The 56,671-nt window shown below is 69.4% G+C and carries 54 protein-coding genes (2 of these 54 cut by a window edge); 23 read left to right on the top strand and 31 right to left on the bottom strand.

What is annotated here, in order from left to right; genetic code table 11:
• The 3 genes in view from AADV74_RS10760 to AADV74_RS10750 are tightly spaced (at most 59 nt apart) and all read left to right on the top strand, a layout consistent with a single transcriptional unit that may run on beyond the window.
• Positions 1-692 carry the 3' portion of an ABC transporter permease gene (locus AADV74_RS10760; protein WP_342113883.1) on the top strand. Its footprint begins 139 nt before the window's first position, so the window shows 692 of its 831 coding nt (coding positions 140-831); its start codon lies beyond the left edge, outside the window; the stop codon is at positions 690-692.
• Positions 693-751: 59 nt separating this feature from the next.
• Positions 752-1,819: an MDR family oxidoreductase gene (locus AADV74_RS10755; protein ID WP_342113881.1), complete on the top strand. Its 1,068-nt coding sequence runs from the start codon at positions 752-754 to the stop codon at positions 1,817-1,819.
• Between the two features lie 4 nt (positions 1,820-1,823).
• Positions 1,824-2,966 carry a winged helix DNA-binding domain-containing protein gene (locus AADV74_RS10750; protein ID WP_342113880.1) on the top strand — a complete coding sequence of 381 codons (1,143 nt, stop codon included), beginning with the start codon at positions 1,824-1,826 and terminating at the stop codon, positions 2,964-2,966.
• A gap of 6 nt (positions 2,967-2,972) precedes the next feature.
• On the opposite strand, the gene AADV74_RS10745 is transcribed toward AADV74_RS10750, so the two are convergent.
• The 13 genes from AADV74_RS10745 to hemE all read right to left on the bottom strand — a co-directional run bounded on the left by AADV74_RS10745 (position 2,973) and on the right by hemE (position 14,263).
• Positions 2,973-3,314 (bottom strand): DUF4190 domain-containing protein, encoded by a 342-nt coding sequence (locus AADV74_RS10745; RefSeq protein ID WP_342113878.1) that lies wholly within the window; start codon positions 3,312-3,314, stop codon positions 2,973-2,975.
• Positions 3,315-3,391: 77 nt separating this feature from the next.
• Entirely contained in the window at positions 3,392-3,760 is a 369-nt protein-coding gene (locus AADV74_RS10740; RefSeq protein ID WP_342113876.1) for a hypothetical protein, read from the bottom strand.
• Between the two features lie 189 nt (positions 3,761-3,949).
• Positions 3,950-5,272 carry a glutamate-1-semialdehyde 2,1-aminomutase gene (gene hemL, locus AADV74_RS10735; protein ID WP_342113874.1) on the bottom strand — a complete coding sequence of 441 codons (1,323 nt, stop codon included), beginning with the start codon at positions 5,270-5,272 and terminating at the stop codon, positions 3,950-3,952.
• Positions 5,269-6,267 (bottom strand): porphobilinogen synthase, encoded by a 999-nt coding sequence (gene hemB, locus AADV74_RS10730; RefSeq protein WP_342113872.1) that lies wholly within the window; start codon positions 6,265-6,267, stop codon positions 5,269-5,271. Before hemB ends, hemL begins: the two co-directional genes overlap by 4 nt.
• Before the next feature lie 119 nt (positions 6,268-6,386).
• Positions 6,387-7,172, bottom strand: coding sequence for a uroporphyrinogen-III synthase (locus AADV74_RS10725; RefSeq protein ID WP_342113870.1), 786 nt, complete (start codon positions 7,170-7,172; stop codon positions 6,387-6,389).
• The gene (gene hemC, locus AADV74_RS10720) at positions 7,173-8,141 is read right to left on the bottom strand and encodes a hydroxymethylbilane synthase (protein WP_342113868.1); all 969 of its coding nucleotides are present in this window, start codon (positions 8,139-8,141) and stop codon (positions 7,173-7,175) included.
• Complete coding sequence (locus AADV74_RS10715) at positions 8,138-9,406, bottom strand: ferrochelatase (protein WP_342113867.1); 1,269 nt, start codon at positions 9,404-9,406, stop codon at positions 8,138-8,140. Before AADV74_RS10715 ends, hemC begins: the two co-directional genes overlap by 4 nt.
• Positions 9,406-10,161 carry a hydrogen peroxide-dependent heme synthase gene (hemQ, locus tag AADV74_RS10710; protein ID WP_342113866.1) on the bottom strand — a complete coding sequence of 252 codons (756 nt, stop codon included), beginning with the start codon at positions 10,159-10,161 and terminating at the stop codon, positions 9,406-9,408. The genes AADV74_RS10715 and hemQ overlap by 1 nt, the downstream gene beginning before the upstream one ends.
• Before the next feature lie 81 nt (positions 10,162-10,242).
• Positions 10,243-10,545, bottom strand: a complete 303-nt coding sequence (locus AADV74_RS10705) for a DUF3618 domain-containing protein (RefSeq protein WP_342113864.1) — start codon at positions 10,543-10,545, stop codon at positions 10,243-10,245.
• Entirely contained in the window at positions 10,532-10,942 is a 411-nt protein-coding gene (locus tag AADV74_RS10700) for a phage holin family protein (protein WP_342113862.1), read from the bottom strand. The genes AADV74_RS10705 and AADV74_RS10700 overlap by 14 nt, the downstream gene beginning before the upstream one ends.
• A 12-nt stretch (positions 10,943-10,954) precedes the next feature.
• A complete protein-coding gene (locus tag AADV74_RS10695) occupies positions 10,955-11,398 on the bottom strand; it encodes a YtxH domain-containing protein (protein ID WP_342113859.1) in 444 nt (147 codons plus the stop codon).
• Positions 11,399-11,531: 133 nt separating this feature from the next.
• Positions 11,532-13,109: a protoporphyrinogen/coproporphyrinogen oxidase gene (locus tag AADV74_RS10690; RefSeq protein WP_342113857.1), complete on the bottom strand. Its 1,578-nt coding sequence runs from the start codon at positions 13,107-13,109 to the stop codon at positions 11,532-11,534.
• On the bottom strand, positions 13,106-14,263 hold the full coding sequence (gene hemE, locus AADV74_RS10685) for a uroporphyrinogen decarboxylase (RefSeq protein WP_342113855.1): 1,158 nt from the start codon (positions 14,261-14,263) through the stop codon (positions 13,106-13,108). The genes AADV74_RS10690 and hemE overlap by 4 nt, the downstream gene beginning before the upstream one ends.
• A gap of 348 nt (positions 14,264-14,611) precedes the next feature.
• On the opposite strand from hemE, the gene AADV74_RS10680 reads away from it, so the two are divergent.
• Both AADV74_RS10680 and AADV74_RS10675 read left to right on the top strand, forming a co-directional pair.
• Positions 14,612-15,955, top strand: coding sequence for a glutamyl-tRNA reductase (locus AADV74_RS10680; protein ID WP_342113853.1), 1,344 nt, complete (start codon positions 14,612-14,614; stop codon positions 15,953-15,955).
• The gene (locus AADV74_RS10675) at positions 15,955-16,578 is read left to right on the top strand and encodes a GNAT family N-acetyltransferase (protein WP_342113851.1); all 624 of its coding nucleotides are present in this window, start codon (positions 15,955-15,957) and stop codon (positions 16,576-16,578) included. Before AADV74_RS10680 ends, AADV74_RS10675 begins: the two co-directional genes overlap by 1 nt.
• Before the next feature lie 163 nt (positions 16,579-16,741).
• Here the strand turns inward: AADV74_RS10675 and AADV74_RS10670 are convergent, their stop codons facing one another.
• Complete coding sequence (locus AADV74_RS10670; protein WP_342113849.1) at positions 16,742-18,127, bottom strand: glycine--tRNA ligase; 1,386 nt, start codon at positions 18,125-18,127, stop codon at positions 16,742-16,744.
• 214 nt (positions 18,128-18,341) lie between these two features.
• Here AADV74_RS10670 and AADV74_RS10665 point away from each other — a divergent pair, with 214 nt between their 5' ends.
• On the top strand, positions 18,342-18,773 hold the full coding sequence (locus AADV74_RS10665; protein WP_342113847.1) for a VOC family protein: 432 nt from the start codon (positions 18,342-18,344) through the stop codon (positions 18,771-18,773).
• Between the two features lie 31 nt (positions 18,774-18,804).
• On the opposite strand, the gene AADV74_RS10660 is transcribed toward AADV74_RS10665, so the two are convergent.
• The 3 genes from AADV74_RS10660 to AADV74_RS10650 all read right to left on the bottom strand — a co-directional run bounded on the left by AADV74_RS10660 (position 18,805) and on the right by AADV74_RS10650 (position 22,558).
• Complete coding sequence (locus AADV74_RS10660; protein ID WP_342113844.1) at positions 18,805-19,431, bottom strand: DNA alkylation repair protein; 627 nt, start codon at positions 19,429-19,431, stop codon at positions 18,805-18,807.
• A gap of 16 nt (positions 19,432-19,447) precedes the next feature.
• On the bottom strand, positions 19,448-20,356 hold the full coding sequence (locus AADV74_RS10655; protein WP_135120174.1) for a serine hydrolase: 909 nt from the start codon (positions 20,354-20,356) through the stop codon (positions 19,448-19,450).
• A 225-nt stretch (positions 20,357-20,581) separates the two neighbouring features.
• The gene (locus AADV74_RS10650; protein ID WP_342113840.1) at positions 20,582-22,558 is read right to left on the bottom strand and encodes a M13 family metallopeptidase; all 1,977 of its coding nucleotides are present in this window, start codon (positions 22,556-22,558) and stop codon (positions 20,582-20,584) included.
• A gap of 62 nt (positions 22,559-22,620) precedes the next feature.
• Here AADV74_RS10650 and AADV74_RS10645 point away from each other — a divergent pair, with 62 nt between their 5' ends.
• Together AADV74_RS10645 and AADV74_RS10640 are read left to right on the top strand one after the other, a co-directional pair.
• On the top strand, positions 22,621-22,995 hold the full coding sequence (locus tag AADV74_RS10645; RefSeq protein ID WP_342113838.1) for a YccF domain-containing protein: 375 nt from the start codon (positions 22,621-22,623) through the stop codon (positions 22,993-22,995).
• A gap of 158 nt (positions 22,996-23,153) precedes the next feature.
• A complete protein-coding gene (locus tag AADV74_RS10640; protein ID WP_342113837.1) occupies positions 23,154-23,687 on the top strand; it encodes a GNAT family N-acetyltransferase in 534 nt (177 codons plus the stop codon).
• A 94-nt stretch (positions 23,688-23,781) separates the two neighbouring features.
• On the opposite strand, the gene AADV74_RS10635 is transcribed toward AADV74_RS10640, so the two are convergent.
• The 3 genes from AADV74_RS10635 to AADV74_RS10625 form a co-directional block, all read right to left on the bottom strand.
• The gene (locus AADV74_RS10635; RefSeq protein WP_342113835.1) at positions 23,782-24,258 is read right to left on the bottom strand and encodes a GbsR/MarR family transcriptional regulator; all 477 of its coding nucleotides are present in this window, start codon (positions 24,256-24,258) and stop codon (positions 23,782-23,784) included.
• Between the two features lie 71 nt (positions 24,259-24,329).
• Positions 24,330-25,967 carry an ABC transporter permease gene (locus tag AADV74_RS10630; RefSeq protein ID WP_342113833.1) on the bottom strand — a complete coding sequence of 546 codons (1,638 nt, stop codon included), beginning with the start codon at positions 25,965-25,967 and terminating at the stop codon, positions 24,330-24,332.
• Positions 25,964-26,923: an ABC transporter ATP-binding protein gene (locus AADV74_RS10625; RefSeq protein ID WP_342113831.1), complete on the bottom strand. Its 960-nt coding sequence runs from the start codon at positions 26,921-26,923 to the stop codon at positions 25,964-25,966. Before AADV74_RS10625 ends, AADV74_RS10630 begins: the two co-directional genes overlap by 4 nt.
• A 127-nt stretch (positions 26,924-27,050) precedes the next feature.
• Here AADV74_RS10625 and AADV74_RS10620 point away from each other — a divergent pair, with 127 nt between their 5' ends.
• Entirely contained in the window at positions 27,051-28,385 is a 1,335-nt protein-coding gene (locus AADV74_RS10620; RefSeq protein ID WP_342113829.1) for an MATE family efflux transporter, read from the top strand.
• A gap of 9 nt (positions 28,386-28,394) precedes the next feature.
• On the opposite strand, the gene AADV74_RS10615 is transcribed toward AADV74_RS10620, so the two are convergent.
• Entirely contained in the window at positions 28,395-29,630 is a 1,236-nt protein-coding gene (locus AADV74_RS10615) for an amidohydrolase (protein ID WP_342113827.1), read from the bottom strand.
• A gap of 139 nt (positions 29,631-29,769) precedes the next feature.
• The gene (locus AADV74_RS10610; RefSeq protein WP_342113825.1) at positions 29,770-30,831 is read right to left on the bottom strand and encodes a LacI family DNA-binding transcriptional regulator; all 1,062 of its coding nucleotides are present in this window, start codon (positions 30,829-30,831) and stop codon (positions 29,770-29,772) included.
• A gap of 149 nt (positions 30,832-30,980) precedes the next feature.
• Here AADV74_RS10610 and AADV74_RS10605 point away from each other — a divergent pair, with 149 nt between their 5' ends.
• The 6 genes from AADV74_RS10605 (at position 30,981) to AADV74_RS10580 (ending at position 35,975) form a co-directional block, all read left to right on the top strand.
• Positions 30,981-32,243, top strand: coding sequence for an MFS transporter (locus tag AADV74_RS10605; RefSeq protein WP_342113824.1), 1,263 nt, complete (start codon positions 30,981-30,983; stop codon positions 32,241-32,243).
• A gap of 9 nt (positions 32,244-32,252) precedes the next feature.
• On the top strand, positions 32,253-32,948 hold the full coding sequence (gene nucS / locus AADV74_RS10600) for an endonuclease NucS (RefSeq protein WP_342113822.1): 696 nt from the start codon (positions 32,253-32,255) through the stop codon (positions 32,946-32,948).
• Between the two features lie 117 nt (positions 32,949-33,065).
• Positions 33,066-33,755 carry an HAD hydrolase-like protein gene (locus AADV74_RS10595; protein WP_342113820.1) on the top strand — a complete coding sequence of 230 codons (690 nt, stop codon included), beginning with the start codon at positions 33,066-33,068 and terminating at the stop codon, positions 33,753-33,755.
• 57 nt (positions 33,756-33,812) lie between these two features.
• Positions 33,813-34,667, top strand: coding sequence for an SMP-30/gluconolactonase/LRE family protein (locus AADV74_RS10590; RefSeq protein WP_342113818.1), 855 nt, complete (start codon positions 33,813-33,815; stop codon positions 34,665-34,667).
• A 332-nt stretch (positions 34,668-34,999) separates the two neighbouring features.
• The gene (locus tag AADV74_RS10585; protein ID WP_342113816.1) at positions 35,000-35,638 is read left to right on the top strand and encodes a ScbR family autoregulator-binding transcription factor; all 639 of its coding nucleotides are present in this window, start codon (positions 35,000-35,002) and stop codon (positions 35,636-35,638) included.
• Between the two features lie 124 nt (positions 35,639-35,762).
• Positions 35,763-35,975, top strand: a complete 213-nt coding sequence (locus AADV74_RS10580; protein WP_342113814.1) for a hypothetical protein — start codon at positions 35,763-35,765, stop codon at positions 35,973-35,975.
• 94 nt (positions 35,976-36,069) lie between these two features.
• On the opposite strand, the gene AADV74_RS10575 is transcribed toward AADV74_RS10580, so the two are convergent.
• From AADV74_RS10575 to AADV74_RS10565, 3 genes are all read right to left on the bottom strand, one after another.
• Positions 36,070-36,663, bottom strand: coding sequence for a gamma carbonic anhydrase family protein (locus AADV74_RS10575; RefSeq protein WP_342113811.1), 594 nt, complete (start codon positions 36,661-36,663; stop codon positions 36,070-36,072).
• Positions 36,664-36,778: 115 nt separating this feature from the next.
• On the bottom strand, positions 36,779-37,642 hold the full coding sequence (locus tag AADV74_RS10570; protein ID WP_342113809.1) for an alpha/beta hydrolase: 864 nt from the start codon (positions 37,640-37,642) through the stop codon (positions 36,779-36,781).
• A 105-nt stretch (positions 37,643-37,747) separates the two neighbouring features.
• Entirely contained in the window at positions 37,748-38,113 is a 366-nt protein-coding gene (locus AADV74_RS10565) for a DUF2834 domain-containing protein (RefSeq protein ID WP_342113808.1), read from the bottom strand.
• 112 nt (positions 38,114-38,225) lie between these two features.
• On the opposite strand from AADV74_RS10565, the gene AADV74_RS10560 reads away from it, so the two are divergent.
• Positions 38,226-39,050 carry a hypothetical protein gene (locus tag AADV74_RS10560; RefSeq protein WP_342113806.1) on the top strand — a complete coding sequence of 275 codons (825 nt, stop codon included), beginning with the start codon at positions 38,226-38,228 and terminating at the stop codon, positions 39,048-39,050.
• An 11-nt stretch (positions 39,051-39,061) separates the two neighbouring features.
• On the opposite strand, the gene AADV74_RS10555 is transcribed toward AADV74_RS10560, so the two are convergent.
• On the bottom strand, positions 39,062-40,480 hold the full coding sequence (locus AADV74_RS10555; RefSeq protein ID WP_342113804.1) for an MFS transporter: 1,419 nt from the start codon (positions 40,478-40,480) through the stop codon (positions 39,062-39,064).
• 277 nt (positions 40,481-40,757) lie between these two features.
• Between AADV74_RS10555 and AADV74_RS10550 the strand changes: the two genes are divergently transcribed.
• Both AADV74_RS10550 and AADV74_RS10545 read left to right on the top strand, forming a co-directional pair.
• A complete protein-coding gene (locus tag AADV74_RS10550; RefSeq protein WP_342113801.1) occupies positions 40,758-43,544 on the top strand; it encodes an immune inhibitor A domain-containing protein in 2,787 nt (928 codons plus the stop codon).
• A 73-nt stretch (positions 43,545-43,617) separates the two neighbouring features.
• A complete protein-coding gene (locus tag AADV74_RS10545; protein ID WP_342113799.1) occupies positions 43,618-45,774 on the top strand; it encodes a S9 family peptidase in 2,157 nt (718 codons plus the stop codon).
• A 135-nt stretch (positions 45,775-45,909) separates the two neighbouring features.
• Here AADV74_RS10545 and AADV74_RS10540 read toward each other — a convergent pair whose 3' ends face one another.
• The 4 genes from AADV74_RS10540 to AADV74_RS10525 form a co-directional block, all read right to left on the bottom strand.
• On the bottom strand, positions 45,910-46,773 hold the full coding sequence (locus tag AADV74_RS10540) for a pentapeptide repeat-containing protein (protein WP_342113797.1): 864 nt from the start codon (positions 46,771-46,773) through the stop codon (positions 45,910-45,912).
• Positions 46,774-46,902: 129 nt separating this feature from the next.
• Positions 46,903-48,021, bottom strand: coding sequence for an NYN domain-containing protein (locus AADV74_RS10535; RefSeq protein ID WP_342113795.1), 1,119 nt, complete (start codon positions 48,019-48,021; stop codon positions 46,903-46,905).
• Between the two features lie 305 nt (positions 48,022-48,326).
• Complete coding sequence (locus AADV74_RS10530) at positions 48,327-49,160, bottom strand: DNA/RNA non-specific endonuclease (RefSeq protein ID WP_342113793.1); 834 nt, start codon at positions 49,158-49,160, stop codon at positions 48,327-48,329.
• 72 nt (positions 49,161-49,232) lie between these two features.
• Complete coding sequence (locus AADV74_RS10525) at positions 49,233-50,459, bottom strand: lipase family protein (RefSeq protein WP_342113791.1); 1,227 nt, start codon at positions 50,457-50,459, stop codon at positions 49,233-49,235.
• Positions 50,460-50,578: 119 nt separating this feature from the next.
• Between AADV74_RS10525 and AADV74_RS10520 the strand changes: the two genes are divergently transcribed.
• Together AADV74_RS10520 and AADV74_RS10515 are read left to right on the top strand one after the other, a co-directional pair.
• Positions 50,579-51,097 carry a MarR family winged helix-turn-helix transcriptional regulator gene (locus tag AADV74_RS10520; protein WP_342113789.1) on the top strand — a complete coding sequence of 173 codons (519 nt, stop codon included), beginning with the start codon at positions 50,579-50,581 and terminating at the stop codon, positions 51,095-51,097.
• A gap of 410 nt (positions 51,098-51,507) precedes the next feature.
• Positions 51,508-52,338, top strand: coding sequence for an aggregation-promoting factor C-terminal-like domain-containing protein (locus AADV74_RS10515; RefSeq protein ID WP_342113787.1), 831 nt, complete (start codon positions 51,508-51,510; stop codon positions 52,336-52,338).
• 251 nt (positions 52,339-52,589) lie between these two features.
• On the opposite strand, the gene AADV74_RS10510 is transcribed toward AADV74_RS10515, so the two are convergent.
• The gene (locus AADV74_RS10510; RefSeq protein WP_342113785.1) at positions 52,590-54,662 is read right to left on the bottom strand and encodes a glycosyl hydrolase family 28-related protein; all 2,073 of its coding nucleotides are present in this window, start codon (positions 54,660-54,662) and stop codon (positions 52,590-52,592) included.
• A gap of 292 nt (positions 54,663-54,954) precedes the next feature.
• On the opposite strand from AADV74_RS10510, the gene AADV74_RS10505 reads away from it, so the two are divergent.
• The 3 genes in view from AADV74_RS10505 to AADV74_RS10495 are tightly spaced (at most 31 nt apart) and all read left to right on the top strand, a layout consistent with a single transcriptional unit that may run on beyond the window.
• Positions 54,955-55,629, top strand: coding sequence for a hypothetical protein (locus AADV74_RS10505; RefSeq protein ID WP_342113783.1), 675 nt, complete (start codon positions 54,955-54,957; stop codon positions 55,627-55,629).
• Entirely contained in the window at positions 55,626-56,513 is an 888-nt protein-coding gene (locus AADV74_RS10500; RefSeq protein WP_342113781.1) for a hypothetical protein, read from the top strand. Before AADV74_RS10505 ends, AADV74_RS10500 begins: the two co-directional genes overlap by 4 nt.
• Before the next feature lie 31 nt (positions 56,514-56,544).
• Positions 56,545-56,671, top strand: partial view of a hypothetical protein gene (locus AADV74_RS10495; RefSeq protein WP_342113779.1) — the 5' portion only. 38 nt of this gene lie beyond the right edge of the window; the window shows 127 of its 165 coding nt (coding positions 1-127); it begins with the start codon at positions 56,545-56,547; its stop codon lies beyond the right edge, outside the window.

Raw genomic sequence — 56,671 nt, 5'->3', positions numbered from 1 at the left:
GCCAGAACCCCGACCAGACCGGTGGCGGCGGCGCGCGCGGCCTGCCATCGGGCGACCAGCTCCAGCCTCTCGTCTACGGCTTCGCCACCACCGTCGGCTACGTCTTCCCGGTGCTGCTCGGCGCTCTGGCCACGACGGGCGAGTTCCGCCACGAGACCCTCACCCCCACCTTCCTCGCCACGCCCCGCCGCGGTGTCGTGCTGTTGGCCAAGGTGATCGTGGCGATCATCGTCGGCGCCGTCTTCGGCCTCATCGCCTGGGGCACGACGCTCGCAGCCGGCGCAGCCGCGTTCAGCGGCTTCGGCATCGAGACCAACCTGGGCGATTCCGACACCTGGGCCCTGGCCGGCCGCGGCATCCTGGCGATGGCGCTCTGGGCAGCCATCGGTGTCGGCCTCGGCACGCTCGTGACCAGCCAGGTGGCCGCCATCGTCATCGTGCTGGCCTTCACGCAGTTCGTCGAGCCGCTGCTGCGCCTGGCCGCCAGCTTCATCGACATCACCGCGAGCATCGCCCGCTTCCTTCCGGGCGCCGCAAGCGACGCCGTCGTGGGCGTGAGCTTCTACTCTCTGAGCGGCGGAGCCGCGACCGATCCCCTGGACTGGTGGAAGGGCGCCATCGTGCTGCTCGCCTACGCGGCCGTCCTGACCTTCGGCGGCTACTTCTCGAGCTGGCGCCGCGACGTCACCTAGCCGCGCAGAGCGCCTGTTCCGACCCGCGCGGCGTGCGCTTCGATCGCTAGGCTCGAACGATGGGCAGTGCAGAGCGGTTCCGGGCCATCGTCGTCGATCGGGAGACGGATGCCGCGGGCAAGCCGCGTCTCGCCTCGGCCCTGCGCGAGCTGACCCTCGCCGACCTGCGCACGGGTGATGCTGCTCCGGATGCCGCCGGCGCTGTCGAGCTCGCCGTGTCGTACTCGAGCCTCAACTACAAGGACGGCCTGGCCGTGGCCGGCAAGCCGGGCGTCACCCGCAGCTACCCGATCGTGGCCGGCATCGACGTCGTCGGCACTGTCGTCGGAAGCGACGACGACCGCTGGGCAGCCGGAGATCGGGTACTGCTGAATGGCGGGGGAGCAAGCGAAACCCGACATGGTGGTTACACGGCGAGAGCCCTGATCGCTGGCGGCTCACTGGTGCGGGTACCGGATCAGCTGACCGACCGGCGGGCTGCGGCCATCGGCACGGCTGGCTTCACGGCCATGCTCTCGGTGCTCGCGCTCGAGCGGCACGGAGTGAGCCCCACCGACGGGCCCGTGCTCGTCACGGGCGCCTCGGGCGGCGTCGGCTCTGTGGCCATCACCCTGTTGGCTCGGGCGGGCTTCGAGGTCACGGCCGTCACGGGCCGAGCGGCCGACAACGGCGAGTACCTGCGCTCCCTCGGGGCCGCCGAGCTGCTCGACCGCGACGAGTTCGCCGAAGTCGGCAAGCCGCTGCAGTCGCAGCGCTGGGCGGCGGCGATCGACTCGGTGGGCGGTGTTCCGCTCGCGAACGTGCTGGCGCAGGTGCGGTACGGCGGCGTCGTCGCGGCGTGCGGGCTCGCGGCATCCCCAGACCTGCCGACGACGGTGATGCCGTTCATCCTGCGGGCGGTCAGCCTCGTGGGGGTCAACTCGGTCGAGGCCCCACTCGCCCTGCGCGAGCAGGCGTGGGCGCGGCTGGCCACAGACCTCGACCTCGACCAGCTCGACGCCATGACCACGCAGATCGGGCTCGCCGATGTGTTCGCCGCGGCCGACGACATCCTGGCCGGGCGCACCCGCGGGCGCACTGTCGTCGCCATCGGCGGTGGCGACGAAGCGGACGAGGCGGCGAGCTGACGCCATGACCGCGATCCCGTCGATCAGCGCAGCCGAGGCCGTGAGGCTCCGGATGCTGCGCCTCGGCCTCTGGGATCCGCGGCCCGTCACTCCCGAGCGGATCGTGAGCGGCCTCGTCGCCATGCAGGCCCAGGAGTTCCCCTACGCACTGTGGTCGATCGCGCAGCGCATCTCGCCGGCCGATCGCCCGAGTGCGGCGGACATGGGCGTCGCCTACGACCTCGGCTCCATCCTGCGCACTCACGTCATGCGACCGACGTGGCACTTCCTCGCGCCGGGCGATGCCCGCTGGATGCTGACCCTCACGGCGCAACGCGTGCTCGGCATCAGCCGCATCTACTTCGAACGCGCCGGACTCGACGCTCCGACTCTCGTGAGGGTGACTGACGCGTTCGCCGGCGCCGTGGCCGGCGGTCGGCACCGCACGAGGGCGGAACTGCGTGCAGTCCTCAGCGCCATCGGCATCGAACTCGACGGAAACGGCTTCGTCTACGCTCTGATGTTCGCCGAACTGCAGCGCGTGCTCATCAGCGGGGTCACCATCGGCAAGCAGCGCAGCTACGCCGCCTTCGACGAGCGCGTGCCGCCCACCTTCGTCGCCGGCGCCGCCTCGTACGACCACGAGAATGCTCTGGCCACGCTGGCCTCCCGCTATGTCGCCACCCGCGGGCCGGTCTCAGTCAAGGACATGAGCGCCTGGAGCGGACTCACCCAGGCCGACTGCCGGCGTGGGCTCGAGGTCGCGCTCGAGCGAGCGCCGGAGTCGCTCGAGCGCGTGGAGCTCGAGGGTGTCGAATGCTGGATGACGCCGACGGATGCCGACGCCGACGCCGCTGGATCCGTTCCGGCGTCGCCGCGCATCGACCTGTTGCACGGGTACGACGAGTACGTGATGTCCTACCTCGAGACCCGCGGAGTCATCCAGCACCCCGACTTCAGCGCCCCGGGCACGCCCGACTCGCTGCTTCACGCCGCCCTGCTCGACGGGCGGGTCGTGGCGACGTGGAAGCACACGCTGGCGCGGCGCTCTGCGTCGATCGAGCTGCGGCCGATCACGCCGATGGCGGCATCCGTCCGCCCCGAGATCGATCGAGAGGTGGCGGAGTACGGCCGGTACCTCGGCGTGCCGACGGAGCTCAGCGCCTGACGGCGATCAGTTGCCGACGGCGCCGAACAGAGCCATGCCCGTGCCGAACAGCAGCAGCGTGACGACGCCGCCGAGCACGAACAGGATGCCGCCCACGATGATGCCGGCGACGGCGAACCCGTTCGAGAAACCGGCCTTCTTCGAGCGGTTGTACGCCACGATGCTGACGATCATTCCGATGATGTTCAGGAAGATCGCGAGCACGAGTCCGACGATGCCGAGCACTCGGCCCGGATCCTCGGGTCCGTGCAGCGGCGGAAGTGCGTCGGCCTCGAAGCCCTCGAGGTGCTCGGGGTTGAAGCCCGGAGACAGGGGGTCCTGTCCCGGCATCTCACTGAAACCGGTCATGATTTCCTCACATCCGTGACTGCCCGCGCGTCACGGTGCACGCGGGATCGGCCGAGCCGATACCCCACGATACTGACTCAGCCCGTCACGGCATCCGATTCGCTGATCTTCAGCGAGCCGATGAGCTCCACGGCGTGGTTGGTGCTCACGACCACGCGTGAGAACTCGCCGCCGTCGATGTCGATGATCACCGATGGACGCTTGTTCTTCACCACGATGAAGTCCTTGCCGCCGTGGAACTTCCAGGTGCCGACGGCGAGCGTCAGGGGCACGAATGCTCCGGGAGCACGGATGCCGCGGATCCAGATCCACGGATCGTCGGTGATCGTGACGGAGCGGATGTCGTCCCGCTGGACCACGATGTCGTCACGGCGCAGCGACAGCAGCTTCTCGGCCGACGTGAGATGGATCTCCAGCCGGTCCTGATGCACTCGCAATGACGCCATGCCTCCAGTCTGGCAAACGACCGCGCGAATCGGGCTGTGGACACTTCACAAACGAATGATCCGATACCGCATCGATAGCTACGGTGGCTTCGGCGCTTCGGGCGGTCGCTGCGCTCGGCCCTCAGCGAGCGGAGGTCGGCACAGCCCGATCGCAGAGACCCGGACGCAGTCCGCGGCCGACGCGGAGACCTACGCCCGCGCCTCGGCCGCCGCCCGCGCCGCCGCCGGCAGCGCCTCGACTATGCGCGCGATGGCGGCGTCGTCGTGAGCGGCCGTCACGAACCAGGCCTCGAACACCGACGGCGGCAGCGAGACGCCGCCGTCCTGCATCGCGTGGAAGAACGCGGGATAGCGCCAGGCCTCCTGCGCGCGCACCTCGTCGTAGTTCCGCACCCCGCCGGCAACGTTCTCGCCGAAGACGAAGCTGAAGAGGTTGCCGGCACGCTGCACGGCGTGGGCTACTCCGGCATCCGTCAGCGCGTCTGACACGGCGTTCGAGATCGTCAGCGCCGCCGCATCGAGGTGGGCGTAGACGGCGGCATCCGCGAGGCGCAGCGTGGTGAGGCCGGCGGCGACGGCGACCGGGTTCCCCGAGAGCGTGCCTGCCTGGTACACGGGGCCGAGCGGAGCCAGGTGGTCCATGACGTCGGCGCGGCCGCCGAGCGCTGCCACCGGGAGGCCACCGCCGACGACCTTGCCGAAGGTGAACAGGTCGGGGGCGTAGGCCGGGTGTCCCGCCACGCCGGCATTCTCGAGCCCCCAGTAGCCGGCACGGCCGACGCGGAAGCCCGTGAGCACCTCGTCGAGGATGACGAGGGCACCGTGGGCGTGGGCGATGTCGACCAGCGCGGAGTTGAAGCCGGCATCCGGAGCGACGACGCCCATGTTGGCGGCGGCGGCCTCGGTGATGACGGCGGCGATGTCATCGCCGTGCTCGGCGAAGACCGCGCGCACGGCGTCGAGGTCGTTGTAGGGCAGCACGAGGGTCTGCCCCGCCGTCGCGGCTGTCACGCCGGCCGATCCGGGGAGGGCCAGCGTGGCGACGCCGGATCCCGCCTCGGCGAGCAGGCCGTCGGAGTGGCCGTGGTAGAGCCCGGCGAACTTCACCAGCAGGTCGCGACCCGTGAAGCCGCGGGCGAGGCGGATGGCCGTCATCGTCGCCTCGGTGCCCGTCGAGAGCAGGCGCACCTTGTCAACGGGGGCGACGCGCTCCTCGATGAGCTCGGCGAGTTCGGTCTCGGCCGGAGTCGCTGCGCCGAAGCCGAGGCCGCGCGCTGCGGCCTCCTGCACCGCGGCGACGACCTGCGGTTGGGCGTGTCCGAGGATCGCCGGGCCCCAGCTCGCCACCAGGTCGACGTACTCGCGGCCATCGGCATCCGTCACGTACGCGCCTCGAGCCGAGGTGAGGAACAGCGGGGAACCGCCCACCGAGCGGAAGGCGCGCACCGGCGAGTTCACGCCGCCCGGGATGGCGGCCTGGGCTCGCGCGAAGAGGTCGTCGTTGCGGGTCATGCCACCACTCCGTCGTTGAGCCAGCCGGCGAGTTCGGTCGCCCAGTATGTGAGCACGGTGTCGGCACCGGCGCGACGGATGCCGACGACGCTCTCGTGCACGGCCCGCCGCCTGTCGATCCAGCCGTTCGCGGCGGCGGCCTCGATCATCGCGTACTCGCCGGAGACCTGGTAGGCCCAGACCGGGACATCGGATGCTGCGGCCACGTCGGAGAGCACGTCGAGGTAGCTGCCGGCCGGCTTCACCATGACGATGTCAGCGCCCTCCTCGATGTCGATCATCGCCTCGCGCAGACCCTCGCGGCGGTTGCCGGGATCGAGCTGGTAGGTGCGGCGATCTCCCTGCAGGGTCGAGGCGACGGCTTCGCGGAACGGTCCGTAGTAGGCCGAGGCGTACTTGGCCGAGTAGGCGAGCACGGCCGTGTCGATGAAGCCGGAGGTGTCGAGGGCCTCGCGCACGGCGGCGACCTGGCCGTCCATCATTCCCGAGAGGCCGAGCAGGGCTGAGCCTGATGCCGCCTGCACGAGAGCCATCTCGCGGTAGCGCTCGAGCGTGGCGTCGTTGTCGACGCGGCCGATGGCATCGAGCACTCCGCAGTGACCGTGGTCGGTGAACTCGTCGAGGCAGAGGTCTGTCTGCACCACGAGGGCGTCGCCCACCTCGTCGGCCACGACGCGGGTGGCGAGGTTCAGGATGCCGTCTGGATCCGTGGCGCCCGACCCGACGGCGTCGCGAACCTCCGGCACTCCGAACAGCATGACGCCGCCGATGCCTGCGGCGGCCGCCTCGTTCACCGCGCCGCGCACACTGTCGAGGGTGTGCTGAACGACGCCGGGCATGGAGCTGATGGCGACGGGCTCGTCGACTCCCTCGCGCACGAAGATGGGGAGGACGAGGTCGGACGGATGCAGACGGGTCTCTGAGACGGCGCGGCGCAGCGCGGGGGTCGCCCGCAGTCGGCGCGGGCGCACGCGCGGGATGAAGGATTCGCTCACCGGTCAAGCCTACGTCGAACCGTACGCTCGCCGAGGGCCGAGCGAAGCGACCGCCCGAAGCGTCATCCGGTTGGTGCGCTTCGGCCGCGGACTGTGTCCGGGCCTCAGCGACCGGGTACCTAGACCAGCGAATCCGCCTGGCGCACCAGGGCATCGATGAGCGACTCCGCGGTGCGGTCATCGGCGACGGCGTCCACCTCGAGGCCGTAGGCGCGGGCGTCACGGGCGGTCTGCGGTCCGATGCAGACGACGAGGGTGCCCTGGGGAAGCGGGCCGAGCTGCAGCTGCACCTGCTCGGCGACGGATCCACTCGTGACGAGGACGGCGTTGATACGGCCGGAGGCGACGTCGGCGGTCACCTGCTCCGAGACGGGAACGCCGATCGTGCGGTAGGCCACGACGGAGCGCACGTCGTGGCCGATGCGGCGCAGGCCCTCGCTGAGCAGCGGCTTCGCGATCTCGGAGCGGAGCGTGAGCACCTTGAGCGGGAAGGCCCCGGCCGTGGCCTGGGTCCACTCTTCGAGGAGCCCGCGAGCCGAATTGTCCTCGTGCGGAACGATGTCGACTCTGTAACCGGCGGCGGTGAGGGCCGCGGCAGTCGTCTCGCCCACGGCGGCGACATGGGTCTCGGTGGGGATGACGGCCCGGTGCGACGACAGCACGTCGACTGTCGTGGCGCTCGTGACGGTCAGCCAATCGAAGGCGCCCGCGGCGAGCTCGGCCAGCGCCGACGCCAGGGTCTCGGCGTCGTCGGTGGGGGCGAAGTTGATGAGCGGGGCGATGACGGGCGCGGCACCCTTGGCTCGCAGATTCGCGGCGACGCTGTCGCCCCATGGGCCACCACGAGGAACGAGGACGCGCCAGCCGTCGAGCGGGCGCGGAGCCTTGGCCTGTCGATCGATCACTTAGGTGCCCTTCGTGCCCTGGAGCGGAGCGAGTTCGGCGGCACCGTTGCCGAGAAGTTCTGCGACGACTCTACCCGCCACATCATCGGCTGATTCGGCCAGATGTGCTGCAGCATGGCTGTCGGGGGTCGCTGCGTGCGAACTTGTTACCTTCGCGGTGCCGTCAGGGCTGTAAACCGTGGCCGTGAGGAACAGCATGTCACTGTCGACGATGGCGGATGCCGCGATGGGGGCTGAGCATCCGGCTTCGAGTCCGGCGAGCACCAGACGCTCCGCGTCGACGGAGGCGCGCGTGGTCACGTGCTCGACGGAACGCAGGCCTGCCTCGAGGTGGCGCTCGAGCCGCCCGTCGCGCACCTCGACGGCGAGCGCGCCCTGGCCCGGAGCCGTCGGCCAGTCGTTGATGTCGAGCAGATCGGTCACGGCGTCGAGCCTGCCGAGGCGTCCGAGACCCGCCGCAGCGAGGATCACGGCGTCGAGGTCGCCATCGGCGACCCGTCCGAGGCGGGTGTCGACGTTCCCGCGGATGTCGACGACCTCGAGGTCGGGGCGGGCGGCGCGCAGCTGTGCCACGCGGCGAGGCGATCCCGTGCCCACTCGGGCGCCGGCGGGAAGGGTCGCAAGAGTGAGGCCGTCGCGGGCGCACAGGGCGTCGCGCGCATCAGCCCGCTTCGGCACGGCACCGATCCGCAGGCCGGGGTGCGGCGCCGTGGGCAGGTCCTTGAGCGAGTGCACGATGAGGTCGCACTCGTCGGCGAGCAGGGCCTCACGCAATGCCGAGGCGAAGACGCCGGTTCCGCCGAGGGAGGCGAGCGAGTCCGTGGAGGTGTCGCCGTGCGTCGTGATCGTCACGATCTCGACCTCCGAGCCCGATGCCGCGGCGATCTTCGCCGCGACGGCCTTGGTCTGCGCCAGCGCGAGCGCACTCCCGCGGGTTCCGACCCGGATCACCGATGCCGCGGCGCTCATGGAGCGATCCCGCCGAGTGCCGGCCTGAAACCGAGTCGCACGTTCTCGCAGCAACCCGGTCGGCAGACGTCGTACCAGGGGCCGAGTTCGGTGAGGGCGGGGCGCTCAGCCGTCGGAACACCCTCGACGCGCTCCATCACGAGGTCGACGAGACCGGAGACGAAAGCCGGGTGGGTGCCGGGCGTCGGCACGCGCACGGCCCGCAGTCCGTGCTCCTCAGCAGACTCCAGCGCCTCGTTGTCGAGGTCCCAGAGCACCTCCATGTGGTCGCTCATGAAGCCGAGCGGCACGATCACGATGGCCTTCACGCCGCGTGCAGGCAACAGGGCGATGGCGTCGTTGATGTCCGGTTCGAGCCATGGCTGCGTGGGTGGACCGCTGCGCGACTGGTAGACGAGCTGCCAGCTGAGAGGCGACGACACCGCCTCCCGCATGACGACCTCGGCCACGGCCTCGTGCTGCGCCGCGTAGGCTCCCCCGCCGCCGAAACCGCGGTCGGCCTCAGGGTCCGTACCGGTGGCCGAGGAGGCGTCGAGCACTGCCGGACCGGAGCGAAGCGCATCCGTCGTCGGAATCGAGTGCGTGGCGAACAGCACCTCGATCTCGGATTCGGCGATTCCGGATGCCGTCAGTTCGACGATGGCGTCGCGGACGCCCTCGATGAACGGCGTGACGAAGCCGGGGTGGTCGAAGAACTGGCGCACCTTGTCGATCTGGATGCTGTCGCCGAGGCCGGTGTCCTCGAGTGCGTCGGCGTAGTCCTCGCGGTACTGCCGGCAGCTGGAGTACGAGCTGTAGGCGCTCGTGGCGATGGCGATGAGCTTCCTGGCCCCGGCCTCAGCCGCCTCGGAGAGAGCGTCGTTCATGTACGGCTCCCAGTTGCGGTTGCCCCAGAACACGGGAAGGTCGAGTCCGCGGCTGGCGATCTCGGCCTCGAGGGCGGCCTTCAGCCTGCGGTTCTGCTCGTTGATCGGGCTGACGCCGTCGTAGTGGCGGTAGTGGTGCGCCACCTCCTCCAGCCTCTCGTCGGGGATGCCGCGGCCGCTCGTGACGTTGCGGAGGAACGGGATGACCTCGTCCTGACCCTCCGGACCGCCGAAGCCACTGAGCAGGATGCCGTCGTAGGCGACGGGAGTCTCGACGTGCTCGGCGCCGGACTGGGCGGCCGGCGTGGCGCCGGGAACGCGGGAGCCTGCGGCGCAGGGCGCGCTGGCTGCGGGGGACGGCTTGTGGGGCGCGGTGCCTCCGAGGTTGCGGGCGGCCATTACTGCAGCACCTCCACGAGCTCGGCAGTGCTGATGCGGCGGCCCGTGTAGAACGGGACCTCCTCGCGCACATGGCGTCGGGCATCCGTCGCCCGGAGTTCGCGCATCATGTCGACCAGGTCCGTGAGCTCGTCGGCCTCCATGGGCAGCAGCCACTCGTAGTCGCCGAGGGCGAACGACGAGACCGTGTTCGCGACGACGCCGCGGAAGCCGGCGCCCTTGCGTCCGTGCTCGGCGAGCATGCGTCCTCGGTCGGCATCCGGCAGCAGGTACCACTCGAAGCTGCGCACGAACGGGTAGACGGTCATCCAGCTCTTCGGCTCGACGCCGCGGAGGAACCCGGGAACGTGCGACTTGTTGAACTCCGCGTCGCGGTGAACGCCCATGGCGTTCCACGTGGGGAGGAGCGACTTGATCAGGCGCACCCGGCGGAGCTCGCGGTGGGCCCACTGCAGCGTCTCGGCGTCGTCGGCGTGGGTCCAGATCATGAGGTCGGCATCCGCGCGCAGTCCGGACACGTCGTAGAAACCGCGCACGGTCACGCCCTCGGTCTCGAGCAGGCGCACCACGTCGTCGAGCTCGGCGACGACGCGCGGAACGTCGTGCCCGTCGAAGTCATCGGGATTGGCGGGATCACGGCGGAAGACGGCGAAGAGCGTGAACCCCGAAGGAGATGCCTCGGGGGTGCTCGACACCTCCGACGAATCCGATTCGGGCACGGCGTCGGCTGCCTCACCGGCAGCGAGGGAAGTCATGCGTCCAGTCTCTCTCGCTTTGCGGTTCTTTCCAAAGCGGAGCGGGTGCCGCCCGATTCGCGGGCGGCGGAGCGACCCCGATCAGTCACGGGTCACGAGCGTGACGATCCCCCAGACGGCTCCCCCGATGACGACAGCGACGCCGACAGCCACTCCCGCGAGCGCCACCGGGTTCTCGGTGCGCAGGCGATCCAGTTCGCGACCCCAGCGCTCCGTGCGCTCACGCATCTTGCGGGGGACGTTCAGGCGATCCTCGATGGCGTTCAGCGTTGAGGCCAGTTCAATGCGAGCCCGCTTCACCTCGAGCCTCAGTTCGGTGCGCGACAACTCGTCGAGCGGACGTGGCTCGAGAAGGCTCCTGGTGCTCAGATCAGTGGTTGTCATACGGTCCGACCCCCTTCACAACATCGACGTCGGTCTGGATGTGCTCCTTGATGGTCGCCTCGGGCGCCTTGGTCGCGCGCTTGAAGCTCGCGACGCCGATGAGCACGACGATCACGATGATGACGAGCAGGATGCCCGCGACGATCAGCGCGGCCAACCACGCCGGCACGATGAGGGCGAAGGCGAAGACCGCAGACTCGATGAGAAGGGCGAACATCCAGAACAGGAAGAACAGCGCCACGATGAAGAGCACGAGGGCGACGCCGACGCTCTTGCCCCTGGCCGTGACCTCGGCCTTCAACGAGGCGATCTCGGCCTGGATCAGGTCGCGGATGAGCGTGGGGAGTTCGCTGAGGAGTTCGATCAACGACTGCTTCTTCAGTTTGGGCTCAGGCACTGCGCACCACCTCTATTCGGATTCGGACGAGCTGGGCTTCTTCCGGGCCTGGCCCGACGGAGCCTTGGCTGCCGCGGGCTTGCGCGCAGCCGCCTTCTTCGCGGCCGGCTGGTCGACGGGTTCTGCCACCGTGTAGGACTCGGTGTGGTGAACGGATGCCGCAGGCGCCGTCGCGGTCGACCCCGTGGCCGTGGCCGGACGGGCCGGAGTGGAGTACGACCGGGTCGGCGCGTGCTTCGGCTTCGAGTTCGTCGCCGCCGAGATCAGCTTCTTCACGCCGTCGAGCACCGAGTCGGAGACATCTCCGACGCGGGCGAATGCGAAGTCCTTGGCTGTGTCGACCCCGCTCTGCACGGCCGGCGTGTTCCACACGCTCTCCGCCGCCGACTTGATCTGCTCGTAGCGCAGTCGGCCGGCACGTGCTCCCAGCACGTAACCGACGGCGATTCCCGTCACGAAGAGGAGTTTGCCCCGCATGCCGTACCTCAATCCCGGATCGTTGGCGATTGGTCCAGCGTATAGCGCGTCTCGGGCAGTGACGAGGGGATTGACAACATTGCACCGCGATCGCAGTGCGGCCCGATGATGCTCATATTCCGGGTTCGGTATGCAGTACGGTGCGGCGCAGGCGTCGCGCGGACTCCCGCGCATCCGGGATCACCGAGGCCAGTCCGGTGCCGGCCACCCACGATCCGACGACGGCGATGGTCTCATCGGCGTCGATGGCGTCCCGCACCTGCTGCACCCGCGCGCGCTGGCCGATCGCGGCATGGGAGACGGCATCCGTCCACACCACCCGAGCCGATTCGACGAGGTGGGCCCGGGTCAGGGAGACCCCGAGGATGGCGGAGGCGTCGCCGAGGGCGAGGTCTTCGACGGCCTCGGTGCTCAGCTGCGCCGTCGGCAGCGGTTGCCCGACGCGACCGTAGGAGAGGCGCACGACGTTGCGTCCGCCTGCAGCAGCGTGGGCGCGCTCGGCGAGCCACGACCACTTGGCCGAGGCGTGGGTGAGTGCCTTGGCCGTCACGCCGGGCGTGCCCGACGCGACGAGCACGCCGGTTCCCCGGGGTGCATCGTCGAGCGCTGGCGCATCGAGCACCAGGGTGACGATCTCGACGGATGCCGCGGCCGGCCAGCCGAGGTCGGCCAGGTGCGCCCAGTCCTCGCGAGCGGCGGCCAGCAGGGGCACCGCCACGCCGGCCGGGGCCGCGACGACGACACGGCGGGCCCGCAGGTCGAGGTCTGCGGACGGTGCGTCCGCGTCTGGCGAGACCTCGCCGTCCGTCGTCGCCGCGGCCGTCACGGCCCAGCCCGGCTCACCGTTCCCCTCGGTGGGTGCCAATCCGTCGACACTCACGCCGGTTCGGATCTCCCCGCCGAGGTGGAGGATGTCGGCGACCAGGGCCGCGACGAGACGCGACATCCCGCCACGGATGCCCTGCACGGCCGACCCCGCCGTCGCCGACGAGCGCAGCTCGGCGACGGCGCCCGAGAGGGAGCCCGTGCGGGTCATGGCGGCGTTCAGACCTGGAGCGACCAGTGCGATGTCGAGGTCGTCGGCGTCCACCGAGTAGACGCCCGTCGACAGCGGCGACACGAGGCGATCGAGCACCTTGCTGCCCATGCGCTTGCGCACCAGCGGGCCGAGGCGCTGGGCGTGCCCGATCGTCAGGATCGGCCGGATGCGATCGAGGTAGGCGCGCCACGCCCCTGCCGTTCCGATGACTGCACGCACGTCGTCGGCGAGCGGCGAGGCCGGAATGCCGAGCAGAGATGTCTTCGGCGAGCGCACGGTGATGGCGCCGCCGCCCTTGAGGGCCGGCAGGTGCAGCCAGGAGCCTGCAGGATTCGGGTTGACGATCTGGTCGTCGATGCCGAGTTCGGCGAGCAGGGTCGCAACCGAACCCATGCGGGTGGCGAAGCTCTCGGCGCCGACGTCGACGGTGAGACCGGCCACGTCCTGGGCGCGCACGCAGCCGCCGACGACGTCCGCGGCCTCGAGCACCAGGGTGCGCAGGCCCACGCGCACGGCCTCGCGCGCGGCGACCAGGCCGGCGACGCCGCCGCCGATGACGAGCACGTCGTAGGGAGCTGCATCCGGGGCGGCATCCGTCACGACGTCATCCGTCACGACGTGGGGCGTGGCGTCGCGGCCGGCGTCGGTCATGATCCCAGCGAGTGCACGAGTTCCACCACGCGGGTGAGTACGTCGGGATCGGTGTCGGGCGAGACGCCGTGGCCGAGGTTCACGACGTGGGCCGGAGCGCTCCGCCCGCGTGACACGACGTCGCGCACGTGTGCCTCGAGCACTGGCCAGGGTGCGTAGAGCAGGGCGGGGTCGATGTTGCCCTGCAGCGGCACGGCGCCTCCGAGTCGGCGGTTGGCCTCGTCGAGCGGCACCCTGTAGTCCACCCCGACGACGTCGGCCCCGACGTCTCGCATGGCGGCGAGCAGCTCGCCGGTGCCGACACCGAAGTGCACGATCGGCACGGTGCGACGCTCGACCGACGGGTCTGCGCCCTCGTCGTGAGGACGAACCTTGTAGCTCAGTCCGTGCACGTGCTTCAGTGCGCGAGCGGATGCCGGAGCCACGTGCTTCTCGTAATCGGCCAGCGACAGCGCGCCGGCCCACGAGTCGAACAACTGCGCTGCGCTGGCGCCGGCGAGCACCTGCGCCCGCAGGAACCGACCCGTGACGTCGGCGGTCCACTCCATGAGAGCGCCCCATGCTGCCGGGTCGGCGTGCATGAGGGTGCGGGCGGCGAGATGGTCCTTCGACGGACCGCCCTCGACGAGGTAGGCCGCGAGGGTGAACGGAGCGCCGGCGAAGCCGATCAGCGGGATGGAGCTGTTGCCGTCGCCGAGGCTGGAGAGGCCGGCGACGGTGAGCTTCACGGCCTCGGTGATGGGGGCGATCACGTCGTCGAGGCTCGCGGGATCGATCGACGTGAGAGCCGCGACCTGCGCCGACGTGCGCACGGCCTCCCCCAAGACGGGTCCGCGACCCGGCACGATCTCGACGTCGACGCCCACCAGCTTCAGCGGAACGACGATGTCGCTGAAGAAGATTCCGGCGTCGACCTTGTGGCGACGCACGGGCTGCAGGGTGATCTCGCTCGCGAGGGCCGGGTCGAGGCAGGCATCGAGCATCTTGGTGCCCACGCGCAGCTCGCGGTACTCGGGGAGCGAACGACCGGCCTGGCGCATGAACCAGACGGGAGGAATGTCCTGCCGCACGCCCTGATAGGCACGCACCAGCCGCGACTCGGTCGTGCGGCCACTGGACAGGGGGTGCTGCGACGGAAGACTCACGTGCTCCATTGTCTCATCCGCTTGCTGAGGGCCGAGCGGGGCGACCGCCCGAAGCGACCGAAGCGGAAGGCGCACCCCGAACGGGGCCGCGCCGTGGGCGCGACCCCGTCGTGCGCACCGCCCCTACGCGGGTTGCAGTGGAGACGGCAACGACGCCCGATCCGTGCGTGTGCAGCGGATGTGCGTCGATTCGTCGGTGGGCGGCCCGGCTGGCCGGGCTGCTTGGGGTCATCCTAAGCACGCGAAGCACGCGCACGCATGTCCCCATCCGCGTGACGCGACGATCGGTGCCGCTGCTGAGCCGGGTCGGGGGCAGCCCTGCAGGAAGCACGCTCTCGAGCGATTACAATCGAACCCGTGCTCATCTGTCTCTCCGCGAGTCACAAGAACTCGAGCTTCGACCTGCTCGAGCGATTGAGCGTCGATGCCGGACAACTCGGACGCCGCATCGTCGGCTCCCATGACTCCCTCGGCGGTGCCGTCGTCGTCGCGACGTGCAACCGCTTCGAGGCGTACCTCGATCTCGACGAGCCCGAGGGAAACTCCCCTCTCGCGGCTGTCTCGGCGACCCTCGAGGCGGTGGCGGCCGAGAGCGGCGTGAGCAGCGAGACCCTCCGCGAATCGCTCGCGCTCACCCATGGGAACAACGTCGCCGAGCACCTGTTCGCCGTCTCGGCCGGACTCGAGTCCGTCGTCGTCGGCGAGGGCGAGATCGCCGGCCAGGTTCGCCGCTCGCTCGAGCGCGCGCGCACCGTCGGCACCACGACCCCCGAGCTGGAGCGCCTGTTCCAGCGCGCTTCGCAGACGTCGCGCGGCATCAAGAACCGCACGGGCATCGGATCCGCCGGCCGCTCGCTCGTACGCCTCGCCCTCGACCTCGCCGAGAGCCGCATCCCCGACTGGTCGACCCAGAAGGTGCTGCTCATCGGCACCGGCCGCTACGCCGGTGCCTCGCTCGCGAACCTCCGCGAGCGCGGAGTCACCGATGTGCAGGTGTACTCGCCGTCGGGCCGCGGCCGCAAGTTCGCAGCCAACCATGACCTGCCGGCCATCTCGGTGGCCGACTACCCCGCGGCTGCGGCATCCGCCGACGTGATCGTGGCCTGCTCCGCCGTCGAGGCCTTCGTGCTCACAGCCGACGACGTGCTCACGGGCCGCGACGCCGTGCAGATGCTCGGACGCGCCGTCGACTCCCGCGCCCGCCAGCTCGTGATCGATCTGGGCCTGCCGCGCAACATCGACCCCGCTGTCGGCGAGATCGACGGCATCTCGCTGCTCGACCTCGAGACCATCCGACTGCACGCCCCGCTCGACGAGTTGACGGCGACCGACGAGGCCCGCGCCATCGTCGGCAGGGCGGCTCGCAAGTTCGGCAAGGTGAGCGAGGAGATCAACCTCGCGCCTGCCGTCGTGGCGTTGCGCAGGCACGTGCTCGGCATCGTCGACGATGAGATCGCCCGCGCCCGCGCGCGCGGCGACGACTCCGCTGCCACGGAGCAGGCGCTGCGGCACCTCGCCGGCGTGCTGCTGCACACCCCCATGGTGCGCTCGCGCGAGTACGTGGCGCGGGGCGAACAGCGCACCTGGATCGACGGGGTCGAGGCGATCTTCGGTGTCGTCCCCGAAGTCGCGGCATCCGTCACCGCGGTCGACGACCCGGCTGACGACGAGGATGCCGGATTCGGCCTCTCGGCCTCCTGATGGCGTCGCCGGCTCCAGCGCTGAAGCTGCCCTTCGACGTCGCCGCCTACGACGGTGCTCCGATCATCACCGAGCGGCTCGTGCTGCGTCCCCTCGGCGACTCCGATGTCGCCGACGTCTGGGAGTACCAGCGCCTCGAGGAGGTGCTGCGCTTCATCCCATGGCCGCGCCGCACCGCGGAGGAGGGCGCTGAGCACACCCGCAAGCGCGCAGGCATGCGCACCGTCACGGCCGACGGCGACGCCGTGTTCTTCGCCTGCGTGCTCCCCGACGAAGCTTCGCTGTTCGGCGACGGCGGTGGGCGCGTCATCGGCGACGTCATGCTGCGGCTCTCGGATGCCGGCAACGCCGACGTCGAGATCGGCTGGGTGTTCCACCCCGACTACGCCGGGCGCGGCTTCGCCACCGAGGCGTCTGCCGCTGTCCTGGCGCTGGCCTTCACTGTGCTCGACGCGCACCGCGTCCACGCGCAGCTCGACCCGCGCAACACCGCGTCGGCCGCCCTGTGCGAGCGACTCGGGATGCGGCACGAGGGCACCACGCGCGAGACCTTCTACGACAAGGGAGAGTGGTCGGACTCGGCGTTCTACGGCATCCTGCGCTCGGAGTTCGACGCGCGCTGAGCCGCTTCGCTCGGTCGCTGAGGCCGGACGACGGTCGCCGAGGCCGGACGAAGTCCACGGGTCGACATGTGCTCACGTTGTCGCGTCGCGTTCTGCGTATCGCCTTGGTCGGGGCTGCCGCCCTTCGCGTAAGTCGAGAAGGATCCACTGGATCCTTCTCGACCTACGCGCCCTTGAGCCGCTCGGCCAGGAAGGCGTGCAGGCCGGCGAGCGGCACACGCTCCTGCTGCATGGTGTCGCGGTCGCGCACCGTGACTGCCTGGTCCTCGAGCGAGTCGAAGTCGACCGTCACGCAGAACGGGGTTCCGACCTCGTCCTGGCGGCGGTAGCGGCGACCGATGGCGCCGGCATCGTCGAAGTCGACGTTCCAGCTCTGGCGCAGCTCCGCCGCGAGCGAGCGGGCCATCGGCGACAGGGCCTCGTTGCGCGACAGCGGCAGGATGGCGGCCTTGACCGGCGCCAGGCGCGGGTCGAGCTTCAGCACCGTGCGCTTGTCGACGCCGCCCTTCGCGTTCGGCACCTCCTCCTCGTGGTACGCATCGACGAGGAATGCCATCAGCGAGCGGGTGAGGCCGGCCGCCGGCTCGATCACGTAGGGGATCCAGCGCTCGTTCTTGGTCTGGTCGAAGAACGAGAGGTCCTTGCCGGATGCCTCGGAGTGGGTGCGTAGGTCGAAGTCGGTGCGGTTCGCGATGCCCTCGAGCTCGCCGAACTCGCTGCCCGTGAAGCCGAAGCGGTACTCGATGTCGACAGTGCGCTTCGAGTAGTGGCTGAGCTTGTCCTGGGGGTGCTCGTAGAAACGCAGGTTCGCCGGGTCGATGCCGAGACCGGTGTACCAGCTCATGCGCTGCTCCATCCAGTACTCCTGCCACATCTCGTCGGTGCCGGGCTCGACGAAGAACTCCATCTCCATCTGCTCGAACTCGCGCGTACGGAAGATGAAGTTCCCGGGAGTGATCTCGTTGCGGAAGCTCTTGCCGATCTGGCCGATCCCGAACGGCGGCTTCTGGCGCGAGGCCTGCAACACGTTGGCGAAGTTCACGAAGATGCCCTGAGCGGTCTCGGGGCGCAGGTACTGCAGTCCGGACTCGTCGTCGACGGGGCCGAGGTAGGTCTTCAGCAGGCCCGAGAAGGCGCGCGGCTCGGTCCAGGTGTGGCGGTTGCCGCAGTTGGGGCAGGCGATGTCGTCGAGGCCGTTCTCGGGAACGCGGCCCTTCTTCTCCTCGTACTCCTCCTCGAGGTGGTCTGCACGGAAGCGCTTGTGGCAGTGCTGGCACTCGACGAGCGGGTCGCTGAAGACCTCGACGTGGCCGGATGCCTCCCACACCTGCTTCGGCAGGATGACACTGGAGTCCAGGCCCACGACGTCGTCGCGGCTCTGCACCATGTAGCGCCACCACTGCTTCTTGATGTTCTCCTTGAGCTCGGTGCCGAGGGGCCCGTAGTCCCACGCGGATCGCGACCCTCCGTAGATCTCGCCGGCCTGGAAGACGAACCCGCGATGACGGGCGAGGGCGATGACGGCGTCGAGACGGCTGGGTGCGGCCATGGTGGCTCCAATGGGGCGATGGGGGCGAGCGGGAACCGCGCGATCTCGAGGCGAAGCACGGAGCACGGTGCCTCCAGTTTAGGGAGTGATCCTGAACCACGGGTGCGTGCCGGTGGCGGCACGATGGCGATGACGCCTCTGTTCCTGCGGGTCACCGGCGCCGGGGCGGCGAGGTGAACCGTCGACTCAGGGTGCCTCGTCCTACGCTCGAGGCATGACCGCTCGCATCTCCAATGTCACGTTCCACGCCGCAGACCCGGGAGCTCTCGCCCGATTCTGGAGCGGCGCCATGGGCTACCCCGAACGCATCGGCTGGCCGGCCGAGGAGGTCGCCGAGCTGAAGGAGGCCGGGCTGAGCGACGACGACATCGCGGCGCGGGCCGAGGCCTGGGATGGCGACCCGGCTCACCAGCGCTTCTACTTCACCCGCTACGACCACGAGCGGCGCCAGCGGAACCGCATGCACATCGACATCACCCCGTTCGACGATAGGCGCGCCACCCGTGAGGAGTTGGAGGTCGAACGTGATCGCCTCGTCGCACTGGGCGCATCCGTGGAGAAGACCCTCACGGGTTCGTGGGGACCCTACGAGGAGTTCGCCATCATGATGCGCGACCCCGAGGGGAACGAGTTCTGCCTGCAGTGACGCCCACGGGAATCCCCTCCGCGCGCGGGTACTACTCCAGGGTGGCCCGCACCCGATCCACGGCATCCTGCAGCGCGGGGTCGGCGATGGATGCGGCATCCTGCGCCGACCGCAGGCGCCGCTCCAGTCGATCGTGATCGACGGCGATCCCGCCCGCCTTCAGCTCACGCAGCGCCGCCAGCACCGCCGCACGTCGCAACCACACGTCGGGGTCGCGCGCCCAGCGGTCGAGCACGAGTTCGGCGCGCGCTCGACCGCGCCGGTCGAGGGCGCGCAGCATGGGGCCGACCACATCGACGGCGAGCAGGTCGACGAGCTCCGGCATCCGTCCCTCCCGCACGAATCCCTCGATGCGAGTGAGGTCGGTTCCGATGAGCTCGCGAGCATGCGACTGCAGCAGCACCACCGCGGCGAGGCGGCGCTCGAAGACCGGGCGGCGCCACAACTCCGAGCTGAGCGCCGTGACCTCGTCGTGGCCCAGCTCGGGGTAGCGACGACCGGCGTCCCGCACTGTGCCGCGCACGATGCCGACGGATGCTCCGTAGAAGTCGAGGTCGCTGCCGAGGCGTTCGCGCTCAGCATCGGCCCGATACGGCGAGGCCTCGAGCTGCAGGGCGGCGTCGATCCAGTCGGCGACGTCGGGAACCGAGGCGATCACGGAAACACTGTCGTGTTCAGTGCACGTACTCCAGCAGATCGAGCCCGACCTGGCGCATGCCGTCGAGCACCGCGAGACGCGCCTGGAGGTTGGTGTCTGCGAAGTACATCGACACGGCGTAGGTGACGGCGGTGCGGGGGCCACGGAGCACGCCCACCTCGGCGCGCACGCCGCCGTCGGCTCCGGTCTTGTTGACCAGCAGGATTCCGTGGTCGGCGCCCCTGTGCGCGAGAGGGTCGAGGCCGAAGGCGCTGGCGACGAGCGAGAGGTCGGCGTTGAGCGAGAGCCAGCCGATGACGCGCTGCGACACCTCCTTCGACACGATCTCGCCGCGCGCGAGCGACGCGAACAGCCAGGTGAGCTCGCTGGCCGCACCGATGCTCAGCTGCGGAGCGTCGTCGGGTCCGCGGTGGTCGCGCACCAGGTCGAGCAGGGCCGTGCGCTTGAGACCGAGGGCCTCGGTGCGCGCCCGCACCGATTCGAGGCCTACGGTGCGGATCAGCACGTTGGTGGCCAGGTTGTCGCTGGTGGCGCCCACGAGAGCGGCGAGGTCGGCGATCGGCAGGGCCGGGGCCTGCAGGTGCTGCCAGATGCCGGAGTCGCCCACGAAGTCGGCGGTCTCCCGATCGAGGATGGTGTAGCCGTTGAAGGCGGGGTCCGACAGGCGCGCGGCCACCTCGACGAGCAGCAGCACCTTGCCGATGCTCGCGGTCGGCATCACCACGTGGTCGTCGACCGAGAACAGCACGCGGCCCGACGCGAGATCCGTCGCCCGCGCCGACACCTGCACGCCGCTCACGGCAAGGGAACCGAGCGCGCTGAAACCGCGCGAGAAGTTGTCGTCGGCGTCGCCGCCGATGTGGCGGCCTGCCCGCTGGGAGGTGTGCCGGGCGCGACGCTCGGACTCCATGGCGGGGATCGTCAACGGGGCTCCTCGGTGGGGGCTCTGGCGTCGAACGTGAGTGCGGGCGCAGTGCACTTTCCGATGTGACGCGAAAGGGGTTCAGGGCAGCATAACCCGACCGGATGCGGTGCGCATCGCAACTCGGGTCGAGCGTAGGCATGTTCTATTCACAGTCTCCACAGAGTTATCCACATTCGAACGTGAATCATGAGTGAAGCATGGTGGAACGAGCCGGAAATGCCCGGTTCACCAGATGGTGACGCGATCCTCCTCGGCCAGCCACAGGGCATCCGTCGGCCGCACGTCGAAGGTCGTGTAGAACTCGTCGATGTTGCGCACGATCTGGTTGCAGCGGAACTCGTTCGGCGAGTGCGGGTCGATCGCGATGAGGCGGACGACCTCCTCGTCACGCGCCTTGAGCTGCCAGGCCTGCGCCCACGACAGGAAGAAGCGCTGCGCTCCGGTGAGGCCGTCGATGACGGGGGGCTCTTGGCCATCGAGCGAGATCAGGTAGGCCTTCCACGCGATGGCGAGGCCACCGAGGTCGCCGATGTTCTCGCCGATGGTGAGCGCGCCGCTCACGTGGTGCTCGGGCACCTGCAGGGGCGCGAGCGCGTCGTACTGGGCGATGAGCGATGAGGTGCGCTCCTCGAAGGCGGCGCGGTCCGCCTCGGTCCACCAGTCGGTGAGGCGGCCGTCGCCGTCGTACTTCGATCCCTGGTCGTCGAAGCCGTGCCCGATCTCGTGGCCGATCACGGCGCCGATCGCGCCGTAGTTCGCTGCGGCATCCCGATCGGGGGCGAAGAACGGGAACTGCAGGATGGCCGCCGGGAACACGATCTCGTTGAAGCCGGGGTTGTAGTACGCGTTGATGGTCTGCGGGGTCATGAACCACTCGTCGCGGTCGAGCGGCTTGCCGATCTTGCCGAGCTCGCGGTTGAACTCGAATTCGCTCGTGGCACGCACGTTGGCGACGAGGTCGCCGGAGCGGATGTCGAGGGCCGAGTAGTCGCGCCACTTCACCGGGAAGCCGATCTTGGGCGTGAACTTCTCGAGCTTGTCGAGGGCTCGCTCGCGGGTCTCGGCGCTCATCCAGTCGAGGCCGGTGATCGACTGGCGGTAGGCCTCGACGAGGTTGGCCACGAGCACGTCCATGGCGGTCTTCGACTCCGCCGGGAAATGGCGCTCGACGTAGATGCGCCCGACGGCCTCACCCATGGCGCCCTCGACGAGCGAGACGCCGCGCTTCCATCGGTCGCGCATCGACGGGGTGCCCGTGAGCGTGCGGCCGTAGAAGTCGAAGTTCGCCTCGACGAATGCCGTCGAGAGGTACGCCGAGTTCGAGCGGATGACCTGCCATGCCAGCCAGTCGCGCCAGGCCTCGAGGTGCGCCTCGTCGAGCAGGGTGCCGAGGCCTGCGAGGAAGGAGGGCTGGCGAACGACGAGCTCGTCGAAGGAGCCGGCCGGGGCACTGAGCGCGTCGAACCAGACGTCGAGGTCGGCTCCGGATGCCGCCGACGCCGACGCGGCGGCATCCGCCCACGTGGTGAGGTTGTAGGTCTTCTCGCTGTCGCGCGATGCGACGTTGTCCCAGTGCTGGGCGGCGATGGCCGCCTCGAGCTCGAAGACGCGGGCGGCGCGGGCCTCGGCGTCGTCGAGGCCCGCGAGACCGAACATGCGGGCGAGGTGGGCCTGGTACTTCTCGCGGATCTCCGCGAACTTCTCATCTCGGAAGTAGCTCTCGTCGGGCAGGCCGATTCCGCCCTGCTCGACGAACACGAGGTAGCGCTCGGGGTTTCCCGGGTCGTTGTCGACGAAGAGCTGGGCGAAGCCGCTGGTTCCGGCGCGCTCGAGAGAGCCGAGGGCGCTCAGCAGGTCGGGGATGGAGCGGACTGACGCCGCGAGCGCCAGCTGCTCGGCGATGGGTGTCGCTCTCAGCTCCTCGATGCGCTCCTCGTCCATGAAGCTGGCGTAGAGGTCGCCCACCTTGCGCTCCTCGACGGAGGCGTCGGCTCCGGCATCCGCAGACTCCACGATGATGTCGCGCACGGCCTTCTCGGCCTCCTCGTGCAGGAGGTAGAACGAGCCGTAGCGGGCCTTGTCCGCTGGGATCTCGGTGCGTTCGATCCACTTGCCGTTGACGTGCCTGAACAGGTCGTCCTGCGGGCGGATACCTGCGTCGAGTTCGTCGAGGTCGATTCCAGAGCTGAGAGCATCGGTCATGGCGTTCAGCCTATTGGCCGCGCCCGGGCGTACACCCAGCATCCGACTGCTTGAATGACTCCATGCGACTGCTCCTGAACATCATCTGGCTCGTGCTCTCGGGCTTCTGGCTGTTCCTCGGCTACGTCGCCGCCGGTGTCATCTGCTGCATCCTCATCATCACGATCCCGTTCGGCATCGCCTCGTTCCGCATCGCGCTCTACGCTCTCTGGCCGTTCGGTCGCACCGTCGTGGCGACGCCGACCTCCGGCGCCCTCTCCTTCATCGGCAACGTGATCTGGTTCGTCGTCGCCGGACTGTGGCTCGCCATCGCCCACGTCGTCTCGGCTGCGGCGCTGGCCATCACGATCATCGGCATCCCGTTCGCCTGGGCCAACCTCAAGATGATCCCGGTCTCGCTGGCGCCGCTCGGCAAGCAGATCATCGATCAGCGGTAGGTGTCGCGCGGTCGTATCCGGGCGGACTGGCCCGATGGAGATCATCGATCTGACGGATGTCCCCGCGCACGTGCTGCTGCTCGCCCGTCACGAGGGTGTCGACCTCGACACGGCCGTCGCGGAGAAGTGGCTGCGCTGGCGCCGGTAATGTCGTCGGGATGACCCTGGCCTTCAGCATCCGTCCGACCGTCGCCGACGATTGGGAGCAGGTGCGTGCACTCCGCCTCGAGATGCTCGCCGACACCCCGATCGCCTATGCCGAGACGCGGGGACACGCCCTCGAGGAGCCCGAGTCGGAGTGGCGCATGCGCGGCGCCCGGGGACTCACCGACCACGGCACCTCGCTCGTGGCGATCGACGAGAGCGGCCGATGGATCGGCGCGATGGCCGGCTACCTGCCGGATGCCGCCGACGGTGCCGACGGCCATGAGGCCGGACCCCTGCTCGTCGGCGTCTATGTAGCGCCAGACGTTCGGGGACGCGACGCCGGTGTGACCGATGCCCTGCTCGCCGGCATCGAGGCCTGGGCGCGCACTCACGGCGACACCCTGACGCTTCATGTTCACGAGGACAACGCCCGCGCCATCGCCGCGTACGAGCGCCGCGGCTTCGAGCGCACCGACGCCGAGATCCCGTACAACCTCGATCCGGCGAAGCTCGAGCTGGAGATGGTCAAGCGGCTGTCGACGTGACGCGAATCGACGCTCGTGGGCGCATCGAGGTCGATCAGCGTCACCTCGGCGGCACCGATGACGGGCGGCAGGCGTCAGCAGGCGTCAGCGGGCGTCAGCGGGCGGAGCCACGCCGTTCGGCTTCCCATTCCTCGAGCACTTCGGGCAGGCGGCGCTGGATGAAGACGAAGAAGTCGCTCATCTCCTGCACCCGCTTCGAGGCGGCGGATGCCGGATCGTCGATCGAGACGACGGCCTTGGCGGCCAGCTGCTCGATCAGGTCGTAGAGCGCGTTCTTGCCGATGGACGCCGTGTACCAGGAGTCCTCCGGCAGCTCGTAGAGGTCCCGGCGCGAGCCCGGCTGCGAGACGCGGCGGATCATCCGCACTGTCTGCAGGTAGCGCACGGCACCCGAGATGGCGGCGGCGCTGGCGCCGAGACGGTCGCCCAGCTCCTGCGCAGTGAGGCCGGGCCCATCGGCCACCATCAGCGCCATGAGCACGCGCGCGGGCATGCGCGGGAATCCGGCTGCGGTCATCGCGGCCGCCGACTGCTCGACGAAGTCGTTCACGCCCTTGTCGTCTCGTGCCATGCAGTCATCCTTTCAGGGGCGGGTGGGGGCGGCATCCGCAGCGCGCACGTGCCGGGTCGGCCGGGCCATCGTCACCCTCCGAGTGCCACGTCGCGACGACGCACGAGCAGAACGGATGCCGCAGCCACGACGACGGCGAGGCCGAGCATCACCCACGCCGGTCCCCAGTCGGCGTTCGCCTCGGTGACGACTGGCGTATGGCTGAACGGCGAGAGGTCGCGCGCCCAGTCGGGCAGCCCGAAGAGTCCGCCGAACTGGCCGATGAGGATCGCCAGGAGCAGCAGTGTCCAGCCGAGGCCGATCGTGAGCCGCGGCAGGAGGGCGAACACCAGCGCCACCAGGGCGAGTAGCAGGAACACGGCCGGCAGTTGCGCCAGCGCGGCCGAGGTGATCGTGTCGACGGTACCCGACGGCGCTCCGGCTCCGGCGGCGCCGGCGATGGCGCCGAGCACGGCGACGCCGACGACCAGCACCGTCGAGACGACGGCGATCACGAGATAGGCGACGAACCAGCGGATGCGGGAGACCGCTGTGGAGAGCACGATCTCGGCCGTGCCGTTGGCCTCGTCCTGTCTGGCTCGTGCAACGGACTGCACGGCGCAGACCGCCGCTATGGCGCCGATCACCGAGAACATCGCGACGATGAACAGGTCCACGAGGTCGCCGTGCGCGTTCGGCCCGGCGATGCTGCCGACAGTGTCGCCCAGGTTCTCCTTCACATCGGCTGGAGCGCTTGCGGTCAGGGTCTCGCTGAGACTGCCGACCAGCAGCCCGAAGAGCGCCGCAGCCACGAGCCAGCCGATGGTCGGGTTGCGCAGCTGGCGCCAGACGAGGGCGATCGGGCCGGCGAGGGTCGCGTGGGCCTGCGCTCGACCGGCGCGTTCGCGGATGATGCTCGAGTCGATGTCGCGACTCGAGCGGAGGGCGAGAGCACCCGCGAAGGCGATCGCACCGAGGGCGACGCCGAGCAGGGCCGGCCACACCGTCGGGTCGGAGAACGGGCTGGTGCGCTGGCCCCAGCCGATGGGCGAGAGCCAACTCACCCAGCCCGCGGTCATGCTGAGCGGGTCGTCGGAGTCGACGGTTCCGGTCGCGTCGCCGATTCCCCTCACCATGTATGCGGCAGCGACGAGTGCGGCGGCCAGGCCGTTCGCGCCGCGCGAGGTGCGCATGATCTGCGCCGACAGGAGGCCGATGCCGAGGAAGCAGAGGCCGACGGAGGCAAGGGCGAGACCCGCGAGGACAGCGGCGCCGGCATCCGCCCCGTAGAGAACGAAGCCCGCGGCGTTGACGATCCCGATCGCGGCGACGGCGATGACACCCTCGAGGGCCGTGGCGATGAGGGGCGTGATCCGCCCGGCCGGCGTCGACTCGACCAGCTCGGCGCGGCCCTGCTCCTCATCGCCGCGGGTGTGCCGCACGGCGAGGAACGTGGCCATGAGGCCGATCATCACTCCGAGGAATGCGAACAGCAGCATGAACTGGAAGGCGTCGGTCTGCGTGCCCTGCGGGGTGCCGCGCAACACGAGCACGCTCGGCGTCTGCTCGAGCAGCACGATGACTCCGGCGCGATCCTTCGGCGTGCCGTAGCTCTGCGAGACGGCCGAGTGCCCGACAGAGGCCAGGGCTGCGAACCCCAGCACCCAGACGAGCAGCTGGATGCGGTCGCGGCGGAAGCGCTGACGCAGCAGCGAGCCGAGGCCGCTCATCGCAGCGCTCCGGCATCCGTTCCCGCAGCCGCTGCCGTCGCCGCATCCGTCGCGATGTCGTCGTGGTAGTGCCGCAGGAACAGCTCCTCGAGGCTGGGCGGGTTGATCGTGAGACCGCCGACGCTCCGGGCGGCGAGGGCCTCGAGCACGGGACCGAGCGCATCGGAGTCCGCGGTGAACTTGACGCGGGCGCCGTCGACCACGAGATCGTGGGCGCCCGGGATGCCGGCGAAGGCGCTGGCATCCTGTCCGGCGCTGGCGAACGACACCTCGGTGCGGGTGAGGTGGCGGAGCTCAGCGAGGGTGCCCGTCTCGACCGTGCGGCCGGCGCGGATGATGCTGACCCGATCGCAGAGGTGCTCGACCTCGCTGAGGATGTGACTCGACAGCAGCACCGTCGCTCCCTCGCCGAGGACGGCGGCGACCTCGTCTCGGAAGACCGCCTCCATCAGCGGATCGAGGCCGGAGGTGGGCTCGTCGAAGATGTAGAGGTCGGCGGGCGTGGCAAGCGCCGCGATCAGCGCGACCTTCTGCCGATTGCCCTTGGAGTAGGTGCGACCCTTCTTCGTCGGATCGAACTGGAAGACCTCGGAGAGGTGGGCGCGACGGTCGGCGTAGGCCTTCCGGTCGCGCGCCCTACCGCGGAGGCGCGTGATGAGGTCGATGGCCTCGCCTCCGCTGAGCCCCGGCCAGAGGCTGACGTCGCCGGGCACGTAGGCGATGCGGCGGTGCAGGGCCACGGCGTCGGTCCAGGGGTCACGGCCGAAGATGGTCGCGGTGCCTCCCGAGGAGCGCATGAGGCCGAGCAGGATGCGGATGGTGGTGGACTTCCCAGCGCCGTTGGGACCGAGGAAGCCGTGCACCTCGCCGGCGGCGACGTTGAGGTCGAGTCCGTCGAGAGCTGTGACACGGCCGAAGGTCTTGCGCAGGCCGGTGATGTCGACAACGGTGTTCATGTGCGACACGCTACGCCTCTTTCACAATTTTGTGAATCTTCCTAACGGATTGCTCACGCTCCACGCGCTAGCGCGGGCCTCAGCGAGCGGGGACAGGCGAGCGCCACTGCTGCCAGACTCGAACACGATGAGCATCCTCACCCGCCGCCCCGTCGACCGCGAGATCCTGCGGCTCGCCGTTCCGGCCCTCGGCGCCCTCATCGCCGAGCCGCTGTTCCTGCTCGCCGACTCCGCCATGGTCGGTCACCTCGGCGAGGTCTCCCTCGCGGGCCTCGGCATCGCGAGCATCGTGCTGCAGACGATCATCGGCCTCATGGTGTTCCTCGCCTATGCCACGACGCCTGCCGTCGGCCGCCGTCTCGGAGCTGGCGACGAGCGCGGCGCCGTCGAGGCCGGCATCGACGGACTGTGGATCGCGCTGGGCCTCGGCCTCGTGCTCGCCGTCGCCGGCTGGTTCACCGCGCCGGCGCTCGCGGGCGCCTTCGGTGCTTCGGCGGATGTCACAGCCGAGGCATCCGTCTATCTCACGATCTCCATGCTCGGCCTTCCGGCCATGCTCCTCGTCTTCGCGGCGACGGGCCTGCTGCGCGGCCTGCAGGACACCCGCACGCCGCTGGTCGTCGCCGGCATCGGCTTCGCCGCGAACATCGTGCTCAACTTCGTGCTCATCTACGGCGCCGGGCTGGGCATCGCCGGGTCGGCGATCGGCACGGTGATCGCGCAATGGGCGATGGTGGGTGTCTACGTCGCGGTCGTCGGACGACACGCATCACGCGTCGGGGCCCGACGGATGCCGCATCGCGCCGGAGTGCTCGGCGGCATCACCTCGGGCGGCTGGCTGTTCCTGCGCACGCTGAGCCTACGCATCGCCATGCTGCTCGCGGTGATCGTGGCCACGGGGCTCGGCACCTCGGAGCTGGCCGGCTTCCAGATCGCCATGACGCTGTACTCCACGGTCGCCTTCGCCCTCGACGCGCTGGCGATCGCCGCGCAGGCGCTCATCGGCAAGGCGCTCGGCGGCGACGACGTGCCCCTCGTGCAGGCCGTGCTCGATCGCTGCCTGCAGTGGGGTGTCGGTGGAGGGGCTCTGCTCGGGCTGGCACTCGTCGCCCTGTCGTGGGTGATCGCCCCAGCCTTCACGAGTTCGTCCGACGTCATCGGACTGCTGCCGCCCACCCTCGTCGTGCTCGGCATCTCGGTGCCGCTCTGCGGCTACGTGTTCGTACTCGACGGCGTGCTGATCGGCGCCGGCGATGCGAGATACCTGGCGCTCACCGGCATCCTGAACCTCGTGGTCTTCGTGCCGCTGGTGATCGCCGTCGGCGCCTGGGCTCCGCACGATGCGGTGGGCCTGGCGCTGCTCATGGCGTCGTTCACGTTCGGGTACCTGGGGGCGCGAGCTGTGACGCTCGGGCTGCGGGCACGGGGCACGCAATGGATGGTGACGGGGGCGGTGCGGTGATCCCGGTCATCAGCGGACGGGCGCGTCAGCTGCGGTGAACCACTCCCGCGCCGCAGCCGCCAAGGCCTCGACGCCCATCGTCAGCGTCGGCTCGATCACCGGCGCGAACTGCGCGGAGTGATTCGAGGGGATGTCGATGTCGAGCCTGTCGGCTGCAGCGGCCGCCGCATAGGCATCGGGGTCGACGCAGCCGAGAAGCCAGTAGACCAGCGGCACGCCAGCGGCCGTCGCCAGCATGCCGACGTCTTCGCTGCCCATGAGTACGCCCGGGTCGATCACCCTGTCCGCTCCGAAACGGCGGCCCAGGGCATCCGTCACCCTTCGAGAGGCCTCGGGGTCGTTCACCGTCACCGGGTAGACCTCGCCGCTGGTGAACTCGGGCTCGCGCGGCGCACCGGACGCCTCGGCCTCGGCGCGGATGATGCGGCGCACCGAGGCGTCGAGGCGGGCGCCCACGGCGGAGTCGAAGCTCCGGATGCTGAGCCCCATGGTCGCCTCGGCCGGGATGATGTTGTTCTTGAGTCCCGCGTGCAAGGTGCCGACGGTGACGACGGCGGTGTCGAACGGTGCGACCTCGCGGGCTACCACGGTCTGGAGCCGCATGACCGTCGCCGCCGCCATCACGACGGGGTCGATGGTCTTCTGCGGCCGCGACCCGTGCCCGCCGCGACCGAACATCTTCACGTGCAGCGTGTTGACGGCAGCCATGAAGGTGCCGGGGTGCACGCCGATGGTTCCGGCCGGAAGCGGATTGAGGTGCTGGCCCAGCACAACGTCCGGCTGGGGTATGCGGTCGAAGAGGCCGTCGGCGATCATGGCCTGCGCCCCGCCCTCGCGCTCCTCGGCGGGTTGGAAGACGGCGATGAGGGTGCCCGACCACTCAGAACGGGTTGCGACGAGGTGCTCGACCGCGCCGACGAGGCAGGTGGTGTGCATGTCGTGACCGCAGGCGTGCATGACGGGAACGTCGGCTCCGTCGGGGTCGACACCGCGGGCGACCGACGCATAGGGCAGTCCGGTGTCCTCGTGCACGGGCAGCGCGTCCATGTCGGCCCGCAGCAGCACCGACGCGCCCACGCCGTTGGCGAGCACGGCCACCACGCCGGTCTGCGCGATGCCGGTGTGCACCTCGAGGCCGGCATCATGCATCCGTTGGGCCACGATCGCTGCGGTGCGATGCTCGGAGAACGAGAGTTCGGGGTGGGAGTGCAGGTCGCGGTACAACTCGTCGAGCGTCAAGGCCATCACCCCACGCTACTCACCGGGGCTGGGCCGCGCTCAGGCCAGCGCTCGTCACGCTCAGCCGTCTGCATCGCCCTCACGCCATTTCGTGGGCGCGTGCGCCAGCTGATGGGGCGCAGACCCCCACGGAATGGCGCAGCGTTCAGTCGGCCACGCGCGGCGGCGCCGTCGTCGCACCGCGGTGGAAGGTGCTCGTGAAGGTGACCGAGGTCGGATGCTCGCCGGCCAACATGCGCACGATCGCCTCGCCGGCCGCCCGACCTTTCGCCTGCGAGGGCTGCACCAGGGTCGTGAGGTCGTAGTCGAGGCCGTCGACGCGCACGCCGTCGAAGCCGACGACGCTGAGGTCCTCCGGTACGTGCAGGCCGAGCTCCTCTGCGGCACGGATGACGCCGGCGGCGAGCAGGTCGCTCTGGGCGATGATCGCGGTCGGTCGTGGGGTCGCCGTCAGCAGCTCGCGACCGGCGATGAGCCCCTCGTCGAGATAGCTGCCGGATGCGACGACTCCGGCGGCGTCGGGGAACACGTCGCGCGCCCCGGCCAGGCGCTCCGTCGCGGTGGCGACGGCCGAGCTCGCGGCCCGCTCCTCCGTGAGCGCACCGCGCGCACGGTCGGGGGCGAGTGGAAGCACGACGATGCCGACGCGCTCGTGACCGAGCTCGCGCAGGTGCTCGGCGCCGATGCGCGTCGCCTCGCGGTTGTCGAGCGCGATCTCGGGAACGTTCTCACCGGCGTCGCCCTCGATGACGACCGCGGGGATGCCGCGCTGGGTGAGCATGGAGATCGAGCGCTCGAGCGTCGTGCTGCATCCGAAGAGCACCACGGCATCGAGGGGAGCAGTCTCGAGGCTGACGGGCTTGTCGCTGCCTGCACCGGCGGTGAGCAGCAGCAGGGCGGCGTCGATCTCGCCGATCGCCTCGGAGACGCCGTCGAGCATGGCGATGTTCACGGGGTCGCGGAAGGCCTCGCTCACGCGGTCGTCGATGACGACGCCGACGATGCCGCTGCGTCCGCGTCGAAGCGAGCGGGCGCGGGGATCGGGCCCGGCGTAGTGCAGCTCCTTCGCCGCGGCGAGCACCTTCTCGCGCGTGGCGTCCGACACCGGTCCGGTGCCGCTGAAGGCGAGTGATGCCGTCGAGGGGGAGCATCCGGCCCGCGCAGCCACGTCGGACAGGGTGGGGCGCGTGATGGTGTCGCCGTCCACGGAGTTCCTCTCAGCAAGGGTGCGCCGGCTTGACCGCGGCGCGTCGTGGTCGGTAGTTTAGTCGAATCGATTCGATCGAATCGATTCGATACGTCAGAATGACAGTTCCGCCCGTTCCACCCACCCGGGCCCCAGCACAGGATCCTCCGATGTCGCAGACCACTCCCCCTGACAGCAAGATCGACTCCCCCGTGCGCTCGCGCCGGGAACTGCTCGCCTGGCGCAACGCCGTCTTCGCCATCTTCTTCCTGAGCGGCCTCTCGATCGCCAGCTGGGTCGCCCGCATCCCGGCTGTGCGCGACGACACCGGGCTCTCTCTGGGCGGAATCGGCCTCGTGATCTTCGGCATGTCCGCCGGATCAGTGCTCGGCCTCATCGCCGCCCCCTGGGTCCTCGCCCGCATCGGAGCGCGTCGCGGCATGGTCGCTGCACTCTTCCTCGTGGCCATCGGCGTCGTCGTCGTCGGACTCGGCAGCACGGTGCTGGCCGCGCCGGCGGTCATCTTCCTCGGCATGGCCATGTTCGGCTTCGGCAACGGCGCCTGCGACGTGATGATGAACGTCGAGGGAGCTCTCGCCGAGCGCGAGAACGGTCGCACCCTCATGCCGCTCATGCACGCCTTCTTCAGCTTCGGCACCATGGCCGGAGCCGGCATCGGCGCCCTCGCCTCCGGCCTCGCGGTGCCCGTTGCGCTGCACCTTCTCGTGATCGCCGCTCTCATCATCGGAGCCGCCCTGTGGACGATCCGCTTCATCCCCATTCGCGAGTCGGCCGGCGACTCCCGCGCCGGGCAGCCGCGCGAGCCGTGGCGCGAGCGCATGCGCCACTCGCTGGCGGCGTGGAGCGACGTCCGTCTCATCCTCATCGGCGTGATCATGCTCGGGATGTCGTTCGCCGAGGGCAGCGCCAACGACTGGCTCGCCCTCGCCACCGTCGATGGGCACGGCTACGACAACACCACGGGCGCGCTCGTGTTCGGTCTGTTCGTGACCGCCATGACCGTGAGCCGCGTCATCGGCGGACCCGTGCTGGACAGGTTCGGACGCGTCCCGGTGCTGCGCGTCTGCGCCGCCCTGGGCGTGCTCGGCCTGCTCGCCTTCATCTACGGCACCGAGACCTGGATGCTGCTCACCGGCGTCGTTCTCTGGGGCTTCGGTTGCGCCCTCGGCTTCCCGGTCGGCATGTCGGCAGCGGCAGACGTCGATGACGACGAGGCGGCTGCGGCCCGAGTGAGCGCCGTCGCCATCATCGGCTACTGCGCGTTCCTCGCCGGCCCGCCGCTTCTCGGATTCCTCGGCCAGCACTTCGGCATCCTGAACGCGCTTCTCGTGCTGTTGGTGCTCATGGTCCTCGCGGGCCTCGCGGCTCCCTCTGCCAGGGAGCGCACGAAGGTCAGCGCGCCCGCCGCCTAGACTCATCCGGTGCGTCTTGTCATTGCGAAGTGTTCCGTCGACTACGCGGGACGCCTGAGCGCGCACCTGCCCCTGGCCACGCGCCTGCTCATGCTGAAGGCCGACGGCAGCCTGCTGGTCCATTCCGACGGCGGCAGCTACAAGCCGCTCAACTGGATGAGCCCGCCGTGCACCATCGCCATGAGCGAGCCGAGTGATGAACAGCGCGAGTTCGGCATCACCGAGCTCTGGACAGTGACGCAGGGCAAGACCGCCGACCTGCTCATCGTCTCGATCCACGAGGTGCTGCACGACTCAGCTCACGAGCTCGGCATCGACCCCGGCCTGCAGAAGGACGGCGTCGAAGCCCACCTGCAGAAGCTGCTCGCCGAGCAGATCGAGCTTCTGGGCGAAGGCCACCGCCTCGTGCGCCGTGAGTACATGACGGCCATCGGTCCTGTCGACATCCTGGCGACGGATGCCGCCGGCAGGTCCGTCGCGGTCGAACTCAAGAGGCGCGGCGACATCGACGGGGTCGAGCAGCTCACCCGCTACCTCGAGCTCATGAACCGCGACCCGCGGCTGGCCCCAGTGCAGGGGGTGTTCGCGGCGCAGGAGATCAAGCCGCAGGCGCGCACGCTCGCCGAGGATCGCGGCATCCGGTGCCTCGTTCTCGACTACGACGCCATGCGCGGCATCGACAACGCCGACGAACGCCTGTTCTGACCACCCGGTCGGCGCACCGTCGACCGGGCGCAATCCTGTGGGCGAGCTGAACGCCAGCTGAACGCGCGCACAGCGCGCGTTCCGGCTCTGCTCACCTTGCTCCCTTACTATTTCAGCGTGAGCACCACCGACACCCTCAGCATCCCCACCACGGTCACCCGCGCGTGGACCACCGTCCTCTTCGACCTCGACGGCACCATCGTCGACTCCGCCCCCGGCATCACGGCCGCCCTCGAGCGCACCTTGGTCGCGCTCGGGCTGCCCGTTCCCGACGCCGCAGGCCTCCTCTCCTACGTGGGCCCGCCCCTGTTGGAGAGCTTCATGGAGCGCGCCGGCATGACCGAGCCCGAGGCGCGCCACGCCCTCGACCTCTACCGCGCCGACTACAACACGACTGCAGTCGAGACTGCGGTCTTCCCCGGCGTCGCCGGCCTGCTCGAGCGCCTGCACAAGGCCGGCATCCCGCTGGCCCTCGCGACGAGCAAGCCCGAGACCATCGCGACCATCGTGCTCGAGCACTTCGACCTCGCCCGGTACTTCACCGTGATCACGGGTGCGACGGAGGACGAGTCGCGCAGCGAGAAGGCCGACGTCATCGCCGAGGCCATGCGTCGCCTGCAGGATCTCGGCATCGACACCAGCCGCACCGTCATGGTCGGCGACAGGTCGCACGACGCCCTCGGCGCTGCCGCGCACGGCATCCCGACCATCATGGTCGAGTGGGGTTACGGCTCCCCCGCCGAGGCGGTCGACGCCATCGGAACGGTCTACTCGGCCGACCAGCTCGCCAAGCAGCTGCTCGCCTGACCTCCGGAGTTCCGGAGCCACGAGCAGCACCCGCCTCCCGCCGACGAAGGGCCCAGCATGCGCGCCGCCAACATCACCGGACCCGTCTCCCACCACGGTGAGGGTCCGGTCTGGAGCGAGTCGTGGGGTGGCCTGCGCTTCGTCGACCTGACGGAGGGCGAGCTGCTCACCCTCGAGGCCGATGGCAGGACGGTGCGGCGCCTCGACATCGGCAGCCCGATCGCCGGCTTCGTGCGTCCCAGAGCGAACGGTGGCTACATCGTCGCCACCGAGCGCGGCCTGGGTCTGAGCGATGCTCCGGATGCCGCTCCCACTCGCACCGTCGAACTCTGGACGGACCCGGGCGTCCGCATGAACGACGGCACGACCGACCCGAGCGGCCGTCTCTACGCCGGCTCCATGTCGTACGCCGAGGAGACCGGAACCGCCAAGCTCTACAGTGTCGACACCGACCTGGCGGCATCCGTCGTGCTCGACTCCGTGACGATCTCGAACGGCATCGCCTTCTCGCCCGACGGCTCGCTCTGCTACTACGCGGACACCCCGACCGGGCGCATCGACGTCTTCGACAACGTCGAGGGCGCGCTGCGGGATCGACGCCCGTTCGTCACGATCGACCAAGCCACGGGCCACCCCGACGGCTTGACCGTCGACGCTGATGGCCGGGTCTGGGTCGCACTCTGGGCAGGCTCGGCCGTGCACGCCTACGAGCCCGACGGCTCGCTCGGTGCGATCGTCGACCTGCCGGTGTCACAGGTGAGCGCCTGCACCTTCGGCGGATCCGACTTGCGCACGCTCTACATCACCACGTCACGCCAGGGCTTTTCGCCGGACGATGAGCCTGAAGCCGGGTCCCTGTTCTCCCTGCAGCCCGGAGTCGTGGGCCAGGCGGTCGTGCCGTTCGCCGGCTGATCCGACGCGGATCGCGGACGACCCTCCAGTAGGACGAATCCGCGCCTGGCCGGGCGAAACGCCACCGCGCGCGTCCGCAGCCGACGACGGCCGCACCACCCTGTGCACGGACATCGGCTTTCGGGTCGCCATCCGTGCGCCCCCCACTGGGCGGTGCAAGCCGTCGTCAGGCGTTGCGCTCAAACGCTCGCCTGAGGCTGGGCCATCAGGACGTTCGGCGAGTCTATGGTGAGCGGAACTCAAAAACAAACCAATCGTCCAGTTTGGTGCAACGCAGCGATATCCCTGCCCCGTTATGGGTACGATTTTCTCGGGGCCAGCGGAGGATTCATGTGACACAGCAGCAACGCGCCCAAGTCACCCGAGAACGAGCAATCGACGGCGCTGCGGCCGTCTTCGCCCGTCTCGGATACGCGGCAGCGTCCATCTCCGACATCTCCACCGAGACCGGCGTCTCGAAGGGGTCCCTCTACTTCCACTTCAGCTCGAAGGAGGAGATCGCTCGTGCCGTCATCGAGCGCGAGCAGGAGCTGGGCAAGGCGTCGGCGGAGCGAGTGATCGCGGCATCCGCCAGCAGCCTCGAAGCCGTGATGGGCCTGTGCGCGGACTTCGCGCACTGGATGGGCACGAGCATCCTGGCCCGAGCCGGCGTGCGACTCACGACCGAGACGACGACGTTCGATCCTCCGTTGCGCGGTCCGTTCGAGGACTGGATCCCGCTGATCGGCGCCCTGCTCGGCGGCGCAGCGGCAGAGGGCGACCTGCGGCCCGATGTCGACCCCGAGACGATCGCGCACTTCGTCATCCCGGCGTTCACCGGAGTGCAGATGGCATCGGGGGTGCTCACCGACTACCAGGACCTCGTGAAGCGGGTGCGCGAGATGTGGATCGTCATCCTGCCAGGCATGGTCCTGCCCGAGCGCCTCGAGGCTGCGCACGCTTCGCTCGACAGGGTGCTTCCCGAGGCCTGATGTCGCCCATCGCCTCAGCTGCTGCCGCCATCGCCGCACACCCCCTAGCGCCGCTCCGAGTGCGCGCCTAGCATGGGCATTCCGGGCACGATGCGGTGACCGGGAGGCAGAGGAAGGGCTTTCGATGACTCAGAACCCGAGCGACACGACCGGACGCGACGAGCGCGAGGGCAGCTACACCGAGACCGACGGCGAGGAGCCGGAGGTTCGCCAGGTGCACGGTCAGTACACCGAGACGGACGGCGAAGGTCCCGATGCGAGCGTCGAGGGCGCCTACACCGATGAGGAGCTTCCGGCCGACGCCCCCGAGGGCGACTTCACCCGCAAGGACGAGTAAGCGCCACCAGTCCCCCATCGCTCACTGAGGTCCGCTCACTGAGGTCTCGACTGACGTCGGTGGTCGACGTGTGCGCGCACGCCAGTCGATGCGTCTACTCCAGCGCGCGATCGTCGCGGTGCGCTCCGTAGAACTGCACCTGCTCGCGCATGATGTCGCGCATGGTCGCGTCGGGGCCGACGCCGTACACCGTCGCCGTGAAGCCGAGCTCCCGCTGGATCGCCCAGATCTCCTCATGGCGATCCGGCGACAGGATGCTGGCCGGACTCCCGACCGCGACCCACCCGATCGGCACGACGGCGCCGGGCTCCAACGTGGTGTTCACCTGCACGACCCCGTTGATGCGCACCTCGGCGCCCGCACCGATCACCGCGCCCGGGAAGACCGAAGCCCCCGTCGCGATGAAGGCCTCGTCGCCGATGGTGGCCCCGTTGACGTGAGCGCGCGGGCCGATCATGACCGACGATCCGACGACCACCGGATTCCTCGCCCGGCCCCGCAGCAGCGCGCCCTCCATGATCACGACGTCGTCGCCCACGGTGATCGGGCCGTCCTCGGCGCTCAGCACGGCGCCGTGGAGCACCCGCACGTTCTCACCGAGTGTCACGTCTCCCGAGATGACGGCGGTCGATGCGATGACGACGGATGCCGGCACGACAGGAGTGCGTCCGCGGTGTTCGATGAGCATGCCGTCAGCCTAGGTCTGCCGCGAGCGCGAACTCGCGGCATCCGCTCGCCGGCTGTGGCCGCCCAGCGCGAGGCTGAGCGGCCACGACGGGCGAACGAGCGGGTGCAGCGGTGCGCTAGGCCGCCGCGTACTTCTGAGCGAATGCCAGCGCCTCGTCTGCGACGGTGCGCCAGCCGCTGTCGATGATGAGCGAGTGGCCCCGATCCGGGATGACGATCTCCTCGGTGACGCCGGGGTTCTTCGCCTGGATCTTGTAGCTCGCGTTGCTGATGGCCAACGGCACCGTGTTGTCCTTCTCGCCGGCGATGATGAGCAGCGGGCCGCGGTCGGGGTTCTTCGAGTCGACGGTCGTCTCCCCGCCGAACGGGTTGAAGTTCGCCGTCGCCGCCTGGAACAGCGGCGCCCCTGCTGCAGGCACGTGGTAGGTCTCGAACAGGTGGCGGGCCTCGGCCTCATCGAGGTTGTTCGCCCAGCCGAAGGTGAACTGCTCGAACGTGAGCGACACGCCGCGGTTGATGTTCGCCGGGTTGGTGAGCACGGGCGACGCCGACTTGAGTGCGGAGACGGGCAGCGGCAGCACACCCTTGAACGGCGCGTTGTCGATCGAGATCGTGGCCTCCGCGACGCCCTCCCCCGCGATCTTCTGCGCGATGAGTCCGCCGAACGAGTGCCCGATCACGACGGGACGCTTCTCCAGTCGCGCGATGGCGGCCAGGTAGTGGTCGGTGACCTGCGCCACCATCTTCTTGGCGAAGGCCTCCGGATGCTCCCGCGCCTCCGCGACGGTGTCGGGGTCGTCGGGCCAGCCCGGGGCGAGCGAGGCGTAGCCGTTGTCGTCGAACAGGTCGCGCCAGGCCTTCCAGCTGCTGGAGAGCAGCCAGAGTCCATGGACGAAGACGACCGGAGTGCGGCCCGATTCGTTCGCGGCGTCGATCTCGGCGATCTCCCACTCCGTGAGCAGAGGGACTGATGCTGTCATGCGGTTCTCCTGAGGGTCGGTGGTACCGGTGGAGCTGCGGATGAGAGCGCGATCTGGTCGAGGGCGATCCCGTCGCCCAGTTTCGACCCTGCGGGGTGCCGGGCGCTAGGGCGCGGGGTCGATCGCGTCGGAATGCGTCGGTGCCGCGATGGCTCGCATCCGTCGCTCCCTCATTGCCAGGAAGAGCGGGAAGGTGAAGGCGAAAGCGGTCACGCCCGACGCCACGACGTAGAGCCAGCCGAAGCGCATGCCGAGGCGCCGAGCCTCGATGATGATGAACACGCTGCCGGCCACGGCCGCCACGAGCAGGTCGACGGTGAGCGACGACACGGCGGGTCCGCTGCCGAGCCAGTCGCCGAAGAAGTCGCGCAGTTGCACCACGGCGAGAGCGTTGAATGTCCAGGTGCCCACCAGCCCGCAGACGGCGAGCGCGAGGTAGACGACGGCGAGAGGGCTCCAGTGACGGGTCATGGGCTCATTCTGGCTGGCGGATGCCGCACTCCGAGGTTCAGAATCGCCTGTCGTCCCCCATCTAGCGCGCGCCGCGCCCCGCCGGGTTCCCGGGTACGCCATGCTTGCGACCATGGCCGCGTCCCCCATCACCACCATCTGGGCATGGGGAAACTCCGTGCCCCCGACCGAGGATGCCCGAGGCAACGGCTACGCCGACATGACACCGGCGGGAGTGATCGGCTTCGCCTCGGCGCATTCGCTGACGACCGTCTACCTGAGCGTTCCGTGGGCGGCAGACCAGGGCGGCCCCATCCAGGACTGGCTGCTCGCGACGGTCACCGGGTTGCAGGCGACCGGAGTGCGCGTGCTCGCCCTCGGCGGCGACCGCTCCTGGGTCGCCGAGCCCGCCCTCGCCGTGTGGTGGGCCCGCGCCGCCCTGGCCTCGGCTCCGTTCGACGGACTGCAGTTCGACCTCGAGCCGTGGGTCGCAGGCACGGCGCCGAGCGTCTACGCCCCGCAGCTCGCCGCACTCTATGCCCTGGTGCGCTCCTCCGTGCCGCTCGGCTCGGGCGCCCTCCTCGCCGACGCGCCCTGGTGGTGGGCGGTCACGCCGACCGGCGGCCCCGGCAGCCCGACCGTGCTCGACCTCACGCTGCCGCAGCTCGACGGCATCGCCGTCGTGGCGTTCGCCGACCACGCGACCGGGAGCGACGGCATCATCGCCCTCGCACAGCCGGCCGCGACTGCGGCATCCGTCGCCGGGAAGCCGTTCACCATCGGCGTCGAGACCGACACCCCCGAGGTCGCCGGTGGCGCCCAGTACACCTTCTTCGATGAGGGCTCGGCAGTGCTGGAGGCCGAGACCGGCCTGGTGCGCGACGCCTTCGTCGGCCTGCCGGGCTACTCGGGCATCGCCGTCGAGCACCTGCGCAGCTGGCGGGTGCTGAAGGCCTGAGCTGAGGGCCGCTAGGCCGCCGGGGCGCCGGCGGCGGCATCCGGCGCGGTATCGGCTGCCGCATCCGGAGTCGCCTTCGGGGTACGGATGCCGGCGAACGACACCAGCCCGCCGGCGATGAACAGCACCGCGGTCACGAGCGCCACGCGATGGAAGGCGTCGGTGTCGAGCGTGCCGCCGATGATGGCCCCGGCGCACGCGATGGCGACGAGACCGGCCACCCGTGACACGGCGTTGTTGACGGCGGAGCCGATGCCGCTCTGCGCGGTGCTGACGGCACCGAGGATGGCGCTGGTGAGGGGTGCGACCGTGATCGACAGGCCGAGACCGAACAGCAGGATGCCGGGCATCATCTGCAGCCAGAACTGGAGGGGGTCGGTCACTGTGAGCATGAACAGGAACCCGGCGCCCATGGTGAGCGGCCCTATCGTCATGAAGCGACGAGGTCCGTAGCGGCCGGCGAGCGAGCCGAACAGCGTCGACAGGGAGATCGAGAGGATCGACAGCGGGATCGTGGCGAGGCCTGCCGCCGTCGCGGAGAACCCTCCGACCTCCTGCAGGTAGACGGCGATGATGAACTGCCCCAACGACAGGGCCGCATAGACGGCTGCCGTGGCGATGTTGCCGACCGCGAAGTTGCGCGCCCGGAACAGCGAGAGGGGCATGAGCGGATGCCGCGAGCGTGTCTGCCACCAGAGGAAGGTCGCGAAGCAGATGAGGCCGCCGATGAGCGGAATCAGCACGAGTGGGTCGTCCCAGCCGAGGCGACCGTGCTCGATGAGGGCGAACACCGGTCCGGCGAGTCCGAGCGAGGCGAGCACGGCGCCGAGGACGTCGATGCGCACACCGGCGGCGGCGTGCTCCGGGATGCCGAGGCGTGCCAGGCGCATCAGAAGCACGAGCGTCAGGGCGATGGGCAGCACGTTGAGCAGGAAGATCGAGCGCCAGCCGACGGTGTCGACGAGCAGTCCGCCGAGGGGCGGACCGACCACGAAGGCGACGCCGGTCCACGCCGTCCACGTGCCGATCGCCTTCGAGCGGGCCGGGCCGTCGAAGGTGGCCGTGATGAGCGCGAGCGAGCTCGGCACCAGCAGCGCGGCACCGATCCCCTGCACCGCGCGGGACCCGATGAGCACGAACGCCGTGGGCGCGAGGGCGCAGGCGAGGGAGGCGATGCCGAAGATCACGAGGCCCAGGCGCAGGATCCGGATGCGGCCGAACGCGTCGGAGAGCGACCCGGCCAGGAGGATGAAGGATCCGAGCGTCAGCAGGTAGGCATCGATGACCCACTGCTGGGTCTCGATCGAGCCGCCGAGGTCCGCCGAGATCGAGGGCAGCGCCACGTTGACGATCGATCCGTCGAGGAACGACACGAAGCTGGCGAGCACGGCCACCCAGAGCACCAGGCGTTGCCGCATCCGTTCGTCCATGTGGGCAGTCTGACACCGCTCCGGGCCTCGCACACCCCGAGCACGGGATGACGATTGCTCACCTTCGCTGCGCCACCCCCGCACGGGTGACAGATTCTTGCGCGAAACGACCCGACGACGAAGGATCCCCGCAAGATATTCGTATGTCCCTCCAATAAGGGCCACAGGCATTTACCAGCGAGGGGTCTTAAGGGCAGGATTCGGGTTACGTCCGTTCACACATCGGACGCCGTTTGTGCCCGGTGGTCATCACTGCGGGGTACGTGGAGGGAGAAGCATGTCAGGAAGCAAGGCTCGGCGCAGGCGCGTCGTAGCTGTAGTCCCCATACTCGCTCTCGTCGCCGCCGGCCTGGCGACGACGGCTGCAGTGGGGCCGGCAGTGGCAGGACCGCAGATCGCACCGACTATCAGCGATTCCGAGTACTACATGAACTACGCGGAACCGCGGGCCGAAGCGGCCTTCGGCACGGACATCGCCATCGATTCGTCTGCGAACCGCAACGCGGAGCAGGCGATCCTCGAGGCCCAGAGCGTCGATGAGAAGTTCGCGAGTGGCAACCCGGTCGCAGCTCAGGGACTGGCCAAGCTCGAGTCGGAGTCGATCAAGACCGGCAAGAGCCCCAAGGCCCTCAAGAGCATCTACAAGAAGGCTGCGACGACGCAGAAGGCCAAGCTCCTCACGATCCTCGTGGAGTTCAACCCCAACGCGGCGGACGACTTCTCCAACGTGCAGGTCCCGACCGAGTTCGGCGCGACCGAGTGCAAGCTCGGCGACGTGCAGAGCGGGCCCCTCCACAACACCATTCCGAACCCCGCGGATGCCTCGAAGCCCGACAACAACTCGATGTGGGTGCCCGACTTCTCGTCGAAGCACTTCAACGACATGCTCTACACCGACAAGGGCATCACGAAGCGCGTGCGCACGGACCTCACCGGTCCTGACGGCAAGAAGGGCTTCGACATCTCGGGCTACACCATGAAGCGGATGTACGAGGAGATGTCGCAGGGCGCCTACACGGTGACCGGATCGGCGACCCCGTGGATCACGGTGCCGCACTCCGAGGCCTACTACGGCGCGAGCACCTGCCACCTCAACGACGAAGGCGTGTACGAGGCCGGAGCCGTCCAGGACATGCAGGGCCACCCCGACAACCCCCTCGGTGCCGGTCAGCTTCCGATCGACGCCGTGACGTCTCTCGCCGCCGCACAGCCGAACTTCCCGTGGGCCGACTACGACCTCGAGGACCAGGGCGACCGTGACGGCGACGGCAACTTCACCGAGCCCGACGGCGTCATCGACCACGTCGTGCTCGTGCACGCCGGATCCGACAAGTCGGGTGGCGGCGGAGCCGAAGGCACCTACGCCATCTGGGCGCACTCCTCCGCTGTCGCGGGTGGAGCGGCCATTCCGGGCACGAACCTCAAGCTGTCGAACTACATCGTTCAGCCCGAGGACTCGGGCGTCGGCGTGTTCGCCCACGAGTACGGCCACGATCTCGGCCTGCCCGACCTCTACGACACCTCAGGCAACGCCGACTCCGACGTCGACTTCTGGGACCTCATGTCGTCGGGATCGCACAGCGGACCGATCTTCCAGTCGATGCCCGCCCACATGGGCATCTGGGACAAGTACGTGCTCGGTTGGAGCGACCCCGAGGTCATCAACCCCGGAGACAAGGCTCGCACCATCGCGGTGAGCCAGGCCTCGCGTCCGATCAAGTACACCGAGGACGGCGTGAAGATCAACCTCCCAGACAAGGTGGTGACCCTCGCGACCCCGCACAGCGGTGAGGGCATGTGGTACTCCGGTGCCGACCAGTCGTGGGCGGACGTGCGTCTCTCGCGCGCTGTCGACGTTCCGACCGACGCCAAGTTCTGGATGTGGAACAACTACGTGATCGAGGAGGACTGGGACTTCGGCTTCGTCGAGGTGTCGACCGACGGCGGTACCACGTGGGTGAACGAGAAGGTCTACAACGAGGACGGCTCCGAGGCATCGACCCCGGATGACTACCCGGACCCCAACGGAAACCTGGCCACCTTCGGCAACCTCAAGTACGGTCTCACCGCATCCTCGGGCGGCTGGGCTCACCAGTACGTCGATCTCTCGGCCTACGCCGGGACGTCGGTCGACGTGCGTCTTCGCTATGCGACGGATGCCGCATTCGAGGAGCGCGGCTGGTTCTCCGACGACTTCGCCCTGACGAGCGGTGACACGCCCGTCTGGACGGATGACGTGGAGGGTGGCGACAACGGCTGGACCAACGAGGTCTCGACGCACACCGACACCACCGGTGCCGGCTGGCACATCGATTCCGGAACCCAGGTCAAGGCGCAGTACTACATGGTCGAGTGGCGCAACTTCGATGGCTTCGACAAGGGCCTCCAGTACGCCTACACGACCGTCTACAGCGATGACGCCTGGAAGGTGCAGAAGATCAAGTACAACGCGCCCGGTGCCCTCGTCTGGTACCGCGACACGACGTACGGCGATGTGAACCACGTCACCGGCAACCTCACCTCGCTCCCGAGCGGTGGGGCCAAGGGCGGTCTGCTCATCGTCGACAGCCACTTCGACCCGCTGCGCCGCACAGGCGCCGCTGCCGAACTGGATCCGTCGACGCTGAAGAACATGACCTCGCGCGCCAACTCGTCCAACGCGGCCTTCGGGTTGAAGAAGACGTACCCCTTCACGGAGTGCATCACGGACGAGGCGTTCACCGAGTACTGCACCAAGGTTCCGGCGCAGGCCCCGGTGAAGACCTTCACCGACGACAAGGGTTGGGTCCCCGGCATCGAGGTCAATGACGCCGGCATCTTCTGGCGGTACGCCCAGGGTTCGGTCGTCGTCCCCTCGGTGAATGGTGCCCCGTATTCCACCCGCGTGGTTCACGCCGACGGCAGCCCCGCCACGGAGTACTACGGCGAGGATCTCGGCTTCGGTCCGCTCGGAACCGGCAACCCGGCTGACGCCGGCGTCGGCTACGGCACCAAGGTCGAGGTGAAGGCCTCGCTGTTCGACAAGGTGGCGTTCCTGCGCATCACCGCACCGCGCGTCGGCTAGTCCGACCGCACCGCACCACGAGGCGTCGATCCCTTCGGGGGTCGGCGCCTCTGCGTTGCGTCGGAGGTTCCGGATGCCGCCCACCGCCGCCGGGTACGCTGAGATCGTGCTCACTCCCCCGGTCACTCCGAAGCAGCCCACCGAACGAACCCATCACGGCGACACCGTGGTCGACGACTACGAATGGCTGCGCGCCAAGGAGGATCCGGCTGTCCTCGCGCACCTGCACGAGGAGAACGCCTACACGAAGGCGCGCACCGAGAAGCTGGGCCTGCTGCAGGAGCAGATCTTCGAGGAGATCAGGAACCGCACCCAGGAGACCGACCTCAGCGTTCCCCGCCGTGAGGGCGACTGGTGGTACTACACCCGCACGGTCGAGGGCAGCCAGTACGGGATCCACTGCCGCGCCCCGATCAGCTCGCCCGACGACTGGACTCCGCCCGTGCTCGAAGGGGATGCATCCGTTCTCCCCGGAGAGCAGATCCTGCTCGACGACAACGCGGAGGCCGCAGATCAGGAGTTCTACTCCCTGGGCAGCTTCGACGTGTCGACCGACGGCAGCACCCTGCTCTACGCGACCGACCTCGAGGGCGATGAGCGCTACACGATCCGGCTGCGTTCCCTGGCTCCGGATGCCGCGGGCGACGAGTTCGGAGACGTCATCCCGAACACCTCGTCCGGTGCACTCTTCGACCCGAGCGGCCGCTACCTCTTCTACGCCACTGTCGACGACGCCTGGCGACCCGACACCATCTGGCGGCACGAGATCGGAACGCCGCAGTCGGCCGACGTCTCGGTGTTCCACGAGCCCGACGAGCGCTTCTGGATCGGCGTCGGCCTCACCCGCAGCCGCCAGTACCTCGTGATCGAGGCCGGGTCGAACGTGACCACCGAGATCCACCTGCTGCCGGCATCCGACCCGACGGGCGAGTTCTCCGTGGTCTGGCCCCGGGTCGACGGCGTCGAGTACGATGTCGAGCACGCGATCGTGAACGGCCACGACAGGCTGCTCATCGTGCACAACGACGGGGCTGTGAACTTCGAGCTCGTCAGTGTCGCGGCATCCGACCCCCAGGGCGATCGGCGGATGCTGCTCCCCCACGATCCGGCCGTGAGGCTGGAGAGCGTCGATGCGTTCCGCGACTTCGTGTCGGTGGAGTACCGCCGTGACGGCCTGCCGCGCGTGGCCGTGGCGCGCATCCCCGACGCGACGCACGACGACGCCTTGCACGAGCTCGGCTGGGACGAGCCGCTCTTCGCCGTGGGCACCGGCTCCAACCCCGAGTGGACGCAGCCGACCCTGCGCCTCGGCTACACCAGCTTCGTGACGCCGTCGACCGTCTACGACTACGTCGTGGCCACCGGCGAGCGCCGCCTGCTCAAACAGCAGCCCGTGCTCGGCCACTACGACGCGAGCCTGTTCGAGCAGCGCCGCGAGTGGGCGACGGCGGCGGACGGCACCCGCATCCCGATCTCGCTCGTGTACCGCCGCGACCTGGTGACGCCCGGTGAGCCCGCCCCGACCCTCTTGTACGGTTACGGCTCCTACGAGCACTCGATCGACCCTGGATTCGGCATCCCCCGGCTCAGCCTGCTCGACCGCGGCATGATCTTCGCCGTCGCCCACGTGCGCGGCGGAGGCGAGATGGGCCGGCTCTGGTACGAGAACGGCAAGAAGCTGCACAAGCGCAACACCTTCACCGACTTCGTCGATGCGGCGAAGCACCTCATCGAGGGCGGCTACACCTCGCCGTCCCAGCTCGTCGCCCAGGGCGGCAGCGCCGGCGGACTGCTCATGGGCGCCGTGGCGAACATCGCACCGAAGTACTTCTCCGGCATCCTCGCCGAGGTGCCCTTCGTCGACCCGCTGACGTCGATCCTCGATCCGTCGCTTCCGCTCACAGTGATCGAATGGGACGAGTGGGGCAACCCTCTCGACGACGAGGAGGTGTACCACTACATGAAGTCGTACTCCCCGGTCGAGAACGTGCATCAGGTGCACTACCCGCGCATCCTCGCCGTCACCAGCCTCAACGACACCCGCGTGCTGTACGTGGAGCCGGCCAAGTGGGTGGCTCGCCTCCGAGAGGTCGGGGCGGATGCGCTGCTCAAGGTCGAGATGGCGGCCGGCCACGGCGGCGTCTCGGGTCGCTACAGCGCCTGGCGGGAGCGCGCGTTCGCCTACGCCTGGGTCATCGACGCTGCGGGCGCGCACCCCAGCGGGGAGTAGGCGGGACGGCTTGCTCGATGGCCCGCCACCGTATGAAGGCACCCGGATCGGCTACGCCCCGGAATCCCGGGCCCGGGTCGGCGGATTCCTTCACGCGGTGGGCGGATTGCCTTCACACGGCGGAGCGTCGCGCGCTCAGGCGCCCCAGTGCCGCGGCATCTCCAGCCCGGCCGGCAGCCGCGTCGACGCGTCGCCCCGCGCCGAGGCCACCTGCGGCCCGGTGAGGAACAGCGCCGCCGAGAGGTCGGCGCCTCCGAGGTCGGCGTCCCGCAGGTCTGCGCCGATCACATCGGCCCCCGTGAGGTCGGCACCACGCAGGTCCGCTGCGATCAGATAGGCGCCACGCAGGTTCGCACCGCGCAGATCGGCACCGCGGAGCTTCGCGCCCATGAGGTCGGCGCCGCGTCCGGCTCGCGGATGCGGGTCCCGGCCGGCCAGCGCATCCGCCCGCACCAGCTCACTCACCTGCACCAGAATCGCGTTGACCCGCGCCCAGTGATCGTTCACGTCGAGCGCGAGCAGGGCATCCGGAATTCCCATAGTCAGAGTCTCGGTCTCGGCGATCATGGCAACGATCTCGGAACCGCTGCCGGATGCCGCGCCTCGGCCGCCGGCGAGCGACCCAGCCCGCGCCCTCGCCTCGACCAGGTACCAGAGCAGCTCGTGCAACTCCTTCATCACTCCGAACGAAGCGAACATCGCCGAGGCTGTCGAGCGATCCGCACGCCAGCTGCGCCCGCCGAAGGTCTGCTGCGAGATGTGCTGGCCGGCACCGAAGCAGTCGTACACGGTGCAACCGCGGAAGCCGATCTCGCGCAGCTCTGCGTGCACTCCGCAACGGTAGTCGTCCTGCAGGTTCGGGCACGGGTCGCCGGCGCTCTTGTCGATCGCGAAGTCAGCGGATGCCACGAAGTTGAGCGCAACGCAGCACAGCGCGAAGCAGTTCGCGCAATCGGCGCGCAGCGCGCTGCGATCGGTCAGCGGAAGCAGGTCGGGCACGCGATCCAGCCTAACGACCGCACCTCGGCGGCGGCTGGCGCGGACTGGGCGGGGGCTCGATGGCGCGGCGGGTGCAGGAACCCCCGCCGGGCCATCGGAACCCCGCCGAGCGGGCCGAATGCTCGGCGGTCAGGCCTTCAAGCGCAGGCGACGCGTGTTGGCCGCGGCCTTCTCGTTGACCTCCACGACGTCGGACCGCGACGCGATGAAGTCGGAGAAGGACTTGAAGCCGAGGGGCTTCTCCTTGAACGCAGGATCCATGCGGATCATCTGGTTCTTCACCTCCGAGGTGAACGCCCACTCCTCGTCGTTGGAGCGGGTGTGCACCAGGCGCAGCGCGCGCACGAGCAGGTCGGTCGCGGCCTTCTGCGTGGTGGCGGGGTCGACGGGCGCCTCATCGAGGTCCTCGTCGAGCGCCGAATCGAGCGGCTCGAGCGGGTGCGAGAACTCAGGTGTGGTCGTCGGCTTGCGCTTCGGTCCACTCTCGGAGGCGGGGGCGGATGCCGCACCGGATGCGCCGGCATCGGCCTTGGCTGCGGCATCCGTCGACTTCGCCCGACGGGATCCGGCCTTCGCCTTCGTGGCGGGTGCGGCCTGGGCCGCATCCGTTGCCGGAGCCTCTGCGGGAGCAGCAGCGGCTGTTGGGGCGGCTGCCACCCGCGGCGGGGCCACCCAGCGCTCGATGCCCGGGAGGTCGTCGTAGTCGGAGAACTCGTCGCAGGCGGCCATGAGGGCGCGGCTGGTGGCACCGGCGACACCGATTCCGATCACGTGCCGGCCGAGCCGGCGGGCGCGCTGGGCGAGGGCGATGTAGTCGGAGTCGCCGGCGACGATCACCACGTGGGTCACGTCGGGCAGGCGGAAGAGGTCTTCGACCACGTCGACGGCGAGACGGATGTCGGCACCGTTCTTTCCGGCGAGAGTGGTCGTGAACATCTGGGTGAGGTCGATCGCGCGGTCGATGAGCTGCTTCTGGTACGCCGCGTTCACGCGCTGCGACCAGTCGGCGTAGGCGCGGCTGACCACGATGGAGCCGAAGGAGGAGGCGTAGTCGATGACGGCGCCGACGTCGACCTTGGCCTGCTGCAGGCGGCCGGAGACCTCGTCCGTTCCGCCGGAGACCACCTCGTGCGTACGGGCGCGGTCGCGGGTGAAAGCGGCCTTGCCGAACATCTGGTTGTACCGGGAGATGACGATGTTGTCGAAGTCGATGTAGACGGCGACGCGGGGAGTCTGGGGTTCTGCCATGTGCCCCATCATCCTCGGTATCGCGGCGGCCCGCTCTCCGTGGGGGTGCTCCGCTCGCCGGTTGCGGCCGCTCGAGGGCCGCAACGGACGTCGTTCCTGGCCACTTGTGGTCGCTTCGAGCGTCGCGAAGCGACCACAGGTGGCGAGCGGGTGCACTCCCCGCTCGCTGAGGCCCCGACGTGGACCGCGGTCGAAGCGCCCACCGATTGTGCCACCGGATGAAGCAGCCTGATGCGCGTCGCGCGATCGCTGGGGTCATCCCTCAGCAAGCGGCACTGCGGGACGACGTCGGCAATGGAGTCGACCTACAGCAGGATGTCGCCCGGCTCGGTGAGCTCGCGCCAGCCTCCGGCGGCGATGGACTGCGGCATCCGGTCGGCCGCGATCAGCTCGTCGAGGTCCAGCCCCGTCGCCGCCGCGATGTCGGCGATCGGCACCTGGAAGGTGCGGTACGGCCCGAGCAACGGGGGCTCCCCGGCGACGCGCAGGATGCGCTCGGCCTCGTGGTCGCGCACCAGCGCCGACTGGTCGAGGATGAAGCCGGCGGCGAAGAGCTCGGAAGCGGCATCCGTCGTCGACACCCACGCCACCACCTTCCAGAAGCGCAGCGGAATCCGGATGCCGCGATACGGCGGATCGTCTGGCCCCAGCACCGGCGCCGTGAACACGCTGAGCTTCAGCTCGTTGACGCTCGCGAACGTGAACACGTGGTCCTCGAGGCCCAGCCACAATTGCTTGCCCTGGTTGAACGTCGCGGCCTGCGGGGCCGCATTCGTGAAGTGGAACGTGTCCGACTCGGCCGTGTCGGCATCCGGCCCCCAGACCGGATCCCGACGACGCACCAGATGCCCGCGGTCGAGATCGTTGCTCGCGTATACGGCCGGCCCGGTCTGCCAGTCGACCGGGACGCGCTCGTCGAAACGCCAGTCGTCGCCGCGCGGCACGTCGACGATGGCTGATCCGTCGATATTCACACCGGTCACGCGGGCAAGTCGACGCTCCCGATCGAGGTCGACCGTGAAGTGAACGTAATCGAGGATGGCCGACTCGGCCTCGGCGGATGCTGCAGTCTCCGACTCGACGGCGGCCGGGGTCGGGAACGGAACGGGAACGGCGAGGAAGTCCGGATCGAAGCCCATGACCCCAGCCGACCACGGACCGCCGACAGCGCACAAGGGCCCGCCCGGGAACGGCAGGCGACGCGACCGACGTCACCGCGGGCCGGCACCCACCGACGCGAACCACGGCAGCACCTTCGGAACTGCCCGCAGTGCGACCTCTCCGTGCCCCGTGTCGGCGATCTCGTCGTAGACCACGACGACGCCGAGCGCGCGCTCCCGGTGCACGAAGTCGCTCGTGAGGTCGGGGTGCACGAGTGTGTCAGTGAGGCCCTGGGCCACGAACAGCGGCACGGGAAGTGCCGTGGCGCCCGGGGTGTTCTCGGCGAGCATGGTCTTCCACGGTTCGGTGGTGGCCGGATCGGCCGTGAGGTACTTCCCGATCAACGGGGTCGCGATGGCGTGCAGCTCCGTGTTCTGTCCGAACAGGCAGAGCTTCGCCATGGCGGGAACCGCTTCTGCGCCGGCCGGGGTGAGGATGGCGGAGAGCTGCGCATCCGGAGTCGACGGCCCGTAGACCGAGTTGAAGGCCGCGAAGGCGTACGCCGAGATCGTGACGCCCGAGACCGTGCCGATGTCGGCGTTCATGAGCGAGCCGAGGTCGGTGGCCGGCGCCGCGACGGCGACCGCCTCGAGCGAGAGCTCCGGGGCGTACTCCGCCGCCATCTGCCCGGCGAACAGGGCGGCGTGCCCGCCCTGCGAGTGACCCCAGAGCACGAGGCGATCGCCCGCGCCGGTGGGCAGCGCTCGCGCCGCGCGCGCAGCGTCGAGCAGGTTGCCGCCCTCGGTGGCGCCGATGAGATAGGAGTCGGGCCCGGCGGCGCCCATTCCGGAGTAGTCGGCTGCGACCACGACATAGCCGGCATCGAGGAAGTCGCCCAGGCCTTCGATCAGGAGGAAGGGATCGACGCCGACGGATGGCGCACACCGCTGGGCCGCCCCGGTCGTCGGATGCCCCCACGACACGATCGTGCGGCCGCCCGGCGGCGCGGTTCCGACCGGAGCGACGACCACGCCCGAGGTGAGGATGTCGTGACCCAGCGCATCCGTCGAGTGATAGAGCACGCGCCAGGCCTCGGAGCCGGCGGGCGCACTGAGCAGGCGCTCGGAGCGCAGGACGGTTCCGGGAGGAGCGGATGCCTCGGAGCCCGTCGTGCGATAGAAGGCCGGTGCCTGCCACTCCTCGATGAGACCCGCGTCGACGCGCCGATCGATGGTGAAGGTGAAGACGGCGATGACCGTGGCGACGAGGGCGGCGAGCACGGGGACGACCCAGCGCCGCCGGCGACGGGACCGCGTGACATCGGGAGGCTCAGCCACACCCGCACTGTACCGTGGCCGTCCGCCGCCTGGCACGCGGCGTTCGCGCACCAGGAACAGGCGTGATCGACCCGAGACGATCTTGGTTGTCCCTTCAACCAATCGGATAGAATCGCGGCATGGTCGATCCCCGCCCCGTGACCGCCCCGCGCATGAGCGCGGCTGAGGAAGCGGCGTGGGTCCGCCTGATCGCGGTGACCGAGCTCCTACCCGGCGCGCTCGACGCCCAGCTGCTCCGCGACGCCAGACTCACGCACTTCGAGTACCGCGTGCTCATGGTGCTGGCGGACTCGGAGAACCAGACGTCGGGCATGACCAGGCTTGCGTCGCATACGAACTCCACGCTCCCGCGGTTGTCCCATGTGGTCCGCCGCCTCGAGGACCGTGCCCTCGTCGAGCGCTTCCCCTGCCCTGAGGACCGTCGAGCCACGAACGCCCGATTGACGGATGCCGGTCGCGCAGTGTTCGCGGAGGCCGGCCCCGGTCACATCGAGACGGTGCGGGACTTCGTGCTCGACGCCCTCTCGCCCGAGCAGCTCGACCAGCTCTACGCCATCAGCGGGTCGCTCCTCGGCCGCCTCGATCCCGAGGGCAGAATGACCGCAACGTCGTGCAGCCGGGCGCCGGCATCCGTCTGACAACACACGCCCCTTGCACGAAATCAGGCTGAATCGGCCTGTTTCCAAGAATTTCTGCGATTCCGGCCAGTTTTTCGGCCGCCGCCAGAACTCCCTACGACACCCCTCCGATCCCCGTCATTCCGGGGATGCACGGTGATGAGACCGGGCGGATGCGACATCCGGATTCGGATGACATTCACAGGACAACATGAGGTTTCGTTCAGAGAGCGTGTGCAGACTGTCGACTTCGCCCGGGCGCCCCCGCCCGAGGAACGAAAGATTCAGGCCCGCGCCAGCCAGTGTGCCGCGCGAACCGCTGAGTGAAAGTCATACGAAACCTGTTCTCCTCAACGAAAACCCGTACGTCCGCCTCGAAGTCGGGGGCGCACAACGCCTCCTCTCGAACCTCCATCTGGCACCGCGGCCGTGTGCCCATCCTCACCGCCGGCGCCATCGTCGCCGTCGGAAGCATGGTCGGAACCGGCTTCGTGCTGCAGTCGGCCGTGACCGCTCAGAATGAGCGCAACGTCGCCACCGCCGCCTTCGCCCAGAGCACCGGCCTCCACTCGGAGCAGCTCGGCACACACGGCGGCATCCTCGAGGCCCAGGCCACGAAGTCGGCCACGGTGACGCTCGCGAACGCCAAGGCCACCGTCGCCGCAGCGAAGGACAAGACCGACGCCAGCACCCTGTCGACGCAGGTCGCAGCCCTCGGCCACTACGAACTGCTCGCTCCCCAGCGGGTGTTCGAGCTGGTCGACGACATCTCGGCCGAGGCGCACAAGGTCGCCGCCGCAACCGCCGAGGTGGACCGCATCGCCGCAGAGAAGGCTGCCGCAGAGGCCGCCGCCGCCGCTGAGGCGGCAGCCGCAGCCGCCGAGGCGGCCGCCGAAGAAGCCAGTGCGTCGACCGAGACCGCCTCGAGCGGATCGCGCCCGTCGGCTCCCTCGAACCCGAGCGAGGCGCAGGCCATCGCCCGCGACATGATGGCGGCTCAGTACGGCTGGGGCGACGACCAGTTCGGATGCCTCGTTCCGCTCTGGGCCAAGGAGTCCGGCTGGAACGCCAACGCCTACAACGCATCGAGCGGCGCCGGCGGCATCCCGCAGGCGCTGCCCGCCAGCAAGATGGCGTCGGCCGGGGCGGACTGGGCCACGAACCCGGCCACCCAGATCAGTTGGGGACTCGGTTACATCGCCGGCCGCTACGGCACGCCGTGCGCCGCCTGGGACACCTCCGAAGCGCAGGGCTGGTACTGATCCAGCGCCGCAGCGCCTTCGCAGCGCCAGCGGCATCCGCTGCCTGAGAACAGGCCCGATCGACTGATTCCTCCGGGAACAGGCCGATCGGGCCTGTTCTCGTCTGTGGGCCTGCTGTCGCGCCGCAATCAGACGGAACACAGCCAGGCGGACGTTTACAGGATCAGCACTCCGATGGCGCCCGTGCAAGCGGCATCCGTGTCCTGATCCTGTAGACGTCCCTCCCTGTGACGGCTACGAGCGCGAGCGCATCACCACGCGGACGGCCCCGGCGGCACCACCACGGGCGGGCGGTCGTCGCAGGTGATCGTGTTCGGCAGCTCCCACGGCGCCAGCCACGGACCCGTCGTGCCGCCGCCGTCATTGCCGCCCAGGTCGACGAGGGAGAACTCCGACCCCGCCGGCGTGAAGTGGAAGGTGCCGCAGTTGTTGACGCCCACGGCACCCACGTTGCGGGCGTCCACGTTCTCGAATGTCGCGCTCCCCGCCGCCCGGGCGCTCAGCACCGACGTTCCGGTGCCGTCGACCCTGATGTCGGCGAAGTGCAGGTTAGTGACCGAGTAGAGGTCCTTCACCGGCCAGTCGGCCACGACCATGATCGCGTTGTAGGTGTTGTCGAGGAAGTGGTCGCCCACGACCTGGATATCGGCGTCGATGTTCTTCTCCAGTGCGTAGACCCAGATGGCGCCGAGCCCGATGTTCCAGTTGAGCTCGTAGGTTCCCGCGCGCACCGTGGTGTTGTCGGTGATCCAGAGGTGACCCGTGAACGCCTCGGCTCCGAACCGCGACCCGACCTGGATGGCGCTGCCCTCGCGGATCGGATCGGCGATCAGGTTGTTCGACACGGTGTTGTCGGTTCCGCCGTAGATGGCGATGCCGTTCGCGAGAGTCGGCGTCTGCACGGTGTTGTGGTCGAAGGTGTTGCCGGCATTGCCCACCTTCTCCGACCACATCGCCAGGCCGTCGTCGCCGGTGTTGCGCACGAAGTTGTTCGCCACCGTGGAGTTCGTGACTCCGGTGTGGAAGTTCAGTCCGTCGGCGATCTGGTCGACGATCACGTTGTTCGTGATCGACACGTTCGTCATCGGTCCGTCGAGCCAGATGCCCACCTTGGTGTGCTGGATGTACAGACCGTCGATCGACGAATCGCTGAGCGCACCGCCGATTCCGTTCACCTGGTCGGTGTCGATGCGCTCGCGCACGTCGCCCTGGATGGCGAAGCCCGACAGGTGCACGTTGCGGCTGCCTCCCACCGAGGCATCCTTTCCGTAGAAGCCGACTCCGGTGTGCACCGATCCGTCGGGAGTCGGCGTCGACAGCGCGACCTCCTTGCCTCGGATCGTCGTGTACCAGCTGCCGGCACCCTCGATGGTCACGTCGTCGACGATGATGTGCCGGTTCACCTGGTAGACGCCCGGCGGCACGTAGACCTTCAGCCGGTGCTTCTTGGCGAACGCGATGGCCTTGTCGAAGGCCGCTGCCGAGTCCTTCTTGCCGAGGGGGTCCGCGCCGAACAGCAGCACGTTCGCCGCCACGAGTCGCACGTGCGGAAGGGCGACCTTCTCGCTGTCGAGCAGATCGATCACGGTGACGGATGCCGCACTGCCCGCAGGCGCCGTGAGCCGCACGACGTCGCCCGCCTTGTACGTCTTGCCGAGGAGCAGCCGCTGCTCGTCGAAGAAGTGCATGGGACGGAACGGCGTCGAGATCGTCGGCGTCGGCGTCGTCGCAGACGGAACGCAGGCGCACTCGGTGATCCACCAGTCCGGATGGAGAAGACCGGCCTGCGGGTCGTTCGTGAACGGGTACTGGTTGTACAGCCAGGAGTACTGCGACGTGAGCGTCATGGTGCGCTTCGCGCCGCCGTTCACGGTGACGGCGAGCGGTGCCGTGATGCCGCCACCGGTGGCCGAGTCGGGGAGGCTGTAGCGCACGGTGATCGCGTTCGCGGCCTTCGGCAGCGTGAACTCCACGTACTGGCCGGGTGTCAGGGACACCGCGCTGCGCCCCGACGCCTCGGCGGCCAGCGTGTAGGCCGTGCGATCGGCGGCCACGAGCGACCCCGAGGTGGTGGCGTTCTCAGCCTCCTGCTCACTGAAGGCGACGGCGGCGCCCCGGCCGGCGACCAGTGACGGATCGAGCGCCGCACGAGTGACGACGGGCGGCGGGGCGGATGCAGCCGCGCCGACTGCCGCCGTCGCCGACCCTGCTCCGGCCACGGTCAGTGCCGCCGTGGTCACGAGCGCCGCGATCATCGAGATCGCCACCCGCCCCGGCGGCCGTCGCGTGGCCACGCTCGCTGTGCTGGATCCGTTCCGTGTCATCGTCGACTCGTCTCTCGAAGTGGTGCGCTGCAGTGGGCACCGGCGTGCTGGGCACATGCGGTAATGAGGCCGACCCTACGAGGGCGGCATCCGACGCACAAGGGTCTGTGAGGAAATGTCAACTGTTTGACCAGTTCTTGCGTGAACGCGCGCACGGGCTTGCAGGGAGCGTCGCAAGCCGTCGCGCAAGAGCCCACAATGCATTGCCCTGCGACACGGGAAGGCGGATAGTGGAGGCCACCGGCACGGCCGGTATCGCATCGGCCGCCGATCCCCCTCCCGGGAGGCATGTATGCGCGTCAGCACCGTGCGTTCACTCGCCGTCGCGGCGTTGACCGTCGCCGTCGTCGCCGGATGCGCTCCGACCAGCCAGGATGCCGAGCCCCCGTCGGCGACGATCGCCACCGACGCACCGACCACGGCCACGACGGGCCCTCCTCCCGACGACGGCGGAAACGGCGATGGCGACGTGGCCATCGAGTTGGCGCAACTCCCGATCGGCGGTGGCTCGGCACAGGATCCTGCCGATCCCGCTCGGCAGTGCGTCGACGTCAGCTGGATCGCGCAGAGCGGGGAGGGCGTTCCCGTCGGCATCGTGGTCAGGGTGACGGGTGCAAGCTTCTCGCCGCCGATCTTCGATGTCGTCGACGGCTGCGCCGGTGACGCCCCATCGTGCCTCGGCTACACCTTCGACGCCACGGCGCAGAACTGCGTGCTCGCCGTCGTCGGAAACGGGGCGGTCTTCGACCCTGGCGCCCTCGACAGGCCCACGGTGAGCCTCGCCGGCTCGGCCGAGTGCGACGACCCCGGCTCCCAGGAATGCTCCGCCTTCGTCGCGGGCGTGCAGGCTGACCCGAACGTCGCGATCCCGCTCGAGTTCCCGCCCGAGGGCGGCACTCCCCCGGGCGACGACACCACGACCGACGTCGAGGCCCCGTCCGGCGACGACAGCGGCGCGGGCGAATGATGGCGGCACGGGCGACACCTCTCGATGCGACGACACCCGACCCACCCGAGGGCGCGCGCTTCGAGCGCTGGATCGGATTCCTCGGCAATGTGATAGCACCGGCCACGCTCATCGGAGCCCTGCTGTTCTACTTCGGCTACGTCTCCTCCCGAGCGCAGTACGACTACTTCGGCGTCGACGTCGACGTCATCGGGCTCGGCACCCAGGACTACGTGATGCGCAGCCCGCAGCCTCTCCTCGTTCCCCTGCTCGTGTTCGTGCTGCTCGGCGGCGGCCTGGTCGCCGTGCACGCAGGCGTCATGCGCCGCAGCGACCGTCCGGGCTTCGGGCGACGGATGCGGCGAGTCGTCGTGGCCGGCCTGATCGTGCTGGCCGTCGGGGTGATCCTGCTGCTGCTCTACCCTGTCGTCGGCAGTTGGCCCCTCTACCCGCTCGTCACGCCGCTCGTGATCGCGGCGGGCGGTGGCAGCGCCGCCTACGCGCTCGCCGCGCTGCGCCCACGCCCGCGCCTGGCGCTCGTGGTCCTGCTCTGGCTCGCCGTCGCCGCTGCACTGTTCTGGGCCACAGCCACCATCGCCCAGTGGTCGGGCCGCGGAATCGCCCAGGCACAGGCGCGGGACCTCGGTCGCCTGCCGAGCGTCATCATCGACACGCAGCAGCGCCTCTTCCTGCCCACCGAGGCCGGGGTCGATGAACTCGAGCTGCCAGATTCCGCCGAGGAGAAGTTCCGCTACCGCTACTGGGGGCTTCGGCTGCTCATCGTCGGCGACGACAGGATGTTCCTCGTGCCCGACGCGTGGAGCAATCGCGACACCACGCTGGTGGTTCCGCTCGACGGATCGTCGAGGGTGCAGTTCCAGTTCCGCAACGACGCACCCCGCTGATGCGCGCGCAGACCGGAGTAGCGTGGCGCCCATGACCGACACCAACCTCCCCGACGACACCAGCCCCGACGACCGCGACTTCGCCGACGACCCCGAGGTGCAGGCGAAGCTGCGCAAGGAGAACGACAAGGACCTCGGCGTCGACCCGTTCTTCGACG

This window comes from Leifsonia stereocauli (genome assembly GCF_038432415.1).
Classification (GTDB): domain Bacteria; phylum Actinomycetota; class Actinomycetes; order Actinomycetales; family Microbacteriaceae; genus Orlajensenia; species Orlajensenia stereocauli.
The sequence above is the reverse complement of the archived record's forward strand: the minus strand, read 5'-3'. Positions and strand labels throughout refer to the sequence as shown.

Bases quoted from the DNA above. Each gene is read 5' to 3' on its own strand.
- AADV74_RS10590 (WP_342113818.1), top strand. From the start codon at position 33,813: ATGCGCGCCGCCAACATCACCGGACCCGTCTCCCACCACGGTGAGGGT.
- AADV74_RS10715 (WP_342113867.1), bottom strand. From the start codon at position 9,406: ATGGCCGCCCGCAACCTCGGAGGCACCGCGCCCCACAAGCCGTCCCCC.
- AADV74_RS10740 (WP_342113876.1), bottom strand. From the start codon at position 3,760: ATGGCGTCATTGCGAGTGCATCAGGACCGGCTGGAGATCCATCTCACG.
- hemE (WP_342113855.1), bottom strand. From the start codon at position 14,263: ATGGAGCACGTGAGTCTTCCGTCGCAGCACCCCCTGTCCAGTGGCCGC.
- AADV74_RS10620 (WP_342113829.1), top strand. From the start codon at position 27,051: ATGAGCATCCTCACCCGCCGCCCCGTCGACCGCGAGATCCTGCGGCTC.
- AADV74_RS10755 (WP_342113881.1), top strand. From the start codon at position 752: ATGGGCAGTGCAGAGCGGTTCCGGGCCATCGTCGTCGATCGGGAGACG.
- AADV74_RS10640 (WP_342113837.1), top strand. From the start codon at position 23,154: ATGACCCTGGCCTTCAGCATCCGTCCGACCGTCGCCGACGATTGGGAG.
- AADV74_RS10545 (WP_342113799.1), top strand. From the start codon at position 43,618: ATGCCGCCCACCGCCGCCGGGTACGCTGAGATCGTGCTCACTCCCCCG.
- AADV74_RS10635 (WP_342113835.1), bottom strand. From the start codon at position 24,258: ATGGCACGAGACGACAAGGGCGTGAACGACTTCGTCGAGCAGTCGGCG.
- AADV74_RS10505 (WP_342113783.1), top strand. From the start codon at position 54,955: ATGCGCGTCAGCACCGTGCGTTCACTCGCCGTCGCGGCGTTGACCGTC.
- AADV74_RS10675 (WP_342113851.1), top strand. From the start codon at position 15,955: ATGGCGTCGCCGGCTCCAGCGCTGAAGCTGCCCTTCGACGTCGCCGCC.
- AADV74_RS10630 (WP_342113833.1), bottom strand. From the start codon at position 25,967: ATGAGCGGCCTCGGCTCGCTGCTGCGTCAGCGCTTCCGCCGCGACCGC.
- AADV74_RS10565 (WP_342113808.1), bottom strand. From the start codon at position 38,113: ATGACCCGTCACTGGAGCCCTCTCGCCGTCGTCTACCTCGCGCTCGCC.
- AADV74_RS10690 (WP_342113857.1), bottom strand. From the start codon at position 13,109: ATGACCGACGCCGGCCGCGACGCCACGCCCCACGTCGTGACGGATGAC.
- hemC (WP_342113868.1), bottom strand. From the start codon at position 8,141: ATGAGCGCCGCGGCATCGGTGATCCGGGTCGGAACCCGCGGGAGTGCG.
- AADV74_RS10500 (WP_342113781.1), top strand. From the start codon at position 55,626: ATGATGGCGGCACGGGCGACACCTCTCGATGCGACGACACCCGACCCA.
- AADV74_RS10625 (WP_342113831.1), bottom strand. From the start codon at position 26,923: ATGAACACCGTTGTCGACATCACCGGCCTGCGCAAGACCTTCGGCCGT.
- AADV74_RS10560 (WP_342113806.1), top strand. From the start codon at position 38,226: ATGGCCGCGTCCCCCATCACCACCATCTGGGCATGGGGAAACTCCGTG.
- AADV74_RS10535 (WP_342113795.1), bottom strand. From the start codon at position 48,021: ATGGCAGAACCCCAGACTCCCCGCGTCGCCGTCTACATCGACTTCGAC.
- AADV74_RS10510 (WP_342113785.1), bottom strand. From the start codon at position 54,662: ATGACACGGAACGGATCCAGCACAGCGAGCGTGGCCACGCGACGGCCG.
- AADV74_RS10555 (WP_342113804.1), bottom strand. From the start codon at position 40,480: ATGGACGAACGGATGCGGCAACGCCTGGTGCTCTGGGTGGCCGTGCTC.
- AADV74_RS10705 (WP_342113864.1), bottom strand. From the start codon at position 10,545: ATGACAACCACTGATCTGAGCACCAGGAGCCTTCTCGAGCCACGTCCG.
- AADV74_RS10750 (WP_342113880.1), top strand. From the start codon at position 1,824: ATGACCGCGATCCCGTCGATCAGCGCAGCCGAGGCCGTGAGGCTCCGG.
- AADV74_RS10745 (WP_342113878.1), bottom strand. From the start codon at position 3,314: ATGACCGGTTTCAGTGAGATGCCGGGACAGGACCCCCTGTCTCCGGGC.
- hemL (WP_342113874.1), bottom strand. From the start codon at position 5,272: ATGACCCGCAACGACGACCTCTTCGCGCGAGCCCAGGCCGCCATCCCG.
- AADV74_RS10520 (WP_342113789.1), top strand. From the start codon at position 50,579: ATGGTCGATCCCCGCCCCGTGACCGCCCCGCGCATGAGCGCGGCTGAG.
- AADV74_RS10605 (WP_342113824.1), top strand. From the start codon at position 30,981: ATGTCGCAGACCACTCCCCCTGACAGCAAGATCGACTCCCCCGTGCGC.
- AADV74_RS10670 (WP_342113849.1), bottom strand. From the start codon at position 18,127: ATGGCCGCACCCAGCCGTCTCGACGCCGTCATCGCCCTCGCCCGTCAT.
- hemQ (WP_342113866.1), bottom strand. From the start codon at position 10,161: ATGACTTCCCTCGCTGCCGGTGAGGCAGCCGACGCCGTGCCCGAATCG.
- AADV74_RS10665 (WP_342113847.1), top strand. From the start codon at position 18,342: ATGACCGCTCGCATCTCCAATGTCACGTTCCACGCCGCAGACCCGGGA.
- AADV74_RS10615 (WP_342113827.1), bottom strand. From the start codon at position 29,630: ATGGCCTTGACGCTCGACGAGTTGTACCGCGACCTGCACTCCCACCCC.
- AADV74_RS10530 (WP_342113793.1), bottom strand. From the start codon at position 49,160: ATGGGCTTCGATCCGGACTTCCTCGCCGTTCCCGTTCCGTTCCCGACC.
- AADV74_RS10645 (WP_342113838.1), top strand. From the start codon at position 22,621: ATGCGACTGCTCCTGAACATCATCTGGCTCGTGCTCTCGGGCTTCTGG.
- AADV74_RS10575 (WP_342113811.1), bottom strand. From the start codon at position 36,663: ATGCTCATCGAACACCGCGGACGCACTCCTGTCGTGCCGGCATCCGTC.
- AADV74_RS10550 (WP_342113801.1), top strand. From the start codon at position 40,758: ATGTCAGGAAGCAAGGCTCGGCGCAGGCGCGTCGTAGCTGTAGTCCCC.
- AADV74_RS10580 (WP_342113814.1), top strand. From the start codon at position 35,763: ATGACTCAGAACCCGAGCGACACGACCGGACGCGACGAGCGCGAGGGC.
- AADV74_RS10650 (WP_342113840.1), bottom strand. From the start codon at position 22,558: ATGACCGATGCTCTCAGCTCTGGAATCGACCTCGACGAACTCGACGCA.
- AADV74_RS10570 (WP_342113809.1), bottom strand. From the start codon at position 37,642: ATGACAGCATCAGTCCCTCTGCTCACGGAGTGGGAGATCGCCGAGATC.